Consider the following 55080-nt stretch of genomic DNA (forward strand, 5'->3'; position numbering starts at 1 on the left):
TACGACAAGCTCGCGCTCACTTACAGAGGCGGCGCCGTCCTCCGGGCCATCAGCATCTGGCTAACAGCTTTAGGAGACACGCCCTAGCCGCCCCGGAGCACAAGAAGTCCCAGACCCTCGGCTCGCGGCCCGTGCGGCTCTAACTATCCAGGTACTGACCGGCCCACGCGGAGATGATCCGCGCCACCCGTGCCGCCTGGCCCTTGCCGGTGAGCAGGTGTTCGGTGCCTTCGAGCGAGACGAAGCTGCGGGGGTGCCGGGCGGTCTGGAAGATCTCGCTGGCGTTCTCGATGCCCACGGTGTTGTCGGTGGGGGAGTGCAGCACAATCAGCGGCCGATGCAGCGTGCGGATGCAGTCCCGCAGGTCGGCCTTCTCGATGTCCTCCACGAAGTGCCGCCGGACCTCCCTGCGGCGGCCGCCCAGGTTCACCTCGGCGCTGCCTTCGCTGAGGATGGTGTCCACCTCGGCGTCGAACATATGCTCCACGTGCTTGGGCTGGAACGGCGCGGCCACGGTGGCCACCGCCGCGACCTCCGGCAGGCTCCCCGCGGCCGCCAGGACCGCGGCGCCACCGAAGGAGTGCCCCACCAGCAGCGAGATCTCCTTGTCCTGGCTGCGCATGAACTCCGCGGCCTTGATCGTGTCGGCCACCTTGACGCTGAACGAACCGTCCGACCAGTCACCCGCCGAATCGCCCAGGCCCAGGTTGTCGAAGCGCAGCATGCCCACGCCCTGCTCGGCCAGGCCCTTGCAGATGCGCGACGCGGACGGGCTGTCCTTGCCGAGAGTCAGGCCGTGCGAAAAGAGGCCCCAGCCGCGCACCGGGCCTTCGGGAACGTCCAGGATGCCGGCCAACAGGGCGCCGGTGCTGCCTTCGAAACTGACCTTCACGGATGTGGACACCTGTCCGCCTTTCGTTGGTCCTGCCGTCCAGCGTACTGTCCGGCAGGGGCTGGGGTGATTAAGCGCCGACGACGGCGGCCCACCGGAAGGTGGGACGCCGTCGTCGGGCTGTACTGCTGTCCTTGCGGGAACCGCTAGATCTTGCGGGCCAGGATGGCCTGCTTGACCTCTGCGATCGCCTGGGTGACCTGGATGCCGCGCGGGCAGGCTTCGGAGCAGTTGAAGGTGGTGCGGCAGCGCCACACGCCTTCCTTGTCGTTGAGGATCTCCAGGCGCATGTCGCCGGCGTCATCACGGGAGTCGAAGATGAAGCGGTGGGCGTTCACGATCGCTGCCGGGCCGAAGTACTGGCCGTCGGTCCAGAACACCGGGCAGGAGGAGGTGCAGGCGGCGCAGAGGATGCACTTGGTGGTGTCATCGAAGCGCTCACGGTCCTCGATGGACTGCAGGCGTTCCTTGGTGGGCTCGTGGCCCTTGGAGATCAGGAACGGCATGACCTCGCGGAAGGACTGGAAGAACGGTTCCATGTCCACGATCAGGTCCTTTTCGACCGGCAGGCCCTTGATGGGCTCGACGGTGATGGGCTTGGACGTGTCCAGGTCCTTGAGCAGGGTCTTGCAGGCCAGGCGGTTGCGGCCGTTGATGCGCATGGCGTCGGAACCGCAGATGCCGTGGGCACAGGAGCGGCGGAAGGACAGCGAACCGTCGATCTCCCACTTGACCTTGTGCAGGGCATCCAGCACGCGGTCCGTGCCGTACATGGTCAGCTGGTGGTCTTCCCACGCAGCCTCTTCGGAGACCTCCGGGTTGTAGCGGCGGACCCGCAGGGTGATGTTGAAGGTGGGGATTTCCCCGCCGCCGCCAACGCCCGCGGGAAGCTCGATCTTGGAGGCCGGCTCAGCCATTTCGCTCGTCATTAGTACTTACGCTCCATCGGCTCGTAACGGGTGAAGACAACGGGCTTCGTCTCCAGACGGATGCCCGCAACGGATTCGGTGGTGGCCGAGGAATCCTTGTAAGCCATGGAGTGCTTCATGAACTTCTCGTCGTCACGGTCCGGGAAATCTTCACGGTAGTGGCCGCCGCGGGACTCTTCGCGGTGCAGCGCACCCACGGTCATGACCTTGGCCATGTCCAGCAGGAAGCCAAGCTCCACGGCCTCCAGCAGGTCCAGGTTGAAGCGCCTGCCCTTGTCCTGGACAACCACGTTCTTGTAGCGCTCCTCGAAGGAGGCGATGTCGCTGAGGACCTGCTCCAGGGATTCCTTCGTGCGGAACACCTGCATGTTGGCATCCATGGTGTCCTGCAGTTCCTTGCGGATCTGGGCCACGCGTTCGGTGCCGGTGCCGCCCAGCAGGCCGTTGAGCATGCCGCGGGTCTGGGCCTCCGGGTCCTCGGGGAGTTCCACGAAGCCGGCGGTCTTGGAGTATTCGGCGGCGGCGATGCCGGCGCGCTTGCCGAAGACGTTGATGTCCAGCAGGGAGTTGGTGCCTAGGCGGTTGGAGCCATGGACCGAAACGCAGGCAACCTCACCGGCGGCGAACAGGCCCGGGACAACGGTGTCGTTGTCCTGCAGGACCTCCGTGGAGATGTTGGTGGGGATGCCGCCCATGGCGTAGTGCGCCGTCGGGAACACCGGCACCGGATCCGTGAACGGTTCCACACCAAGGTAGGTGCGGGCGAACTCGGTGATGTCCGGAAGCTTCGCTTCGATGTGCTCCGGCTCCAGGTGCGTCAGGTCAAGGAGCACGTAGTCCTTGTTCGGGCCGCAACCGCGGCCTTCACGGACTTCGTTGGCCATGGCGCGGGCCACGATGTCGCGCGGCGCCAGGTCCTTGATGGTGGGGGCATAGCGCTCCATGAAGCGCTCACCTTCGGAGTTGCGCAGGATGGCGCCTTCGCCGCGCGCACCTTCGGTGAGCAGGATGCCCAGGCCGGCCAGGCCGGTCGGGTGGAACTGGAAGAACTCCATGTCCTCCAGCGGGATGCCGCGGCGGAAGGCGATGCCCATGCCGTCACCGGTCAGGGTGTGGGCGTTGGAGGTGGTCTTGAAGACCTTGCCCGCGCCGCCGGAGGCGAAGACCACGGACTTGGCCTGGAACACGTGCAGTTCGCCGGAGGCGAGGTCGTAGGACACCACACCGGCTACGCGCTTCTGCTTGTAGGGGGTGCCGTCCTCACGGACCGCGTCCTCTTCGACCAGCAGGAGGTCCAGGACGTAGTACTCGTTGTAGAACTCAACGTTGTGCTTGACGCAGTTTTGGTACAGCGTCTGCAGGATCATGTGGCCGGTACGGTCGGCTGCGTAGCATGCGCGGCGCACGGGGGCCTTGCCGTGGTCACGGGTGTGGCCACCGAAACGGCGCTGGTCGATGCGGCCTTCGGGCGTGCGGTTGAAAGGCAGGCCCATCTTTTCCAGGTCCAGCACGGCGTCGATGGCTTCCTTCGCCATGACCTCGGCTGCGTCCTGGTCAACCAGGTAGTCGCCACCCTTGATGGTGTCGAAGGTGTGCCATTCCCAGTTGTCTTCTTCAACGTTCGCCAGGGCGGCGCACATGCCGCCCTGGGCAGCACCCGTGTGGGAACGGGTGGGGTAAAGCTTGGTCAGTACCGCGGTGCGTGCACGCTGACCGGATTCGATCGCGGCGCGCATGCCGGCGCCACCGGCACCGACAATAACGACGTCGTACTTATGGACCTGCATACCAGATGCTCTTTCTCTCAAAGTCAGATGGCCGGCGGAGGTGCTCCGCCAGTGTGGGCGCCGCCGGAGGGCGGCGCGGCAGGAGCGCTACGGCGCGGGGCAGAAACCGCCCGGCAGCTGCACGCCGTCGACCACGGGGCACGGGTTGAAGGTGAAGATCACCAGGGTGCCGAGGATGACGATGACTGCGCTGGCAGCGTAGAGGACAACCTTGAGCCAGAAGCGGGTGGCGTCCTTTTCGGCGTAGTCGTTGATGATGGTGCGCACACCGTTGGTGCCGTGCAGCATCGCGAGCCACAGCATGGCGAGGTCCCAGAACTGCCAGAACGGATCGGCCCACTTGCCGGCAACGAATCCGAAGTCGATGGCGTGGATGCCTTCGCCTACCAGCAGGTTCACGAAGAGGTGGCCGAAGATCAGCACCACCAGGACGACGCCGGAAAGGCGCATGAACAGCCAGGCGAGCATCTCGAAGTTGCCCTTGCTGCCGCCGCTGCGCTTGTACTGCGGCGCGATCTTGCCGGAGCCGAGCTGTCCACTGCGTGGGTTCTGAATGGCGGTCATGGCTTAGTGGCCTCCCAATGCGAGGGACAGGTGGCGGATGGCGAAGCCTGCGAAGGTCACCAGCCAGAGCGCGAGGACAACCCACAGCATCTGGCGCTGGTACTTCGCGCCCTTCTTCCAGAAGTCGACGGCAATCACACGCAGGCCGTTGAAGGCATGGAAAATGATCGCTGCGACAAGGCCGGTTTCACCCAAGGCCATGAGGGGGTTCTTGTAGGCGCCGATGACGGCCGTGTAGGCCTCGGGGGACACACGCACCAGTGAGGTGTCCAGGACATGGACCAACAAGAAGAAAAAGATCACAACACCGGTAATACGGTGTCCAACCCAGGACCACATGCCTTCACGGCCGCGGTACAAGGTGCCAGCTGGTTTTGTCGGCACTGAATAAACCTTCCTGCATCACAGCGGCGCTGGCACGGGACCATGCGGGGGAACGCCAGCTGCGAGAGCACTCGTAGCTCAGCCTAAATCTAGGCTTCGCTCACAGCTTATTCAATTCAGGTCTCCCTACCCCGCTGGCGAAATCGAATGTTTCCCGCCTTGTTTTCAGCCTTTTACATACGCATATGAGACGAACACCACAAAAGGGTTTATGCGGGCGCGGTCGGATAAGGTAAGGCGGTGAGTACAGACAATGCTGCCCTCCCCGAATCCCCGCTGAGCCGCTTCCACGCGGTCATTCCGGCCGGTGGAGTCGGGACGCGCCTGTGGCCCCTCTCGCGTGCCGCCGCGCCGAAGTTCCTCCACGACCTGACCGGTTCCGGCAGCACCCTGCTGCGTTCCACCTACGACCGGCTCGAGCCCCTCGCCGGCAACCGCGTACTGGTGGTCACCGGCGTCGCGCACCGTGCGGCCGTCTGCCGCCAGCTCCCCGAAGTGGGCGAGGACGAACTGGTCCTCGAAAGCGAACCGAAGGATTCCGGTGCGGCGATCGGACTGGCAGCCGCCATCCTGTACCGCCGGGACCCGGACACCATCATGGGCTCCTTCGCCGCGGACCAGGTCATCAGCCCGGACCAGGTCTTCCAGGACAGCGTCAAGGAAGCCATCCACACGGCGGCCACCGGCAAGATCGTCACGATCGGCATCAAGCCGACCCACCCCTCCACCGGTTTCGGCTACATCCGCAGCGGCCAGCTGCTCAACATCGACGGCGCACCGAACGCCCATGCCGTGGTCGAATTCGTCGAGAAGCCCAGCGAGGACGTCGCCAGGAAGTACCTCGAGGCCGGCGACTACGTCTGGAACGCAGGCATGTTCGTGGCGCCGGTGGCACTGATGCTCAAGCACCTTGAGTCGAACCAGCCCGAACTCTTCGCAGGCCTGGAGGAGATCGCCGCCGCGTGGGACACTCCGCAGCGCGCCGAGGTCACCGCCCGGGTCTGGCCCACCCTGCCGAAGATCGCCATCGACTACGCGGTGGCGGAACCGGCAGCAGCGGCGGGAGATGTCGCCGTCGTACCGGGCACCTTCCGTTGGGACGACGTCGGTGACTTCGCCGCGATCGGCCGGCTGAACAGCGCCGGCGACGTCGACGAGGTCACCGTGCTGGGCGAGGGCGCCCGTGTCTTCACCGAGAACGCCAGCGGCGTGGTGGTTTCCGACACGAAGCGCGTCATCGCCCTGATCGGCATCAAGGACGTGGTGATCGTCGATACCCCGGACGCCCTCCTGGTCACCACCAAGGAGCACGCGCAGCGGGTCAAGGGCGCCGTCGACGCGCTGAAGGCCAGCGGCGATACCGACGTCCTGTAGCCCCACGGTGCGCCCCGCGGTGTTAACCGAAAAGGCACGATCTCGTAACCAAGAGACCTCTTTCGGTCCGCGGCGCGCCGGGGTGGCTAGAGTTGTGAGGTGCGCAATTTCACGACTGAAACCGAGCCGACCCCAGTGGTGGGACCGTGGCTCGAGGAAATCCTGCCGGAACTCATCGAATTCCGACGGGACCTGCACGCGCACCCCGAGCTTTCCTTCAAGGAATTCCGTACCACGGACAAGCTCGTGGAGCGGCTCGAGGCCGCAGGGCTGAAGCCCCGCAGGCTCGAAGGAACCGGCCTCACCGTGGACGTGGGGGAGGGCCCGATAACCACCGCCCTTCGCGGCGACATCGACGCCCTGCCGATCATCGAGGAGACCGGGCTTCCCTTCGCCTCGAAGAACCACGGCGTCACCCATGCCTGCGGCCATGACGTGCACACCACCACCATGCTGGGCGTGGCGCTGGTGCTGCACGGCATGCACCGGGTCCGGCCGCTCGGCGGAACCGTGCGCATCATCTTCCAGCCGGCGGAGGAAACCATGCCCGGCGGCGCGCTGTCCTGCATCGAGCAGGGCGTGCTCGAAGGCGTGCCGCGGATCATGGCGCTGCACTGCGACCCGCGCATCAACGTCGGCCAGATCGGCACCCGCATCGGCGCGATCACCTCGGCCTCGGACACCATCAAGATCGAGTTGACGGGCCGCGGCGGCCACACCTCACGGCCGCACCTCACCGAGGACCTCGTCTTCGCGCTCTCCCAGATCGCCGTCAACGTTCCCGCAGTCCTGTCCCGCCGCGTGGACGTGCGCAGCGGCGTCTCCGTCGTATGGGGACAGATTTCCGCCGGCTCGGCGCCCAATGCGATCCCGGCAAGCGGCTACATGGCGGGCACCATGCGCTGCCTGGACCGCGACGCCTGGCACGATGCGGGCGAACTGCTCGACGACGTCGTGCGCGAGATCGCCGCACCGTACGGTGTGGAGGTGCACCTGGAGCACACCCGCGGGGTCCCGCCGGTGGTCAACTCCGAGGACGAGACGGCGATCATCGAAGCCGCCGCCCGCGCCGAACTCGGCGAGCACGCGGTGGTCCTGACCCCGCAGTCCATGGGCGGGGAGGACTTCGCCTGGTTCCTGGCCGACATCCCGGGAGCCATGATGCGGCTGGGCACCCACACGCCCGGCGGCGAGGAATACGACCTTCACCGCGGCGACTTCATCGTCGACGAGCGGGCCCTCGGCTACGCCGTGCAGGTCCTCGCCGCGGCCGCCCTGCGCACCATCCGCGACCTCTAGTCCCCACCGGCACCCCAGCCTCGTTCCTCGGCCGGGGACCCCTGCCGGCGTGGGCCCGGCGCGAACGTACACTTGAGGCCCTGAATCCGCCCGATTCGGGGCCTCAGCTGTACGTTCGCGCTTCCTTTGGGCGAATTGAGTTGTGCACAATTTAATTGTGGTCTATCGTTTCTTCCATGAGTGACGCACCCCGGCTGAACCACCAGGTCTGTTTCGCGCTGTACTCCGCCTCGAAGGCGGCGACGGCGGTCTACCGGCCCGTGCTCGAATCGCTCGGGCTGACCTACCCCCAGTACCTCGTGATGCTGGTGCTCTGGGAGGAGGAGCCCCGCACCGTCCGCGAACTGGGCGCGGCCCTCGGACTCGACTCCGGCACGCTGTCCCCGCTGCTGAAGCGGCTGGACGCACTCGGCCTCGTGGAACGACGTCGTTCGCTTGAAGACGAGCGGCGTGTCGAGGTCCACCTGACCGCCGCCGGCCGCGAACTCAGCGACGGCGCGTCCGCCGTTCCGAAACGGCTCGCCGACGCCGCCGGGCTGAGCGCCGCGGAGCTGTCCCAGCTGCACGGCACCCTGCTCCGGCTTACCGCCGCGCTGCAGGACGCGGATAAGCACTGACCGCATACCTTCCCAGCACGAAATCCAAGAACCCGAAGAACGGACAAAACCCCGTGAAGACCCTCTACACCGCGGAGGCACTGGCCTCCGGCGAAGGCCGCGACGGCAACGCACGCAGCAAGGACGGCAAGCTGGACGTGGCATTGGCCAGCCCCGTGGAACTCGGCGGCAACGGCCAGGGCACCAACCCGGAACAGCTGTTCGCGGCCGGCTACGCTGCCTGCTTCCACTCGGCGCTGCGCCTGGTGGGCCGCAAGGCCCGCGCGGACCTCACCGATTCAGCGGTCGCCGCCAAGATCCACTTCGGCGCCCTCGAGGATGCCGAAGGCTACGGCCTCGCCGCCGAACTCGAAATCGCCCTGCCGGCACTCGACCGTCAGGCCGCCGAGGCCCTCGTGGCCAAGGCCCACCGGATCTGCCCCTACTCCAACGCGACCCGCGGGAACATCGACGTCGACATCAAGCTCGTGGAGGTGGCCGCATGAGCCACGACCTTCCGAGCCGTGCCCTCCCAGACAGTGGACGCGAAATCCAGCTCGCCTCACGCCCCCACGGCCGTCCGGTGCCGCAGAATTTCCGCCTCGCCGAGGCGGGCGTGCCCGGGCTGGAAGAGGGGCAACTCCTGGTCCGGAACGCATTCATGTCCGTGGACCCGTACATGCGCGGCCGGATGAACGACAGCAAGTCCTACTCCGCCCCCTTCCGCCTGGATGAAGCGCTCGACGGCGGCGCCGTCGGTGAGGTGATCGCGTCCCGTTCGGACGCGCACAAGCCGGGCGACGTCGTCGTGCACCAGCGCGGCTGGCGGGAGTACGCGGTGGTGGACGCCGCGGCGGCGACGCCGGTGCCGGCAGGACTGGCGCCCCATTCGGCGTTCCTCGGCGCGCTGGGCATGACCGGGCTGACCGCCTATGCCGGCCTGCTCAAGGTGGCCGAGTTCAAGGCCGGAGACGTCGTCTTCGTCTCCGGTGCCGCCGGTGCGGTGGGCTCGATCGTAGGCCAGATCGCCAAGGCAATGGGCGCGGCGAAGGTCATCGGCAGCGCCGGAACTCTGGAGAAGGTGGAGCGGCTCCTGGAACTGGGCTTCGACGCCGCGTTCAACTACCGCGACGCCCCTGTGTTGGAGCAGCTGCAGGCTGCCGCGGGGGAGGGCGGGATCGACGTCTACTTCGACAACGTCGGCGGCGAACACCTGGAGGCCGCCCTCGCCCTCATGAATACCGGAGGCAGGGTCGCAATGTGCGGGGCCATCGCCCAGTACAACTCCACCGAGCCGCCGGCCGCGCCGCGCAACCTCGCTGTCGCGATCGGCAAACAGCTCACCCTGCGGGGCTTCCTGGTGGGCGGGCAGCGCCAGCACGCGGCAGAGTTCGCCGGCCGGATGGCGGGCTGGCTCGCGGACGGAACCGTGCAGTACGACGAGACCATCGTGGACGGCTTGGAAAACGCCCCGCAGGCGTTCATCGACCTGCTGGACGGCGCCAACACGGGCAAGATGCTCGTCCGGATCTGAGTTCGCGCCCTGCTGGCTACTGGAAAGTAACAAAAGCCCAACAATCCGCGGATCGTTGGGCTTTTGTTATGCCCGGGTGTGGCCTGCGCCACTAGTGTTTGATACATAAGTGCGCTCCGGCGCATGCTGCGAAGCATCAGTGAAAACAGAATTTCAGGCTCGAGTCTTCGAAACGGACACTCATTGACCCACCGTCGTAGCATCAATCACTTTCTTCCTGGAGGAAAATTGAAGCAATCACTGCGTGCCACCCTCAAGCGCGGTTCAACGGCTGGCGTTGCCACAGCAGGCGCCGCCGCGCTCCTGCTCACAGGCTGCGGAGCGGCCCCGGAAGCCGGTACCGGCACGAACACGGCGAGCGATTACCTTGGCTGCATCGTGTCCGACTCCGGCGGCTTCGACGACCAGTCCTTCAACCAGTCCTCCTATGAAGGATTGAAGAAGGCCGAAAAGGACCTGGGCATCACGGTGAAGTCCGCTGAGTCCAAGGCCAACAGCGACTACGAGACCAACCTCAACGGCATGATGAGCGCCGGCTGCAAGCTGACCGTCACCGTCGGCTACCTCCTCGGCGACGCCACCAAGAAGGTTGCAGCGGACAACGCGGACAAGCACTTCGCAATCGTCGACTTCGCCTACCCGGCACCGATCGCCAACGTGAAGCCGATCATTTACGACACCGCCCAGGCCGCCTACCTCGCAGGCTACGCCGCTGCCGCCGCGTCGAAGACCGGGAAGGTCGGCACCTTCGGTGGGGCCAAGATCCCCACGGTCACCATCTTCATGGACGGCTTCTACGACGGAGTCCAGGCGTACAACACTGCCAAGGGCAAGAAGGTCCAGGTAGTCGGTTGGGACAAGGCCTCGCAGAACGGCTCCTTTACCGGTGACTTCGAGAAGCAGGACACCGGCAAGCAGGTCACCAAGAACATGCTGGACCAGGGCGCGGATGTCATCCTGCCCGTGGCGGGACCGGTAGGCAAGGGCGCCGGCGCTGCCCTGAAGGAAGCCAAGGCGGCCGGCAAGGACGTCAAGCTCATCTGGGTCGACTCGGACGGCTACCTCACGGCCCCTGAATACAAGGACCTGATGTTCACCTCCATCGTGAAGAAGATGGACGAGGCTGTGGAAGGCCTGGTCAAGGACGACAAGGACGGCAAGTTCTCGAACGAGGCCTTCGTCGGCACCCTCGAAAACGGCGGCGTCGAGATCGCCCCGTTCCATGACTTTGATTCGGCGGTTTCCGCAGAGACCAAGTCTGAACTGGACGCCCTGAAGGCGGACATCATTTCCGGCAAGTTGAAGGTTGAGTCCAAGGCCAGCCCCAAGAAGTAGCCAATTCCGCCAGGCGCGCCGCCGGTACCGAACCCTCGGTACTGGCGGCGTGTTTTTGCCCCGGCCAGCACTGCGTCCCCACCGGCTCCCAATCCTCGCTTCGCTCGGTTCGGGACCCTCGCCGGCGTTGGCCCCGCAGCGGACTTTTGCGAGATACGCTTGGCACACGCTCCCGGGCAGCGGGCTGCGTGGCCGTCTTTCGGACTCAAAGAACGGTGGGAGTTGTGAAACTCGAATTGAAGGGGATCTCGAAAGCCTTCGGATCCTTCTATGCCAACCAAGACATCGACCTTGTGGTCGAATCCGGCCAGATCCATTGCCTCCTCGGCGAAAACGGGGCCGGGAAATCCACCCTCATGAACGTGCTGTACGGGCTGTACGAGCCCACCGCCGGCCAGGTCGTCGTGGACGGGCAGCCGCGGACGTTCCGCGGCCCCGGTGATGCCATGGCCGCCGGGATCGGCATGGTCCACCAGCACTTCATGCTGGTCCCCGTGTTCACCGTGGCGGAAAACGTGGCGCTCGGCGCCGAACCGGCGGGACCGGGCGGAATCCTCAACCTTGAGAAGACCCGCAGGAAGATCCGCGAAATCTCCGAACGGTACGGATTCGACGTCGACCCCGACGCCCTGGTGGAAGACCTCCCCGTCGGCGTGCAGCAGCGCGTCGAGATCATCAAGGCCCTGGTGCGCAACGCCAAGGTGCTCATCCTGGATGAGCCCACCGCGGTGCTCACCCCGCAGGAGACGGACGAACTGCTGGACATCATGCGCCAGCTCAAGGCCTCCGGTACCTCGATCGTCTTCATTTCGCACAAGCTGCGCGAGGTCAAGGCCGTCTCCGACGTCATCACGGTGATCCGCCGCGGAAAAGTGGTGGGCGACGCACCACCGACCGCATCGCCCACGGAACTGGCCTCCATGATGGTCGGCCGCCCGGTCAGCCTGAGCCTGGACAAAGCCGCGGCGCAGCCGGGGGAGCGCACGTTCGTGGTCCGCGACCTCACCGTCCGCGCAGCCAACGGCACCAACGTGGTGGACGGCATCAGCTTCGACATCGCCCGCGGCGAGATCCTCGCCGTCGCCGGTGTGCAGGGCAACGGACAGACCGAACTGACCGAGGCTATCCTCGGCGTCCAGGACCACGTCACCGGATCAGTCACCCTCGAAGGGAAGGAACTCCTGGGCCTGCCGGTCAAGGATGTGCTGCGCTCCGGCGTCGGCTTCGTCCCCGAAGACCGCTCCCACGACGGGCTCGTGGGGCCCTTCTCGGTGGCCGAGAACCTGGTCCTCGACCTCTACGACCGGGCCCCCTTCGCCAAGGGAATCGGCATGAGCCCGGCGAAGGTGGCGGAGAACGCCGCAGCAAAGGTCAGGGAATTCGACATCCGCACCCCCTCGGTGGGGTCGGCCGCAGGCACCCTGTCCGGCGGCAACCAGCAAAAGGTGGTCATGGCCCGGGAACTGTCCGGGCCGCTGCGGCTCTTCATCGCCAGCCAGCCCACCCGCGGCGTCGACGTCGGATCCATCGAATTCCTGCACCGGCGGATCGTGGCCGAACGCGACGCCGGCACCCCGGTGATGATCGTGTCCACGGAACTGGATGAAGTGGCGGAGCTCGCGGACCGGATCGCCGTACTGTACAAGGGCAAACTGGTGGGCATCGTCCCTGCCGGAACCCCTCGAGACACGCTCGGCCTGATGATGGCCGGGGTCGGCCCCGAAGGAGGCTCCGATGACAACTAAGGACAGCAATCCCCAAGCCGGACCCGAAGACGGGCCCGGTCCCGAAAAGGAGTCCGGCGCCGAAGTCCAGGCCGCCGACGTCGCACTCGACACGGCAGGCGGCACCCTGGAACCCTCGCTCGTTCCGGTCTCCACCCAGAGCGGGGACACCGGACACCAGCAGGGCCCGGTGCTGCGCCGGATCGTCATGGGCAACGGCTTCGTGTCGGTCCTCGCGGTTTTCGTGGCCCTGGTGCTGGGCGGCATCCTGATCGCCAGCACAGATCCCGCCGTCGCCAGGACCGCCGGGTACTTCTTCGCCCGTCCCAGCGACTTCCTGTCGGCATTGTGGAGCGCCATGACCAGGAGCTATGTGGCCCTTTTCCAGGGCTCGGTGTTCAACCCGCGGCAGGGCTTCTCCCCGCTGCTGGAAACCATGACCGTGGCCACCCCGCTGATCTGCGCCGGCCTCGGCGTGGCGCTCGCCTTCCGCGCCGGCCTGTTCAACATCGGTGCCCAGGGCCAGATCATCATCAGCGCCACGCTGGGCGCCTACGCCGGGTTCGCCTGGCACCTGCCGCTGGTCCTGCACCTGCTCGTCGTGATCGTCATGGGCGTGATCGGCGGCGCCGCCTGGGGCGCGGTCGTCGGCCTCCTCAAGGCCCGCACCGGCGCCCACGAGGTCATCGTGACCATCATGCTCAACTATGTGGCGCTGTTCCTGCTGGACTTCCTGCTGAACACCGAGGCTTTCCGGCGTCCGGGGGACGTCAGCCCGATCTCGCCGCGGTTGGATGACTCGGCCGTCTACCCGCAGCTCATCCCGGGCTCGCGCCTGCACCTGGGCTTCCTGGTCGCCGTTGCACTGACCGCGGGGGTCTGGTGGCTGCTCAACCGCTCCACGATCGGCTTCGAATTCCGCGCCGTCGGCGCCAACCCGGCAGCTGCCCGGACCGCCGGCGTCAATGTCCAGGCCGCAACCATCCTGGTGATGGCTGCGGCGGGCGCACTCGCCGGCTTCGGCGGCATCGCCCAGGTGGCGGGCACGGAAAAGGTCCTCACCGGCGGCGTCGCCGCGCAGATCGGCTTCGATTCCATCACCGTGGCCCTTCTCGGACGCAGCACGCCCTGGGGCACGTTCTTCGCCGGCCTGCTGTTCGGTGCGTTCCGCGCTGGTGCCGTGCAGATGCAGATCCAGACCGGCACCCCGATCGACATCGTCCTGGTCGTGCAGTCCCTTATCGTCCTGTTCATCGCCGCTCCTCCGCTGATCCGCTCGATCTTCGGGCTCAACCCCGGCCGGAAGAAGCGCGCCAAGACTGCGGTGAAGGCCGCCGTCGCCACCGGAGGTGCCAAATGACCACCGCAACCAAACCGGCGTCCGGCGCTGCAGGGCCGACGACGGCGGTCCGCCCGTCGCTGAAGGTCCCGGCTTCGCTCGGGGTGCTTTCCCTCGTGGCCCTGGTGTTCTTCGGGTTCCTGGGTCCGGCCAAGACCGCCGAGATGAAGGTCAGCGAGCAGGGCGACGCGATCGCCCTGCCCGCACTGCAGATCCCCGGCCAGGCCGGCGGCATTGTGCTCGCCATCCTGCTGCTGGCCATGGCCGCCTACTCCATCTATCTCTGGAACCAGGGCGAACGTTCGCCCAAATGGCTGCCCATCGCCTTCGCGGTGGTGTTCGTGTTCGCCCTGCTGGTGTGGATCGTGGCAGGCGCCCGTGAACCGTCCATCTCGCTGGCGGGCCTGATCGCCGGCTCGGTGACGCTCGCCGTGCCGCTGGTGTTCGGGTCCCTGTCCGGGGTGCTCTGCGAGCGGGTGGGCGTCGTCAACATCGCCATCGAGGGCCAGCTCCTGGGCGGTGCCTTCACCGCTGCGCTCGTGGCCACGGTGACGCATAACGCCTACGTCGGGCTGCTCGCCGCCGCCGCCGCCGGAGCTCTCGTCTCGATGGTGCTGGCCGTGTTCAGCATCAAGTACCTGGTCAACCAGATCATCGTGGGCGTGGTGCTCAACGTCCTGGTGTCCGGCCTGACGGGCTTCCTTTTCGGCACGGTCATGGCGCCGGACAAGGAACTGTTCAACACACCGGCCCGGCTGGACATCCTGCCCATTCCCTTCCTGTCCGACATCCCGATCATCGGGCCGATCCTGTTCGAACAGTCCGTGGCCGGCTACCTGATGTACGTGGCCGTTGCCGTGGTCTGGGTGGGGCTGTTCAAGACCCGGTGGGGCCTGCGCGTCCGGGCCGTCGGCGAACACCCGCAGGCCGCCGACACCCTGGGCATCAACGTCAACGCCACCCGCTTCTGGAACGTGACCCTGGGCGGTGCAATCGCCGGCATCGGCGGCGCCATCTTCACCCTGGTGACGATCGACTCCTTCACCAAGGAAATCTCCGGCGGCCGCGGCTTCATCGCCCTGGCCGCCCTGATCTTCGGCCGGTGGAACCCGATCGGCGCTTTCCTGGCCTCCCTGCTGTTCGGCTTCGCCTACAACCTGCAGTCCATCCTGGGCATCATCGGCACCCCCGTGCCCAGCCAGTTCATGGCGATGCTGCCCTACCTGGTGACCATCTTCGCCGTCGCGGGCCTGGTGGGCAGGTCCAGGCCACCGGCGGCCAGCGGCATACCTTACGTCAAGGGTTGAGCGTGGCGGACATCGACTGGGAGGCCTTGGAGGGCGCCGCCGTCGCCGCAATGGCGAAGGCCTACGCCCCGTATTCGAAATTCCCGGTGGGGGCCGCGGCCCTCACCGAGGACGGCCGGATCGTCAGCGGCTGCAATGTGGAGAACGCCAGCTACGGCCTGACGTTGTGCGCCGAATGCTCGCTCGTGTCGGAACTGCGGATGAGCGGCGGGGGCCGCCTCACCGCGTTCTACTGCGTGGACTCCACCGGCGCGGTCCTTATGCCGTGCGGGCGGTGCCGGCAGCTGCTCTACGAGTTCCACGCACCCGGCATGCAGCTCATGACCGGCAACGGCATCCTGACCATGGAACAAGTGCTGCCCGACGCCTTCGGACCCGAACACCTCGAGGAGAACACGTGACCAGCAACGAGGCGTTCGACGCCGTACAAATCATCACCATCAAGCGGGACAAGGGAACCCTCAGCCCCGAACAGATCGACTGGACCATTGACGCCTACACCCGCGGCGTCATCGCTGACGAGCAGATGTCCGCCCTGAACATGGCCATCCTGCTCAACGGCATGGATCGGGCGGAGATCTCCCGCTGGACCGCGGCGATGATCGCCTCGGGTGAGCGGATGGACTTCTCCGGCCTGCGGCGTCCCGACGGCGGCGTGAAGGCCACCGTGGACAAGCATTCCACCGGGGGCGTGGGGGATAAGATCACCCTTCCGCTCGCGCCCCTGGTGGCGGTGTTCGGGGTTGCCGTGCCGCAGTTGTCCGGCCGCGGCCTCGGCCACACCGGCGGCACCTTGGACAAGCTGGAGGCCATCCCCGGCTGGCGGGCCGCGCTGAGCAACCAGGAAATCCTGGACCAGCTGCAGGACGTGGGCGCCGTCATCTGTGCCGCCGGCAGCGGCCTGGCGCCGGCGGACAAGAAGCTCTACGCCCTGCGCGACGTCACCGGAACGGTCGAGGCGATCCCGCTCATCGCCTCCTCGATCATGAGCAAGAAGATCGCCGAAGGCACGGGCTCCCTGGTCCTGGACGTCAAGGTCGGCTCCGGCGCCTTCATGAAGGACGAGGCCCGGGCCCGGGACCTGGCCGAAACCATGGTCGCCCTGGGCAAGGACGCGGGCGTGAACACGGTGGCCCTGCTGACCAACATGGACACCCCGCTCGGCCTGACCGCCGGCAACGCCATCGAAGTGCAGGAATCCGTGGAGGTGCTGGCCGGCGGCGGCCCGGAAGACGTCGTCGAACTCACCGTCCGGCTCGCCGAAGAGATGCTCGCCTGCGCCGGAATCAACGATGCCGACCCCGCCGCCGCGCTCAAGGACGGCCGGGCGATGGACGCCTGGAACCGGATGATCGAAGCGCAGGGCGGCGACCCGAAGGCCGCGCTGCCGGTCGCGAAGGAGTCCGAGGTCATCTACGCCCCGGCCGACGGCGTGCTCCTGGAACTGGACGCGCTGTCCGTGGGCGTGGCGGCCTGGCGGCTCGGGGCCGGCCGGGCCCGGAAGGAAGACGCCGTGCAGGCCGGGGCCGGGGTGCGGATGCACGCGAAGCCCGGCGCCTACGTGCGTGCCGGCGAACCGCTCATGACCCTCCTGACCGACACCCCGGAAAGGTTCGAGCGCGCCAAGGAAGCGCTGCAGGACGCGGTGGTGATTGGCCCCGAAGGGTCCCGTCCGGGGCAGCGGCTGATCATTGACCGGATTTCCTAGTCCCGGAACACCACGGCAGAACTCCTCGTTAGGAAACCGTGCAGGCAATCAATGACTTCATCCTCGCGGCCGCCGGGCAACCCTGGGTCCTGTTCCTCATTCTCGCCTGTTGCCTGATCGACGGCTTCTTCCCGCCGATCCCCAGCGAATCCGTCGTGGTGGGCATGGCCGCCGTCTCGGCCACGGCCGGGGTGCCCAATGCCTGGCTGCTGGTGCTGGTGGCCGCAATCGGCGCCTTTAGCGGCGACAACATCGCCTACCTCCTGGGCCGGAGGATAGGGACCAAGCGGTGGCGGTGGATGCGGACCCAGCGCATGCAAGGGGCGTTCCGCTGGGCGGCGCGGGAGCTCCGCCGTCGGGCAGCTTCGCTCATCCTGGTGGCACGCTTCATCCCGGTCGGGCGGGTGGCCGTCAACCTCACCGCGGGCGCCACACACTTCCGGCACGCGGAGTTCGTCGCCCTGACCGGGCTGTCCGCCGTGCTGTGGGCCGGCTACTCCGTGGGGATCGGCGTCTTCTTCGGCCAATGGTTCGAGCATAACCACCTGCTGGGTGCCGTGATCGCCATCATCGCCGCCGTGATCCTGGGCGTGATCGTCGACCGGATCATCAGCAAAGTGCGCGGATCGCTGCCCGAAGAACTCGACAATGCCTGATCCCGTTTCCGCGGTGCCTCAACCCTGGGTAGGAGGGGTCCGACGCCGGAAAATCACCCCGCAGGGGGAGCCGCCGATGCCGCCTTCCGGGATAGCGTTTGAAGCGGTGATTCCCCGGCCGGGGCGTAGCGAACGACGCGCCGGCCGTGGGACACTTGGACAAGCTTTCCCGCCCTTATTTCCCCGGTCAGATCGCCCGGTCAGTACTAGGAGCCGTCGCCCGTGGATTTCCTGAACCAGATGCTTGAGCACGCCGCCGGGCAACCGTGGATTTACCCCGTGCTCCTGGTGTTCTTCTTCATCGACGGCTTCGCCACCATCCTGCCCAGCGAAACGGCCATCGTGGGCCTGTCCGCCCTCTTCCTGCACACCGGCCAGCCCAACCTCTGGATCCTGGGCGGCACCGCGCTGATCGGGGCCATGGCCGGGGACAACATGGCGTACCTGCTGGGACGCAAGATCGGCCTCGATCGCTGGAAATGGATGCGCCGGCCCAAGGTCAAGAAGATGTTCGCCTGGGCCCAGTACGAACTGGACAAGCGCGGCGCGGTGCTGATCTTCACCGCCCGCTACATCCCGTGGGGCCGCGTGGCCGTCAACTACGTGGCGGGCCAGACCGGATTCCGGCACCGCACCTTCTTCTGGCTGGACGCCTTCGCCTGCGTCACCTGGGTGGGCTACTCCATCGGCGTCGGCCTCCTGGCCGGGCAGTGGGTGCACCATAACCCGCTGCTGGGCGTCGGCATCGCTGTCGCGTTCGCCGTCGTACTCGGCTTCGTGGTGGACCATGCGCTGCGCTGGTGGCACAAGTACCTGGAAAAGAAGGACGCCGCGATCGCCGCGGCCGAAGAGGCGGCCGCCGGTGAGCCGGACAGGCAGGAGCCGTCACGCGGCGAAAAGGAAACTGCGCGGATTCCCGACGCCGGCTGACTGCGTTGCGGGGAACCCGCGGGTACCCTTATCCAGTGACTGAACCCATTGTTGATGCCGCCACTGCCCTCGACTTCGATCTGAAGAGCCTGCCCAAGGTTTCCCTTCACGACCACCTGGACGGCGGGCTGCGCCCGGCCACCATCATTGAACTCGCCGAAGCCGTCGGCCACACCCTGCCGTCCACGGATCCCGTGGCCTTGGGCGAATGGTTCCGCGAGTCCGCGGATTCCGGCTCGCTGGTCCGTTACCTTGAGACCTTCGACCACACCATCGCCGTGATGCAGACCAAGGACGCCCTGGTGCGCGTCGCCAAGGAATTCGTCGAGGACCTCGCGGACGACGGCGTCGTCTACGGTGAGGTGCGCTGGGCGCCTGAGCAGCACCTCCGGAAGGGCCTCACCTTGGACGAGGTTGTCGACGCTGTCCAGGAAGGCATCGAAGCCGGCGTGGAAGCCGTGGCCGCACGCGGCGGCGACATCCAGGTGGGCCAGCTCATCACCGCCATGCGCCACGCGGACCGCAGCCAGGAAATCGCCGAACTCGCCGTCCGCCACCGCGAAAACGGTGCCGTGGGCTTCGACATCGCCGGGGCTGAGGACGGCTTCCCGCCGTCGCGCTTCAAGGATGCCTTCACCTACCTCGCCGAGCAGCACTTCCCGGCCACCGTGCACGCCGGCGAAGCCGCCGGCCTGGACAGCATCCGTTCCGCGCTCGTGGACGGCCGCGCCCTGCGCCTGGGCCACGGCGTGCGGATCGCCGAGGACATTTCCGTTGAGTTCGAGGTGGACCCCGCGAACGACGGCGAAGAGGCCGTTGGCATGGTGACCCTCGGCGAGGTGGCGGCCTGGGTCCGTGACCGCGGCATCGCCCTGGAGATCTGCCCCTCTTCCAACCTGCAGACCGGCGCCATCGCGGAGTTCGGCGAGGGCATCGAGAGCCACCCGATCGACATGCTGTACCAGCTGGGCTTCAACGTCACGGTCAACACCGACAACCGGCTGATGAGCGGCGTGACCCTCACCAACGAGTTCGAACTGCTGGTGGAAACCTTCGACTACGACCTCGACGACCTGCTGGAGCTCACCCTCAACGCAGCCGAGGCCTCCTTCCTGTCCCTGGACGAGAAGGAAGCGCTCGTGGAATACATCAACGACGCCTACGCCAACCTTGCCGGCTGACCATCCGGCATCCGGCGCACGCGGCTCCTCCGGTGGTCCCGCCTCCGGGGGAGCCGTGTCCCGTCTCGTGGAGGTGATCGCGGCCCTGCGCGAGCACTGCCCCTGGATGGGCGCCCTCACCCACGAATCGCTCGTGGAGTACCTGATCGAGGAAGCCTACGAAGTGGTGGACTCGATCGAGGCCGGCAAGGAGGAGGAACTCGCCGGCGAACTGGGCGACGTCCTGCTCCAGGTGGTGCTGCACGCCCGGCTCGCCGAGGAGAACGGCCGCTTCGACTTCGACGATGTCGCCCGCGCCATCACTGCGAAAATGGTCCGCCGCAACCCGCACGTGTTCCGGCCCGACGGTACCCTGCAGGATTCCTTCCCGGCCACGGTCGAGGAAATCGAGCAGAAATGGGACGCCGTCAAGAAGGCCGAAAAGCCCGGCCGAAGCGATCCCTTCGAAGGCATCCCGCCGCACCTGCCGGCCCTCGCGCTCGCGCAGAAGTCACTCGACCGGGCCGAACGGGCCGACAGGGCAGGCCGGACAGAACCAGCAGGCCGCGCCGGGACGCCCGATCCCGCCGTCGTTTCCGTCCCGGTCCACGCGACGGAAGCCGAACTCGGCGACTACCTGCTCGCCGTCGCCGCCGCGGCCCGGGAGCAGGGATTCGACGCCGAACGCGCCCTGCGCGGGGCCGTGCGCCGGTACCAGGGCCGCGGGGAGGACACCCCATGAAGTGCCTTCCAGGAAACCGTTCCGTAACCTTGGCCACTCTCGACTAGGCTAGTGCCGACGAGGACGTCGAGACTTTCCCTCTAGATTCCCAGTAAATCGCTTCACCATAAGGAGCAATCCATGGCGCTTATCGATGCCATCCACGCCCGCGAGATCCTTGACTCCCGCGGAAACCCGACCGTAGAAGTAGAGGTCCTGCTCTCCGACGGCCAGATCGGCCGCGCTGCAGTTCCCTCCGGTGCTTCCACCGGTGAGCACGAGGCAGTCGAACTGCGTGACGGCGACAAGGGCCGTTACCTCGGCAAGGGTGTCCAGAAGGCCGTCGACGCCGTAATCGACGAAATCTCCCCGGCCCTGATCGGCTTCGACGCCACCGACCAGCGCAGCATCGACCAGGCCATGATCGACCTGGACGGCACCCCGAACAAGGGCAAGCTTGGCGCCAACGCCATCCTCGGCGTCTCCCTGGCCGTGGCCAACGCCGCCGCCGCCTCCGCCGACCTGCCGCTGTACAAGTACCTGGGCGGCCCGAACGCCCACGTCCTGCCGGTTCCGCTGATGAACATCCTCAACGGTGGCTCCCACGCCGACTCCGATGTCGACATCCAGGAATTCATGATCGCCCCGATCGGTGCCGAGACCTTCTCCGAGGGCCTGCGCTGGGGCGTCGAGGTCTACCACAACCTCAAGTCCGTGCTGAACGAAAAGGGCCTGGCCACGGGCCTGGGCGACGAGGGCGGCTTTGCCCCGAACCTGCCCTCCAACCGCGCCGCCCTGGACCTGATCCAGGAAGCCATCACGAAGGCCGGCTACACCCCGGGCAAGGACATCGCCCTGGCCCTGGACGTTGCTTCCTCAGAGTTCTACAAGGACGGCGCATACCAGTTCGAAGGCAAGGCCCTCAGCTCCGCCGACATGAGCGCCTACTACGCCGAACTCGTCGCCGACTACCCGCTGGTTTCCATCGAGGACCCGCTGGACGAGAACGACTGGGAAGGCTGGAAGATCCTCACCGACACCATCGGTGACAAGGTCCAGCTGGTGGGCGACGACCTGTTCGTCACCAACCCGGAGCGCCTGCAGCAGGGCATCGACGCCGCAACGGCCAACTCCCTGCTGGTCAAGGTCAACCAGATCGGTTCCCTGACCGAAACCCTCGACGCCGTGTCCCTGGCACAGCGCAACGGTTACACCACCATCACCTCGCACCGCTCCGGCGAAACCGAGGACACCACCATCGCTGACATCGCCGTCGCCACCAACGCCGGCCAGATCAAGACCGGTGCCCCGGCCCGCTCCGAGCGCGTTGCCAAGTACAACCAGCTGCTGCGCATCGAAGAGGAACTCGACGACGCCGCACGCTACGCCGGCCGCAGCGCATTCCCGCGTTTCAAGGGCTAGCATCCGCGAAAACGGCTGACCGGTGGCTATGGTGGAAAGACCATGGCCACCGGTTCCGTTTAACGGAACACCCCTCATCCGGACGGCCGTGCGAGCGTAGAACCCAGCAAGCCGCCGGGCATGCCCCAAGCAGTACAGGCAAGCAGTACAGGAGTGTCATGGCAACCCGCCGTCCCAAGGTTCCCCGGGCTGACGCCCTCGGCCGGCCCCAGCAGAAGGCCGACGGCGGCGACGTCATCCGGGCGGATTTCGGCGAGTCCCGCAAAATCACCTCCGCCCCGGCTCCGGACGCCCCGGCGTCGCCAGCCGCCAGCGAACCGGCAACCAAGGGCGCCGCGGCAAGCAAAACCCCGGCAAAGGGCGCAACCGAAAAGCCAAACAGGGCCGCGACCACAAAGCCAAAGGGGCCGGCGCCGAAAGCCACCCCGGCCAAGGCTGCGCCGCAGCCGGTGATCGCCACCACGGGCGGCAAGGCCGGCGGCGCCACCGGGGGAGGGGACGATCCGGTCCCGGCGAAGGCCTTCTCGGGACGCATGCTGGCGCTTGCGGTCGTCATGGTCGCCATCACCATCCTGCTCGCCCCCACGGTGAAAATCTTCCTGGAGAAACGCGCCGAGATTTCCGCCCTGGAGGCCGAAATCGCGGGCAAACAGGCCGAGCAGGAAGACCTCAAAAAGCAGCTCTCGCGCTGGCAGGATCCCAACTACGTCAAACAGCAGGCGCGCGACCGCATTAACATGGTTATGCCGGGTGAAACGGGCTACTGGGTATTTGGTGCGGATGTTCCCGCCGGTACCCCCGGTGGCCGCACCGGTGATGGAGCGTCCGGAACCCCGGGAAACCTGCCCTGGGTGGATGGCCTGTGGGAGTCGATCCGACGCTCGGCAACAGACTAGACGCGGTGCCCGCCGCCGTCGTGCCCTGAGGGAACGGCAGAACAGGGCAGGAAGGTGGCAGCGCCAGTGCAAGAGAACATGGCCCCTGCGACGGAGGAATCCCGCATGCCCTCGGCACATGACCTGGACGTCCTGAGCCGCCAGCTCGGCCGGCCCGTGCGCGACGTGGTGGAAATCCCCGCCCGTTGCGTCTGCGGCAACCCCCTCGTGGCCGCAACGGCGCCCCGGCTGAGCAACGGCACCCCCTTCCCCACCACGTTCTACCTGACCCACCCGGTCATCACCTCCGCCGTGTCGCGGCTCGAAGCCGGCGGCACGATGAACGAGATGAACGACCGACTCGCCGCCGATTCCGGATTGGCCGCGGCCTACCGCGAAGCGCACGAGGCCTACCTGCGCGCCCGGGACGAGATCGCCGGCCGCGCGGGCACGGGCGACGTTCCGGAAATCGCCGGCGTCTCCGCCGGCGGCATGCCTACCCGCGTCAAGTGCCTCCACGTGCTGGTGGGGCACTCCCTGGCCGCGGGCCCGGGCGTCAATCCCTTGGGCGACGAGGCGCTGGACGCCATCGCCGAGTGGTGGACCAAGGACCGCTGCTACTGCGTCGGTGCCTGGGAGACCGAGGGCGAGGCGCCCTCCAAGGACCTCAGCCGCCACGGACCGCAGGGCCTGCCCGGCATCGTCGGCCGCCCCGCACCTGTCCGGAAGTCCCAGGACTCGCAGGCCACGGAAGCACAGACCACGGAAGAAGGCACCGCATGAAGCGCGTAGCTGCGATTGACTGCGGCACCAACTCCATCCGCCTGCTCATTGCCGATGTGAACGGGACCGACGTGAACGGGGCCGGCGGCGCCCCGCTGAGCGACATCGTGCGCGAAATGCGCGTGGTGCGGCTCGGCCAGGGTGTGGACGCCACCGGCGAACTCGCCCCGGAGGCGCTGGAACGGACCTTCGACGCGAGCCGCGACTACGCCCGGCTGATCGAGGAGCACGGCGCCGGGGGAGTCCGCTTCGTCGCCACCTCCGCCAGCCGCGACGCCCGCAACCGGCAGGTCTTCGTGGATGGCATCCGCGAACTGTTCGGCGTGGAACCGGAAGTGGTTTCCGGTGATGAGGAGGCTGCCCTGTCCTTCGCCGGCGCCAGCAGCGTGCTGCCCTCGCGCGGCAAGGACCCGGTGCTCGTGGTGGACCTGGGCGGCGGCAGCACCGAGTTCGTGCTCGGCGACGCCGACGGCGTGATCGCCGCGAAGTCGGTCGACATCGGCTGCGTGCGCCTCACCGAGCGGCACCTGCGCAGCGACCCGCCCACCGCGGCGGAAATCGCCGCCGCGGAAGCCGACGTCGACGCCGCCATCGACCTCGCGGCCGGTACCGTTCCGCTGGAACGCAGCACCGCCGTCGTCGGGGTGGCCGGTTCCATCACCACCATCACGGCGCACGCGCTCGGCTTGGAACGCTACGAACCCAACCGGATCCACGGCGCAATCCTCAGCCTCGACCAGATCAGCAAGGCCGCCACGGAACTGCTGGAAATGACCCGCGAAGAACGAGCGAAGCTGCCGTACATGCACCCCGGACGGGTGGACGTCATCGGCGCCGGCGCGTTGGTCTGGCGGCGCATCCTGCAGCGGCTTGCGCAGTCCACCGCGGGGACCATCACCGGTGCCACCTCCAGCGAACACGACATCCTCGACGGCATTGCGCTGAGCATCAAGTAATGGGGGACCCGCTGATGACGCACCTTCCGAAGACCTCCGGATCCCGACGCCGCCGGCGGACCTTGCCTGCCACGCTGGCGGGCCTGCTTGCCTCCACAGGGCTCGCCGCGGTTTTGGCCGCCGGCGGCCTGGCCACGGCGCAGCCCGCCGCCGCCGACACCTGGCGCGACAAGGAGTATTGGCTGAAGGAATCCGGGATCTCCGAGGCTTGGAAGGAATCCAAGGGCGCCGGGGTGAAGGTCGCGGTCATCGACAGCGGCGTGGACGGCCGCCACCCGGACCTGAAGGGTGCGGTGGTCGACGGCACCGACGTGTCCGGCGCGGGCAACCCGGACGGGCAGAAGAGCATCGGCGCCAAGCCCGAACACGGCACCCTCGTGGCCACCATGCTCGCAGGCCGCGGCCACCAGAAAGCCGGCCCTTCGGCCTCGCCCACGTCCGGAACCAGCAGCGGGGGACCGGAAGGCATTATCGGGGTGGCGCCGGAAGCAGACATCCTCGCCGTCTCCACCTGGTTGGGTTCGGCGAACCCCGCCGGCAAGACCGACCAGGAGCAGATCCCGCTGGCCGTGCGCTGGGCCGTGGACCACGGTGCCAAGGTCATCAACATCTCCCTCGGCAGCACCTCCCCGGAGTGGCCGCAAAGCTGGGACGCAGCCTTCCTGTACGCCGAGCAGAAGGACGTGGTGATCGTCGCCGCCGCGGGCAACCGCATCGGCGGGAACGTGCAGGTCGGAGCGCCGGCCACGATCCCGGGCGTGCTGACGGTCGGCGGCCTCGACCGGGATGGCAACGCGAGCGTGGATTCGTCCTCGCAGGGAATCAGCATCGGGGTGGCAGCCCCCGCGGAGGAACTCGTCGGCGGCTTGCCGGGCGGGCGCTACGCCGAATGGGCAGGAACTTCAGGTGCCACGCCGATTGTCTCGGGCGTGGCCGCGCTGATCCGCTCCAAGTGGCCTGAGATGAGCGCCAAGCAAGTGATCAACAGGATCGTCAGCACCGCCAAGGACGCCGGAGTGAAAGGCAAGGACCCGATCTACGGCTTCGGCGTGCTGGACGCAAAGGCGGCCCTGGGCGCCACCGTCCCCGAGGCCAAGAGCAACCCGCTCGGTTCCATCAGCGACTGGATCCGGGTCCACCGGCGCGGCGACTTCAGCACCCCCACGCAGGAGCCCAGCCCCACGAAGAAGGCAAGCTCCAAACCCACCTTGAAGGACCCCACCGTCCCCGCGGCCAAGGCCCCGGCCGATGCCGGAACCGCGCTCCCCGGCGTCGTGGTGGTCGGCTTCGGGGCCGTGTTCATCGCCATCGTGGCGGGCGCCGGAATCCAGTTGCGCAGGGTCTACCAAAGGACGCCCGCAGAACCGGACACAGGCACCCTCGACGCAGTGGAGCCGGGCGCCAGGAAGTAGCCTCGAAGCCCCTCAGGGGAGCCCTCAAATGCAGTTAGTGAAGATTTTCACAAAGTGCGCTATTCTGGATTCATGGCACCCACCCCTGAGCTTATTGACCGTCCCCGTGTTCTCGTTGTCGGCGGCGGTTACGTCGGCCTCTACGTCGCACTCAAGTTGCAGAAGAAGATCGCGAACGCCGGCGGCATCGTCACCGTCGTCGATCCCCTGCCCTACATGACCTACCAGCCCTTCCTGCCGGAAGTTGCCGGCGGCAACATCGAGGCGCGCCACGCCGTCGTCTCCCACCGCCAGCACCTGAAGCAGACCGAGCTGATCCAGGGCCGCGTCACCAGCATCGACCACGCCAACCGCACCGCGGTTGTTGCCCCGGCCGACGGCGGCGCTCCGTTCGAGATCCCGTACTTCGACGTCGTCCTGGCTGCCGGTGCCATTACCCGCACCTTCCCGATCAAGGGCCTCGCTGACAAGGGCATCGGCCTGAAGACCATCGAGGAAGCCGTTGCACTGCGCAACAAGGTCCTCGAGCGCATCGAAGCCGCGTCCACCATGACCGACGCCGCAGAGCGAGCCAAGGCCCTGACCTTCGTGGTCGTCGGCGGCGGCTTCGCCGGCATCGAATGCATCACCGAAATGGAAGACCTCGCCCGCGCCGCGGTCAAGAACAACCCGCGCATCAAGCAGGAGGAAGTCCGCTTCATCCTGGTCGAGGCCATGGGACGCATCATGCCCGAGGTCACCGCACCGCAGGCCGAGTGGGTCGTCGAGCACCTGCGCAGCCGCGGCATCGAGGTGCTGCTAAACACCTCCCTCGACAACGCCGAGGGCACCCTGAAGCTGATCAACATGCCGGACAAGTCCCCGGCCGAGGAAGTCGCTGCCGACACCCTGGTGTGGGCCGCCGGTGTGCAGGCCAACCCGATGGTCCGCTCCACCGACTTCCCGCTGGAACCCCGCGGCCGCGTCAAGGTCCTCCCGGACCTGCGCATCGGCGGCGACGAAGGCATCGTCGAGAACGCCTGGGCTGCCGGCGACATCGCCGCCGTCCCGGACCTCACCGGCAAGGGCCTGCCGGACGGCACCTGCGTGCCGAACGCCCAGCACGCCCTGCGCCAGGCCAAGAAGCTCGCCAAGAACCTGTGGGCTTCCCGCTGGGACAAGCCGCTGGCGGACTACAAGCACAAGAACCTCGGTGCTGTGGCCGGCTTCGGTGAATGGAAGGGCGTTGCCAACATCAACCTCCTGGGCCGCATCGGCCTCAAGGGCGGCCTCGCCTGGCTGGCACACCGTGGCTACCACGGCCTGGCCATGCCCACGGTCGAGCGCAAGGTCCGCGTGATCTTCGGCTGGATCCTGGCCCTCTTCGCAGGCCGCGACACCACCCAGCTGATCGACCTGGACAACCCGCGCGGCGCCTTCGTGGCTGCTGCCACCCCGGCCCCCAAGCCCGCTGCCGCTCCGGCACCTGCGGCCCCGGCCGAGGACAAGGACAAGGACAAGGACAAGGCGCCGGTCACCGCCGACGCCAAGTAAATCCCCACCGCCTCCCTAACCTCGCCGGCGCTCGGCCAGGGAACCCGGGCGGCGTGGGCCCTGCAAACGCACCACGGCGGCCGTCTCCCCACACGGGGAGGCGGCCGCCGTCGTCGTATCTGCCGGGCACCTGCCCGGACATAGACTGTCTGCCATGGCAGGCGAAACTGATCTGACGGCCCTCCTCGCATCCATCCATCCGGTCCTCCGTGACGGTGACTATGTTTACGCGCTGTGGCCGCACGGCAAGCCCCTGGAAGGGAACGTCGAAGCTGCCGTCCGTGAAGCCGAGGGCCTCACGGTGGTGCTGCACCGCGACGAAGCCGAACGGCTGGGCCTCGCCTACGACTTCGTGGCCGCCTGGATCACCCTGCAGGTCCACTCCGCGCTGGAGGCAGTGGGCCTGACGGCGGCCGTCAGTGCCGCGCTGGGTGCGGCGGGGATCAGCTGCAATGTCCTGGCCGGCTTCCACCACGACCATCTCCTGGTTCCCACAGGCCAGGCGGCGCATGCAATGGAAGTCCTCGGCCTCCTGCAGCAGGGCCTGGTCCTGCGCAGCGAAGTCCCGGCGGACCGCGACGTGATCCTGGCCCTGACCGCATCGGCGTTTTCCATCAGCCCCGTCACCGGCCTCCCGGTTGAGGGCGAGCCTGCGGAAGTGGGGCTGCTGAAGGAACTGTTCGACTGCGAAGAATACCTCCCCGGGTTCAGCATCGTGGCCGAACTGGGCGGCGAGATCGTGGGCCACGTCATCAGCACCCGCGGCGCCGTGGACGGGCTCGCCTTCCTCGGGCTCGGGCCCATCAGTGTAGAGCCGCACCTGCAGCGGCGCGGGATCGGCTCGGCCCTGCTGCGCGAAACGGCCCGCCGCGCCGAAGCGGCTGGGGAGGCCGGCATCGCCCTGCTCGGCAGCACCGTGTACTACCCGCGCTTCGGCTATGTCCCGGCAGCCTCGGTGGGGATCGCGGCCCCGGACCCCGCCTGGGGCGGGCACTTCCAGGTGCTGCCGCTGTCCGGCATGCCCGACGGCGGCACGTCCGACGGCGGCAGGGGCACCTTCCGCTACGCGCCTCCTTTCGAACGGCTCTAGCAGGCGCCTTCCCCGGCGTCGGCGTTCCTGCTTTCGTATTAGGATTGTGCGGGCGCCCCAGTAGCCCAATTGGCAGAGGCAGCGGACTTAAAATCCGCAAAGTCAGGGTTCGAGTCCCTGCTGGGGCACAACCGCCGCGGCCCCGTTTTCCGCCGTCGCGCTGCACCGCGAATCCGCAAAATTCAGACACTACTCCCGCGCCCGGAACAGGATTCCCCACAGGCAACGAGTGTTATAGGGATGTGACCTGATTCACTTATCTTCCCGGTCCAATTGCACTAGTTTGAGTCGTATTCAGGACTACCTGATCTATCGCATCAAAGGCAGTTCGCACCTTTCGATCGAGGAGACAAACATATGTTTGACCTTTCCCACGCGGCTCCGCGTGCAGCCAAGCTCACAGTGCTTGGCATCGGCGTCGCGTTCCTGGCTACGGCCTGCGGTGGTTCGCCAGCGCCCAGCGCAACGTCGTCCAGCGCGCCGGCAGCCGGAGGTATCTCCTGCCCTGCACCGAGCGCAAGCGCGAGCGCAGGCAGCAGCGAAGCCCCCTCCACGGGGCCGGTACCGCCGTCGACCACCACTACCGATGTCCCGCTCAAGCTGGGCTCCCTGTTGCCGACGACCGGCAACCTGGCCTTCCTCGGCCCACCCGAAATCGCCGGTGTGAACCTCGCCGTCAAGGAAGTGAACGCCGCAGGCGGCGTGCTCGGCAAACCCGTCCAGGTGACCCACCGCGACTCCGGCGACACCAAGACGGACACCGCCACCCAATCGGCCACCGCGCTGCTGGCAGGCGGGGCGCAGGCCATCATCGGTGCCGCGTCCTCCTCCGTGTCGAAGACCGTGATCAACCAGATCACCGGCGCCGGCGTCATCCAGTTCTCGCCCGCCAACACCTCCCCGGACTTCACCACCTGGGACGACAAGGGCCTCTACTGGCGCAGCGCCCCGTCGGACGTCCTCCAGGGCAAGGTCCTCGGCAACTACATCGCCACCTGTGGTGCCCAGACCGTTGGCATGATCGTGCTTAACGACGCTTACGGAACCGGCCTGCAGAAGTACGTGAAGGAATCCTTCGAGGGTGCAGGCGGCAAGGTCGTCTCCGAGGAGCTGTACAACACGGGCGACTCCCAGTTCCAGGCCCAGGTGGACAAGGTGGTGGCAGCCAAGGCGGATGCGATCGTGCTGATCACGTTCGACGAAGCGAAGTCCATCATCCCGCTGCTGACAGCCAAGGGCATCCCCGGCAAGCAGCTGTTCTTGGTGGACGGCAACACCTCCGATTACAGCAAGGTCTTCAAGGCCGGCACCATGACAGGAGCCCACGGCACCTTCCCGGGTACCTTCACGAAGGACGAATTCAAGAAGTCGCTCCTGACGGTGGACCCGAAGCTGAAGGACTTCACCTACGGTGGCGAGTCCTATGACGCCGTGAACCTGATCGCGCTGGCCTCCGAGGCCGCCAAGAGCACCAAGGGCGTGGACATCGCCAAGAAGCTGAAGGAAGTTTCCGAAGGCGGCGACAAGTGCACCAACTACGCCTCCTGCGTGACGCTGCTTCGCGAAGGCAAGGACGTGGACTACGACGGCAAGTCCGGTCCCATCACCTTCTCCGACGCCGGCGACCCCACGGAAGCCTACATCGGCATCTACGAGTACAAGGATGACAACACCTTGAGCCCGGTCCAGGAAGAGTTCGGCAAGCTGTAAGCCGGCCCCTCCAAACACACAAGGAAAGCCCCGGAGCAAACGCTCCGGGGCTTTCCTTATGCCGTGTTTCGGCTGGCGACTGGCCTTACTGGCCCTCGCCTTCCACCGTGTCTGCGAGGGTGCCCAGGTACAGCTGGATGACCTTGGGGTCCTTCATGAGCTCCCTGCCGGTTCCCGTGTACGCGTCCTTGCCCTGGTCCAGGACGTAGCCGCGGTCGCAGATCTGCAGGCAGCGGCGCGCGTTCTGTTCCACCATGATCACGGACACGCCTGCCCGGTTGATCTCATGGACCCGTAGGAACGTCTCGTCCTGCTTGACGGGGGAGAGGCCTGCCGAGGGTTCGTCCAGCAGCAGCACGGCCGGGTCCATCATCAGGGCCCGCCCCATGGCCACCATCTGGCGTTCGCCGCCGGAGAGCGAGCCCGCGCGCTGGGCACGGCGCCGGCCGAGCTCCGGGAAGAGCTCCGTGACGAAGTCGAAGCGCTCGGCGAAAGCCTTGGGCCGCTGGAACAGGCCCATCTGCAGGTTCTCCTCGATGGTCAGCGCCGCGAACACGTTGTTGGTCTGCGGAACGAAGCCCAGGCCCTGGGAGACCAGCTTGTTGGCCTTGAGGCCGGTGAGGTCCTTGCCGTGCACCACCACCGAGCCCGAGTGCACCTTCACCAGGCCGAACATGGCCTTGAGCAGGGTCGACTTGCCGGCGCCGTTGGGTCCGATGATGCCGATCAGTTCGCCCTTGCGGGCTTCGATGCTGCACCCGTTGAGGATGTTGACGCCGGGCAGGTAGCCTGCCACCAGGTCCGTGACCTTGACGACGGCGTCCTCCGCGGGTGTGCTGCTAGCGGCCGGCATGGCGCTGGTGGCGCTCATTTGCCTTCCTCCTCTTCCAGGCGGGCTTCGACGACTTCCGGCGCGATGATGCCGGCGTCCTCGGTGCCCACGATCGATTCTTCGTCCGCTTCCAGTTCGGCCTCGAGTTCCCGGATGCCTTGCGCGTCGCCGAGGTCGACGTCGTGGTGGGCGCCCAGGTAGGCGTCAATCACGGCGGGGTCCTTCATGACTTCGCCGGGCGGGCCTTCGGCGACGATCCGGCCTTCGGCCATCACCACCACCCAGTCGGCGATGTGCCGCACCATGTTCATGTCGTGCTCGACGAACAGGACTGTCATGCCTTCGGCCTTGAGGTTCTTGATGTGGTCCAGGAGGGACTGGGTGAGCGCCGGGTTGACGCCGGCCATGGGTTCGTCCAGCATCACCAGCTTGGGCCGCACCATGAGGGAACGGGCCATCTCCAGCAGCTTGCGCTGGCCGCCGGACAGGGACGCCGCATAGTCGTCCTTCTTGGCATCCAGCTTGAACTTCTCCAGCAGCCCGTCGGCCTGTTTGGTGATTTCCCGCTCCCGGCCGCCCCAGATGTTCTTGAACAGGGCCCTGGACAGCCGTTCCCCGGGCTGGTTGGCCGCGCCGAGCCGCATGTTCTCCATGACGGTCAGCTTGCCCATCACCTTGGTCAGCTGGAACGTGCGCACCATGCCCATGCGCGCCACCTTGTAGGACGAGACACCGGCGATGTTGTTGCCTTCGAAGGTCCACGCCCCGGAATTGGGGGTGTCGAAACCGGTCAGCAGGTTGAACAGGGTGGTCTTGCCGGCGCCGTTCGGGCCGATCAGCGCGGTGATCTTGTGCCGCGGGATCTCGAGGTGTTCGACGTCGACGGCGCTGATGCCGCCGAAGTTCCGGGTGACGTTGTCCGCCACCACGATCGGGTCCCGCTTCTTGCAGCCCGGGAGGTTTTCGCCGACGGCGATTGCCCGGGAGTCTGTCATGTAGTCGATGTTGTCGTCTGCAGTGGTCATGCGAACGCCAGCTCCTTTTTGTTACCGAAGACGCCCTGCGGCCTGAAGACCATCAACAGCATCAGCGCGACGCCCACGAGGATGAAGCGCAGCTGGCCGGCCTGGACGATCGAGAGGAAGGTGATCGCTCCGGACTCGATGAGCCCGGCGAGGACGTTCTGGGTCAGGGACAGCACAACCCAGAAGATCATGGCCCCGACAATCGGGCCCAGCACCGTGGACATGCCGCCCAGGAGCAGGACCGTCCACAGGAAGAAGGTGAGTTCCGTTGCGTAGTTGGCCGGCTGCACCGATCCGCGGGGGAGGGTGAACAGGAGCCCGGCCAAGGCGCCGAGGATGCCGCCGATCACCAGGGCCTGCATCTTGTAGGCATAGACGTTCTTTCCCAGCGAGCGGACGGCGTTCTCGTCCTCGCGGATACCCTTGAGCACGCGGCCCCAGGGGCTGCGCATCAGCAGCCAGACGATCACCGCGCACAGGATCACGATGACCCAGCTGACGACCCGGACGTAGAACTCCCGGTTGCTCCACCCGAAGATGTAGGTCCCGGCCGGGAAGGGGTTGAAGGAATCGAATTCCCGCTGGAAGGAGGACAGGCCGTCCGCGGAGCCGGTGACCCGGAACAGGGTGTTGGTGGTGACGATGTACCGGATGATTTCCGCCGCGGCGATGGTGACGATGGCGAGGTAGTCAGCGCGCAGCCGCAGGGTGGGCACACCGAGCAGGAGCCCGAAGATCACTGCACAGAGCAAGGCGATCAGGAACCCGACCACGAACGGGACCTTGAAGGTGAGTGTCGAGATGGCGAAGCCGTAGGCGCCCACCGCCATGAAACCGGCCTGTCCGAAGTTCAGCAGGCCTGAGTAGCCGAAGTGCACGGCGAGGCCGAGCGCGGCAAGCGCGTAGGCCGCCGTCGTCGGGGTGACGATTTCGCCGAGCGCGAGAGAGAGGATGTTTCCGAAATCCATTGCTTGCTCCTAACCCACACGCTCACGCCGGCCGAGGATGCCCTGCGGACGGAAGAGAAGGACCACGATCATGACGACGAGCGCGCCGACGTACTTCAGGTCCGGTGGCAGCACGAGGCTGGTCAGTTCGATGAAGATGCCGACAACCAGTGACCCGACCAGGGCGCCGAACACGGTGCCGAGGCCGCCGAGGGTCACGCCGGCAAAGATGGCAAGCAGGATCTGCGTTCCCATGTCCCAGGTGACGCCGGGGCGGTAGTACGCCCAGAGGATGCCGCCCAGGGCGGCGAGGAACCCGCCGACGACCCAGACAATCCGGATGACGCGGTCGACGTCGATGCCCGAGGCGGCGGCCAGTGCCGGGTTGTCCGCCACCGCACGGGTGGCCTTGCCGAGCCGGGTCTTGAGCAGGAGCAGGCCCAGGGCTGCGATCACGACGGCGGCGATCAGCAGGGACCAGAGGGTATTCGGCGAGACCGAGATCGGCCCGAGCTGCACGTCCGTGACCTGCGAACCGGGTAGCTGCTGGGTATCGCCGCCGAAGAAGAACTGGAAAACGTACCGGGCAGCCAGGGCCAGGCCGATCGAGACGATCATCATCGGTACCAAGGCGGTGCCGCGGCGCCGCAGCGGACGCCAGAGCCCGGCGTCCTGGATATACCCGAAGGCTGCACCCACCACAAGGGCCAGCGCGATCGCCAGCCAGACGGGCAGCCCCCAGGCATTGAAGGCGAAGACGCCGAGGGCGCCGATGGTCACCATCTCGCCGTGGGCGAAGTTGGTCAGGCCGGTGGTTCCGAAGATCAGGGACAGGCCCACCGAGGCCAGGGCAAGGAGCATGCCGAAGCTCACCCCGGCCACGAGCCGGTTGAGCAGGTCCTGGCCGAAGTTCTGGCCCTGGACCACGATGCCCTTGCCGAAGGCGAAGATCACCGACAGGTTGGACGTCTGGCTGAAGGAGACGTCGCGCGGATTTTGCTGGCCCTCGGCGAGCTTGATGCCTTCGGGCAGGGTGGAGGTATCCAGTTCAACGGTGTAGGTGCCCTTGGACGGCACCGGTATGGTCCACGAGCCGTTGGCGCCCGATGTCGCCGTGCCTTCGAAATTGTTGCCTTTGGCGGTGATCCGGACTCCGGGGATCGGCGCGCGGGCGTCGTCGCGGAGGAAGCCGCTGATGCTGTTTTGAAAACCTTGTTGAGCGGGCGACGGCGAAGGCGAAGGGGTGACTGCCTGCGCGGCGGGTGCTGCCAGCAGTAGTGCCACGAGGATCGCGAAAAGCGCCCCCGTGACTTGCCGCAGTCCCGCATGCGGTCTCTTGGACCGCTCTCTGCTTGTGCTTCTCAAGATGGAAAACCTTCCACATTGGGGGTGGTACCGCTGCGCCATTGCAGCCGGTGCGAACGGTCATGGGTCAGGCCAACAGCTTTCGTAGCCTCCGCTGTGTGACATGCATCACCCATGCGTGCTTATGCTACCGCCGAGCGAGCGTGAATAATGCTGCGCGCAGGGGCTCCGGAGGTCGCGATCAGATAACAACTGTGAAGTCCGAGGCAACAATATGTTCAGCGTTGCTAAAGAAAATCCAACAAGCGTCAGAACGTTCCTAAACTGTGGTGACAAGGTGGAACTTTCCCGGTCCGCCATGCGTAGGACTTGGTAGCGTGAACTATCACTTCGCCCTTATTCAGGAGGACAACCCACCATGGCACTCGGCGGCAACCCGATCTTCAACGGAAAGAATTTCCGTGGGGCCACGCAGGCACCGCCTGTTCCCGCGAATCCGTATGGCCAAAGCCCCTACGGCCAGAACCCGTACGGCCAGAACCAGTTTGGCCAGCCCCAGTACGGCCAGAACCCGTTCGGCCAGAACCAGTTTGGCCAGCCCGGCTGGCAGGCCCAGCAGCCGGGAATGAGCAACGAACAGCTCGAGCAGATGTACCAGCGGCCAGCCGCCGGCCCGGTCGAAACCGGCCGGATGACGTTCGACGACGTCATCATCAAGACCGCGGCCTGCCTCGCCGTGGTGGTGCTCGGCGCCGCCGTGACGCTGTTCGTGCCGATGGGCACCGCCAGCCTGCTGATGATCGTCGGCGCCCTCGGCGGTTTTGTCCTGGCCCTGGTGAACACCTTCAAGAAGCAGCCCTCGCCGGCCCTGATCCTGGCCTACGCGGGACTTGAAGGCTTCTTCCTGGGCGGGCTCACCCGCATCCTGGACGGCATGTTCCCGGGCGTGGGCCTGCAGGCCGTGATCGGCACCGTGGCGGTGACCGGTGTGACCCTCCTGCTCTTCAAGAGCGGCAAAGTGCGCGCCACCCCCAAGGCCATGCGCTTCTTCATGATCGCCCTCATCGGCTACGCGGTCTTCGCCCTGATCAACATGGTGATGATGATGACCGGGGCCGTCACCGAACCCTTCGGCCTGCGTACTAGCTTCGAGATCTTCGGCATCCCGCTCGGTGTCATCGTCGGCCTGCTGGCCATCGGCCTGGCCGCGTTCTCCCTCATCATGGACTTCACCAGCATCGAGGAAGGCGTCCGGGCCGGCGCCCCGGAGCGCTACTCCTGGACCGCCGCGTTCGGCCTGACCGTCACCCTGGTGTGGCTGTACGTGGAAATCATCCGCCTGCTGGCCATCCTGCGCGGCGACGACTAACCACAGCACCAGGTGCAACGAGAGGGCCCCGCTTCGGCGGGGCCCTTTCGTTTGCCGAGCCTCAGCTGAGCCGCTCGAACACCACGGCCATGCCCTGCCCGCCGCCCACGCAGAGGGTGGCCAGGCCGAACGTGCCGTCGCGTTCCCGCAGGCCGTTGAGCAGGGTGTTGGTCATCCGGGCCCCGGTCATGCCGAAGGGGTGGCCCAGGGCGATCGCGCCGCCGTGGACGTTGAGCTTCTCCGGGTCGATGCCCAGCTCGCGGGCGCTGGCCACCACCTGCACGGCGAAGGCTTCGTTGAGTTCCACCAGGTCGATGTCCGCCATGGTCAGCCCGGCCAGGTCCAGTGCGCGCCGGCTGGATTCCACCGGCCCCATGCCCATGATCTCGGGGGAGAGGGCGCTCGCCGCGCTGGAGACGATCCGCGCGATCGGTGTCAGGCCGAGCTCCCGCGCGCGGGAGCTGCTCATGACCACGACGGCGGCCGCGCCGTCGTTCAGCGGGCAGGCGTTCCCGGCGGTGACCGTTCCTTCGCGGCGGAACACCGGCTCCAGGGCGCTGACGCCTTCCATCGTCACTCCCGCCCGGGGCGAGTCGTCCCGCTCCACCACGGTGCCGTCCTTGCGGGTGTACGGGGTGATCTCGCGCGCGAAGAAGCCCGAGGCGATCGCGGCCTCGGCCCGGTTCTGGCTGAGCACGCCCCATTCGTCCTGTTCCGCCCGGCTGATCCCGTAGGTGGTGGCGACGTTTTCCGCGGTCTGGCCCATGGCGATGTAGATGTCCGGCAGGCGGTCCCCGAGCCGGGGATCCGTCCACGGAGTGTTCGACGCCGCCCGGACGGCTGTGCGCTGCTTGGCGGCCTCGAAGCGCGGGTTGTGCGCGCCGGCGTCGCTTTCCCCGGCACCGGCCCAGTTCTGGTACCGCGACACGGACTCCACGCCCCCGGCAAGGAAGGCATGGCCCTCGCCGGCCCGGATTGCGTGGAAGGCCATCCGCAGGGTCTGCAGGCTGGAGGCACAGAAACGGTTGACCGTGACGGCCGGGACGTAGTCGAGCCCGCACAGCACGGACACCACGCGGGCCATGTTCGAGCCCGCCTCGCCGCTGGGTTCCGCGCACCCCAGGTAGAGGTCGTCCAGTCCGAGGCCCGCGCCCGCCCCGGCGTCGAACGCCGGGATCTTCGCCAGCGCCGCGGTGACCATGGCAGCCGCCAGGTCGTCCGGGCGTTCGTCCTTGAGCGAGCCTTTGAAAGCCCGGCCGATCGGGCTGCGGACCATGGACACGATGACAGCCTCAGTCATGGCCCCAGCTTACGCCCGCGCCAGCCCGCGAACCGTTCCTGCTTAGGCCAGGCGGGAGGCGCCTGCTGCGGGGGTGACCGTGAAGATGTCCGGTGCGGTGTAGCCGGCGTCCGCGAAGGACCGCACGACGGCGTCGCGCACCTGCTGCTCCAGCTCCACCGGGGTCAGGGCGATCGCCGAGCCGCCGAAACCGCCGCCGGTCATCCGGGCCCCGATGGCGCCGTTGGTCCGTGCCGTGTCGACGGCGAGGTCGAGTTCCGCGCAGGAGATCTCGAAGTCGTCGCGCATCGAAACGTGGCTCGCGTCCAGGAACCCGCCGATACTGCCCGCGCCCTTTGCCGCCAGCTGCTCCACCGCCTCAAGCACGCGCGCGTTCTCCGTGACCACATGCCGGACCCGGCGGAACGTCACGTCGTCGAGGACCTGGGCGGCGTCGTCGAGCTGTTCCACGGCGACGTCGCGCAGTGCCGGGATGCCCATGAGCCGGGCACCCAGCTCACAGGACGCACGGCGCGCGGCGTATCCGCCGTCGGCGTGGGAATGCGACACCTTCGTGTCGATCACCAGCAGGACCAGGCCCGCGGATTCGGCGTCGAAGGGGACCAGCTGCACGCTCTGGTCCCGGCAGTCCAGGAACACCGCCTTGCCCTTGCTGCCGCGGAGGGACGCCGACTGGTCCATGATGCCGGTGGGGGCGCCGACGAAGCCGTTCTCGGCCTGCTGGGTGGCCAGCACCATCTGTTCGGCGGATAGTCCGGCGCCGAGGAGGTCGTTCAGGGCGCTGATGACGGCGCATTCGATCGCGTGGGAGGACGAGAGGCCGGCGCCCAGCGGGACGTCGGAGTCCAGGAGCAGCTCGAAGCCGGGCACCGCGATTCCCCGCTGCTGCAAGGCCCAGGCAACACCCAACGGATACTTGCTCCAGCCCTTGCCGGACCCGGGAGTAAGCTCCGCCAGGTCCGCATCCACGATGCCCTGGTCGCCGTAGGTGGACAGCAGCCGCACGGAGGAATCGCTGCGCAGGCGGATGGCCACCTTGGCGGTCTTGTCGATCGCGAAAGGCAGCACGAAGCCTTCGTTGTAGTCGGTGTGTTCGCCGATCAGGTTCACGCGCCCCGGTGCCTGCCAGACGCCGTCGGGCACTGTCCCGAACGCCTCCTCGAAGCGGGCGGCGAGCCCGCCGTGGAGCTGCCCGCCGGTGTGGTGCCCGGCCCGGGTGGGGGTCATGCGCGTGCTCCTTGCTGGAGGGTGTCCTTGAAGGCGGGGCTTGCAATGGCCCGGAGCCTTTCGGCGACGGCCTCGGGGGTGGTGTCGTTGATGAATGCTCCCATGGCTGCTTCGGAGCCGGCGAGGAACTTCAGCTTGTCCGCGGCGCGGCGCGGGGACGTCAGCTGAAGGTGCAGCCGGCCGGATTCGCGCAGCGCGGGTTCCAAGGGTGCCTGGTACCAGGCGGAGATGTAGGGCATGGGCGTGGGGTAGAGCCGGTCCAGCCGCCTGAGCAGTTCCAGGTACACCACGGCCAGTTCGTCGCGTTCGGCGCCGTTCAGGGCGGCCAGGTCCGGGACATGGCGGTGCGGGACAAGGTGGATTTCCAGGGGCCAGCGCGCGGCGAAGGGGACGTAGGCGCTGAAGTGCTCCGCCTCCAGGACCATCCGGCTTCCCTCGCTTCGTTCGGCGCCAAGGATGGATTCGGCCAGGGTCTCCTTGCCGCCGCTCCGTTCGAAATGGGCGGCTGCCGCGGAAGCCAGGATCCCGGCGCGCGGGGTGATGTAGGGGTAGGCGTAGATCTGTCCGTGCGGGTGGTGCAGGGTGACGCCGATGTCCGCACCCCGGTTTTCGAAGGGGAAGACCTGCTTGATGCCGGGCAGGGCGCTCAGGGCCTCGGTGCGCTGTGCCCAGGCCTCGATCACGGTGCGGGCGCGCTGTTCGCTGAGTTCGCCGAAGGAGCCGGTGTGCTGGGGGGTGAAGGAAACCACCTCGCAGCGGCCGTAGGCCGGTGCAGTGTATCCCCAGCCGTTGTGGTCCCAGTTCCCGGCACCGGGCAGTTCTCCCGTGGCCGGGCCGAGTGAGGGGAAGCGGTTTTCGAAAACCACCACGTCGTAGTCCGGCGCCGGGATTTCCGAGGGGTTGTCCGGTGTGGTGGGGCAGATGGGGCACTGGTCTGCCGGCGGCAGGTGCGTGCGGGTCTGGCGGTGCGCGGCGACAGCCACCCAGTCACCGCTCAGGGCGTCGAAGCGGACTTCGCCCGGCTCGGCACGCGGCGGAAGGCTGCGGTGGTCCACCAGGGAGGCGGGGTCCCGCGGCGGGGTGCCGGCGTCGTCGAAATACATCAGCTCCCGGCCGTCGGCGAGGAAAGTGCTGCTAAGGCGAGTCATGTGACAATCATCCCACAACTAACCAAAAGTGCAAATAAATTAACAAAACATCACATCTGCGGATACAGTACGGTTATGCCATGCCTACCGAGACCGCCGGTGAACAGACCGAATCCCGCCGCTTTGCCAGCGGCCGCCAGTACGAGCTCCGCCGCGGCGACGCGCTCGCCGTCGTCACCGAGCTGGCCGCCGGCCTGCGCCTGTTCAGCCGCGGCGGCGTGCAGCTGACTGAGAGCTACAACGATGACGAGCTCCCGCCCGGTGCCACCGGCATCACCCTGGCGCCGTGGGCCAACCGCGTGGAGGACGGTGTCTGGTACCTGGACGGCGCCAAGCAGCAGCTCGACATCACCGAGGTGGGCCGCAACAACGCCAGCCACGGCCTGCTGCGCAACGCCTCGTACGCCTTGGTGGACGAGGACGAGTTCTCGGTCACCCTCGAAGCCATGATCTTCCCGCAGCACGGCTACCCGTTCCTGGCCCGGCATCGGGTGCGCTACGAAATCGATGCAGGGCTGGCCTTGCGCGTCTCGCAGACCTTCATCAACGATTCCCACTCCGCGGCGCCGTTCGTGCTGGGCGCCCACCCGTACCTGCGCCTTGGCGACACCGCCCCGGAGGACCTGCGGCTGACCGTGCACGCAGCCACCCGCCTGGTGGCGGACGAGCGGCTCATCCCGCGCAGTGCCGCCCCCGCGGACGGTGAGTATGCGCTGGGTCGCGGGGCCGCCGTCGCGGACCTGGACATCGACGTCGCCTATACGGACCTGGTGTTCGACGGCGGCATGGCCCGCCACGTGCTCAGTGACCCGGACGGACGCAGCGTCTCCCTCGAGCAGGACGAGAATTGCGGCTACGTGCACGTCTTCGTCACAGGCAACTTCCCGGGCCGCAGCAAGGCGGTGGCGATCGAGCCCATGACCGGCCCCGCGAACGCCTTCAATACGGGCGAGGGCCTCCGGTGGTTGGAGCCCGGCGCGTCCTTCACCATGCGCTGGGGGATTTCGGCGGCGCTCTGAGTTCTTTCCCCAGGCCGGGCCGGGCGGTTTCCCATCCGGCCCCGCCTGCGGAATTATGGGGGCATGACGCCCACACCAGACGCCACACCCTCTTCGCCGCCTGCCCGTCCGGCAGTTGCACCCCGGCTTTCCGAACACGAAATCGCGCAGGACATCCCCTACGGCGTGCGGATCGCGGCAGCCTGGGCCTGGCGGATCGGGCTCATCCTGCTGGTGGTCGGGGCGTTCATCTGGCTCCTGTCCAGGGTCAGCTTCCTCATCATCCCGCTGATGGTCGCCTCCCTGCTGGCCGGCCTGCTGCACCCGGTCACCGCGTGGCTGCGCAAGGCCATGCCGAAGGGACTCGCCGTAGCGGTCACCGTGCTGGGCTTCATCGGGCTGATCGCCGGTGCCTTGGCGCTCGTGGGCCGGCAGCTCGCCACCGGATTCGGTGAACTGTGGCAGCAGGCCCTGACCGGCATCCAGCAGGTCCAGTCCTGGCTCGCGGACGGGCCGCTGCACATCACGGCCGACCAGATCGACAAGTACATCGAAGACGGCGTCAACGCGCTGCAGAACAACAGCAGCAGCATCCTCAGCGGGGCGCTGTCCTTCGGCAGCACAGCCGGCCACTTCGCCGCCGGGCTGGTCCTGGCGCTGTTCATCCTGATCTTCTTCCTGCTGGAAGGCTCACGGATCTGGAGCTTCCTGGTCCGTCTGCTGCCCAAACGGGCCCGCGCGGCCACCGACGGCGCCGGACGCCGCGGCTGGGCCTCGATGGTCAGCTACGTGCGCATCCAGATGTTCGTGGCGTTCGTGGACGCTGTGGGCATCGGCGCCGGTGCCGCGATCATCGGCGTCCCGCTGGCCCTGCCGCTGGGCGTGCTGGTGTTCATCGCCTCTTTCATCCCCGTGGTGGGTGCCCTCGTCACTGGTGCGATCGCCGTGCTGCTGGCCCTCGTGGCGAACGGGTGGGTCAACGCGCTGATCATGCTCGGCATCGTGCTGCTGGTCCAGCAACTGGAAAGCCACATCCTGCAGCCGATCGTCATGGGCAAGGCCGTGTCCCTGCACCCGGTGGCCGTGATCCTGTCCGTGGCCGCCGGCTCCTACCTCGCGGGGATCCCCGGCGCCCTCTTCGCCGTGCCGCTGCTTGCCGTAGCAAATACGGCGGTGCGCTATATTGCCGCCCGGACGTGGGAACATGATGAAGGACTGTCCGCCTCTTACAGGGAGGCCGGAGCCGAAGTGCAGGATCCCGACCAGGACCCCAACCTCAAGGACACCCGGCCTGCCGGCCTGCGCCAGGCGCACGGCGGCAAGCAGTCCCCGGGCGGCAATGTTGCCCCCACCCATGAAGCGGCCGTCCGGCCAGGCCCCGGCCAGGACCCGGCAGCCGAGACCGACAAAGGAGAGTAATCCGTGAACACCCTCGAAACCCTGCCCGTCACCCTGGACGATGTCCTTAAGGCGCAGGAACTGCTCGAGGGCATTATTACCAAGACGCCGATTGAAACTTCGCGGGCGCTTGGCGCCATGGTGGGCGGCGAAGTGTTCTTCAAGTGCGAGAACCTGCAGCGCGCCGGCTCCTTCAAGGTCCGCGGCGCCTACGTCCGCATGGCCCGCCTCTCCGCCGAGGAGAAGGCCCGCGGCGTCGTGGCCGCCTCGGCCGGCAACCACGCCCAAGGCGTGGCCGTCGCCGCCAAGAGCCTGGGCATCAAGGCCCGCATCTACATGCCGCTCGGTGTCGCCCTGCCCAAGCTCGCCGCCACCCGCAGCCACGGCGCGGAAGTCGTCCTGCACGGGCACAACGTCGACGAGGCCCTTGCCGAGGCCCAGCGCTACGCGGACGAAAGCGGCGCCGTCTTCGTGCACCCCTTCGACAACGTCGACGTCGTGGCCGGCCAGGGCACCATCGGCCTGGAGATCCTGGAGCAGGTTCCCGACGTCGATACCATCCTGATGGGGGTCGGCGGCGGCGGGCTGCTGGCCGGCGTCGCGGTGGCCATCAAGGCCAAGGCCAAGGAACTCGGCCGTGAGATCCGGATCATCGGCGTCCAGGCCGAGAACGCGGCGGCCTACCCGCCTTCCCTCGCCGCTGACGCCCTGGTGCCGCTCAAGAAGGTGTCCACCATGGCGGACGGCATCGCCGTCGGCCGTCCCGGACAGTTGCCCTTCAGCATCATCCGCGAACTGGTCGACGACGTCGTGACCGTCAGCGAGGACTCCCTCGCCCGGGCGCTGATCTTCCTGCTTGAACGCGCCAAGATGGTGGTGGAGCCGGCCGGCGCCGTGGGCGTGGCCGCGCTCATGGACGGCACCATCGAAAACCCCGGCAAGGTGGCAGTGGTGCTCTCCGGCGGCAACATCGACCCCATGCTCATGCTCAAGGTGATCCAGCGCGGCCTCTCGGCGGCCGGGCGCTTCATGACCGTCCGCATGATGCTCGACGACCGCCCCGGTTCGCTGGCCACCATCGCCCGGATCATCGCCGAGAACGACGCCAACGTCACCGGCCTGGACCACACCCGCGTGGGCGGCGCCATCAGCATGGGCGACGTCTCCATCACCATCAACCTGGAAACCAAGGGCCACGAACACGGCAAGCAGGTCCTCGCCGCGCTCCGCGCCGAAGGCTTCCAGCCCATCGTGGTGCACTGACGGGGCCCAGGATGGCTTACCTCGGCGGCAGCGCACCGGAGCCCCCGGCGCCCGGGAAGGAGTCGCTCGCGGCGCGTGCCAAGGGCGGCTTGCTCCTCATGGGCGGTTTCGTGGCGCTGCTGGCCGTGATCGAACTGATCAACACCCTGCTCCTGCACGGGCTCAACCGCACCTTCGGCCTGCGCCCGCGGAGCCTGGACGGGGCGCTGGACATCCTGACGTTCCCCCTGCTGCACGCCAACTTCGGGCACCTGTTCTCCAACGCCCTGCCGCTGATCATCTTCGGCTTCCTGGTGTTCCTCTCCGGACTGCGGGTCTTCCTGACCACGATGGCGCTGAGTTGGCTGGGGTCCGGTGTGGCGGTCTGGCTGATCGGCGGGGGCGTGACGGTTGGGGCGTCGGGGCTGGTGTTCGGCCTGTTCGCTTTCCTGCTGGTGCGCGGCGTCCTGAACCGCAACTGGTGGCAGCTCCTGCTGTCCGTGGTGCTGTTCCTGGCCTACGGCGGGATCCTGTTCGGGGTGCTGCCCAGCGTGATGGGCGTGGTGTCCTGGCAGGCCCACCTGGGCGGCGCGGCGGGCGGCGTCCTCGCCGCAGTGCTCCTCCGGCCGGCCCAAGTAGCTCGCAGTTAAGGCCGTTTTGACGGTTCAAAACGGCCTTAACTGCGAGCCAGTTGGGCGGCTTAAAGCAAAACGCCGGCCCTCCCGCACAAGGGGAGGGCCGGCGTCGTGCTTAAACCGCTGGCTTAGCCGGTGAACGGCTTGGCGGACACGATCTCCACCGGGATTTCCTTGCCGTTCGGGGCGGTGTAGCTGAGCTTGTCGCCTTCCTTGTGGCCCATGATGGCGACGCCGAGCGGGGACTTCTCGCTGAAGACGTCCAGGTCGGAATCGCCGGCGATCTCGCGGGAGCCGAGCAGGAACGTTTCCTCATCACCGGCGATGCGGGCAACGACGAGCATGCCGGGCTCGACGATTCCGTCGTCGGCCGGGGCTTCGCCCACCTGGGCATCGCGCAGCAGCACGGTCAGCTGGCGGATGCGGGCCTCGATCTTGCCCTGCTCCTCCTTGGCGGCGTGGTAGCCGCCGTTTTCCTTCAGGTCGCCTTCCTGGCGCGCAGCTTCGATCTTCTGGACGATTTCCGCGCGGCCGGCCCCGGACAGGTGCTCCAGTTCGGCCTTCAGGCGGTCATATGCGTCCTGGGTAAGCCACGCTGCAGTTGCGCTGTTGGTGGTAGACACGGACTTCTCCTTATGGATCTGCAAGCAAAAGACCCCGCAGCGGTGGCCACTCGTGGAACTCAGTAACCAGCTCAGCGGGGTAGAGGTATTGATCCAGTGTAGTCAATCCTGTGGACAAACCAAAGCCAAAGGAGTCGCGCGTCACACCGCCCTAGTGGCCGCTGGCCACGATCCAGCAATTGTCCACGACGCCCGAAACGGCCTCGGACTCGGTCCGCAGCGCCAGCCGGTGGATGGTGGTGCGGCCGCCGTCCGCGCCGTCCTTGGGCTCGTTCGGGCCGATCTCCACCACCTTCCAGCCCACCACCGCGAACTTGGAATCCAGGGCCTTAACAGCACACTTGGCCGTTGCGCCGGGGAACTTGGCGACCTGGAAATCCACCTCGATCTGCGTGGCGTCCGTGGCGTGGAATCCGATGTCCTTGAAGGTGACCGGGGCAGTGGCGCTGGTGGTGGCGATCCAGGCCATGAACCCGATGCCCAGCAGCAGCGCCGCGATGACCAGGTTCCGCATCCCCTTGCGCCCGAGGCGCCGCTTTTGGCCGCCGTAGCGATTGGCTAGGCTGGTACTTGCCGGCAGCGCCGTAGCCGAGGGGTCTTCCGAAGTCACCCCTCCAGTTTAGTGCGCATCCGGCGGCTCCCTTGCACCAGCCCGTCACCTGCCACCCGCACGCAGGCCAAGCATCGCCGGCAGCACCCCGGCCGGCAGCACCAGAAAGAGGAATGCCTGAAGGATGAGCACATCCCCCAGCTCCGCCGCCCCGCTCCGCCTCCTCGCGGTCCACGCGCACCCGGACGACGAATCCAGCAAGGGCGCGGCGACCATGGCGATGTACGCCGCGTCCGGCGTCGAGGTGATGGTGGCGACCTGCACCGACGGTTCCCGAGGTGACATACAGAACCCCGGCATGGAGGACGCGCCGCACCCCAAGCGCGACATGGCCGGCGCCCGCCGGCTGGAAATGAACGCCGCCGCGAAGGTCCTGGGCATCCGCCAGCAGTGGCTCGGGTTTGTGGACTCCGGGCTGCCCGAAGGTGACCCGGTGCCGCCGCTGCCGCAGGGCTGCTTCGCGCTGCAGCCGCTGGAACGCGCCGCCGCGCCGCTGGTGCGGCTCGTCCGCGACTTCAAGCCCCACGTCATCCTCAGCTATGACGAGAACGGCGGCTACCCCCACCCGGACCACATCATGGCGCACAAGGTGGCCGTCGAGGCCTACCACGCGGCGGGCGACCCCGAGCGCTACCCGGGCACCGGCGAGGCCTGGGCCCCGGCCAAGCTTTACTATGACCGCGCCTTCAGCCCCGAGCGGTTCCGCGCCCTCCACTTCGCTCTCGAGGAGGCCGGCCTACAGTCGCCGTACGCGGCCCGCCTGGCTGCCTGGCTGGAGGCCGACGCCGAGGGCCACACCCCGCCGCGGCCTGCCCACCAGACCACCACACAAGTGGACTGCGGGGATTACTTCGAGCTCCGCGACGACGCGCTCCGGGCCCACCGCACCCAGATCGACCCGGAAGGCTTCTTCTTCGCGGTTTCACCGGACCTGCAGCGCACGGTGTGGCCGTGGGAGGACTACACCCTGGTGCATTCCCGGGTCGAGGCCGAACTGCCCGAGAAGGACCTGTTTGCAGGGCTAAGATAGAACGTGCCGGAGATTTCTATCAGACGTAGAAATCAGGTGCGGAAAGCACCGTCCGGCAGCCAGCACCTCCCACAGAAGGTTTTGAACCGTGCACCACTTGCTCCTCGCCCTGGCCACGACACCGGCGCCTTCGCCGTCTCCGTCCCTGCGGCCGGGCCTGACGGAGGACCAGGTGACGCCCGGTACCTGGGGCTTCATCCTCACCGCCTTCATCGTGGTGCTCACGACCTTCCTGATCGTGGACATGGTCCGCAGGATCCGCCGGGTCCGCTACCGCGCCCAGGTCGAGGAAGCCCGACTTGCCGCCGAGGGCGGCACCGATGCCGAGGCCGATGGTGATGGCGGAGCAGCAGCCCGCTGACGCTGGCCCCACGGCCGGCCGCCCTTCTGCGGAGCCCGGGAGCTTCAACGCTCTCGGCTCCGAGCCCTCGGCCTACCTGCGCCAGCACGCCCACAATCCGGTGCACTGGCAGCCCTTCGGGGACGACGCCTTTGCGCTTGCCGAGGCGCGCGATGTCCCGGTCTTCCTGTCCATCGGCTACGCCGCGTGCCACTGGTGCCATGTCATGGCCCATGAGTCCTTCGAGGACCAGGCCACCGCGGACTACCTGAACGCCCATTTCGTGGCCATCAAGGTGGACCGCGAGGAGCGGCCGGACGTCGATTCGGTCTACATGGCCGCCACCCAGGCCATCAGCGGCGAAGGCGGCTGGCCCATGTCCGTCTTCCTCACCCCGGAGGGCCTGGCTTTCCACGCCGGAACCTACTTCCCGCCCGCACCCATGCCCGGCCGGCCGTCGTTCCTGCAGGTGCTCGAAGCGGTCCGCGAGGCCTGGCTGGAACGCCGCGACGCCGTCGAGCAGAACGCGCACGGTCTCGCCGCCGGGATGGCGGACGCGCAGGCGGGTGCCGCCGTCGTGCTCGACGCCGTCCCGCAAGCGCTCGACGCCGCGCTGCCCGCCGAGGCGGTCCGCGTGCTGGGGCGCTCGGAAGACCCCGACGGCGGCTTCGGCCGGGCGCCCAAGTTCCCGCCGTCGACGGTGCTGGAGTTCCTCATCCGTCACGCGGCGGTCCCGTCCGGGACGTCGGACGCGGCGCGGGACATGGCCGGGCGCACCCTGGCGGCGATGGCCCGCTCCGCCCTTAGGGACCAGCTCGACGGCGGATTCGCCCGCTATTCCGTGACTGGCGACTGGTCGGTGCCGCACTTCGAGAAGATGCTCTACGACAACGCCCAGCTGGTGCGGGTGTACGCCCACTGGGTCCGGCTGGGCGGGGACGCCGTCTTCCCGGCGGAGGAAGCCGCCGCCGTGGCCCGGGAAGCGGCGGCGTGGATGATCGGTGCGCTGGGGCTGGGTGGAGTCGCGGAGGGCGGCCTGGCCTCTTCCCTGGACGCCGACACCGTGATGGACGGCGTCCACCACGAAGGCGCCACCTACCTGTGGAATCCCGTGCAGCTGGTTGCTGCCCTCGGGCCGGAGGACGGGCCCGCGGTGGCGCGGCTGATGAACGTCGCCCCGCGCGGGACGGTGTCCGAGGACGGTTCGCCCCTGCATCCGGGCCGCGGATTCAACGCCGAGGAGGCCAGACTGTGGCAGCGTTCGCGCCCGGTGCTGCTGGCCGAACGCGCGCTCCGCACCCAGCCCGAACGGGACGACAAGGTGGTGGCCGGCTGGAACGGACTGGCCGTCGCCGCCCTGGCTGACGCCGGGGCCATCCTCGACGAACCCCGCTTCATCGAGGCGGCGGAGAACATCGCCGGCTACCTGCAGCGAGTGCATTGGGACGCCGGGGAGCCGCGCGACGGCGAACCCGGGCGGGCGCGGCTCGCCCGGGTCTCCCATGACGGGACGGCCCGCGGAATCGGCGGCCTGCTGGAGGACTACGCTTTCTGCGCCGACGGCCTGCTGGCGCTGTATGCCGTCACGGGCCGCGTCCGCTGGTACACCTTCGCCCAGGAGCTGCTCGCGGAAGCCGCCGACCGCTTCGCCGCCGGCGGACGTCTGACCGATTCGGCGGGGGAGTCCGGGCAGGTGCTCCGCGCGTCGGGCGAGCTCCCGGCCCTGGATCCCTTCGACAACGCCGCCCCCAGCGGTGCGGCCGCCTTCGCCGGGGCCCTGCTGACATCGTCCGCCTACTCGGGCTCGCACGACCAGCGGGCCATGGCCGGGAACATCCTGAACCTCCTGCCGCCCATCGCAAGCCGAGCGCCGCGGGTGGCCGGCTGGCTCCTGGCCACGGGGCAGGCAGCCCTTGCTGGCCCGCTCGAGGCCGCGGTGGCCGGGCCGGACGGACCCGCCCGACGGGAACTGCACCTGGCACTGCTGCGCTCGCCGAGCCCGGGAATGGTGGTCGCCGTGCAGGAAAATCCCGACGGCGGCCGGCAGGGTCCGGAACAGGAACCGGTTGCGCTGTTGGAGCACCGCGGCGCCGCGTCGGACGGTTCGCCCCAGGTGTACTTGTGCCGGGGCATGGTCTGCCAGCGGCCGGTCACCTCGCCCGCGGAACTCGGGGAACAGCTCGCGGCCTTGACTGGCAGCCGGGCGGACACGGGGGAGCGATGAGCGGCGTGGAATGGCGCGGTCTGATCGCCCTGCTGCTCAATGAAAAGACCAGGATTGCGTTGGCTGAAGTGGTCCTCGAAGAGGCCGACCGGGAGGGCAGGCGGCTCTCCGCCTTGGAGCGGAGCAAAGCGCGGGCGGCCCTGGCCAACGCCGGGGTGCTTGCCGGTGCCGAACCCGCTCCCGGCGTCAGCCGGGAGTACCTCCAGCGGTTTCTCCGGCGTCCCGGACGCGCGGACGGGGCCGGACTTGAGAGGTTCCTGCGGAGCGACGGGCGGATCGACAGGTATCCGGCGAATCAGGAACAGCGGCGTCTGCTCCTGGCTTGGGTCGCAGGGCAGGTCCTCGCACCGGGCGAGGTGATCGATGAGCGGACGTTAAGCGCCCGGCTCGGGGAGTACAGTGACGACCCGGTCCTGCTGCGGCGCTACCTGGTCGACGTGGAGCTGGTGGAACGGGCACCGGACGGCAGCGCGTACTTCCTGCCCGCGGGCGGGACGCGGGACTAGCGCAGTACCGCGAGCATGATCGCGATGAAGTGCGCCGCGAACCCCAGCACGGTGAAGACGTGGAAGAGCTCGTGGAAGCCGAAGACCCCGGGCCGGAAGTTGGGCGCCTTCAGCCCATAGAACACGGCTCCCGCGATGTAGAACACACCGCCGGCGCAGATCAGCACCGCCGCCGGGACGCTCGCCGCGAAGAACTGCGGCAGGAAGAATACCGCGGCACAGCCCAGCGCTACGTAGATCGGCACGTACAGCCAACGCGGTGCATGCGTCCACAGCACCCGGAACAGCACACCGAGGAGGGCGCCCGCCCAGATCAGCCACAAGAGCAGCACCGCCGTGGGGCGGTCCAGCAGGGACCAGGCCAAGGGGGTGTAGCTGCCGGCGATCACCAGCATGATGTTGCTGTGGTCGAGTCGCTTGAGGAGCAGCCGCCGCTTCTCTGGCCAAGTGCCCCGGTGGTAGACGGCGGAGACGCCGAACAGCAGCGCCCCGGTGACCGCATAGATCGCGGAGGCAATCTTGCGGTCCGGGCCGGGCGCCAAGGTCACGAGCACAATTCCTGCTGCGACGGCGAACGGGGCGGCGACGGCGTGGATCCAGCCGCGCCAGAGGGGTTTGGCCAAGAGCTCCGACATTGTTAAAGAATAGGCTACGATCCGGTAGGTTACCAACGAGTAACTTCTGGCGGCTTCGCTTCACGACTGTGCGTGCACGTCCATTCCGGCCCGGGGCGGTAGCCTAGGTGATGCGCCTGCGGCACCTCGCCCGGGTCTGTGGTGAGTGAAGGAAGTCAGGTGAAGATCCGGATGGAGCTGCCCGGGATTCTCTACGGCTTCTACGAACGCAAGCTCCTGCGCGCCCTCGAAACGGACAGGATTCCGCGGCATATCGGCGTCATGGTTGACGGGAACCGCCGCTGGGCCCGGCAGTTCAACGCCCCCACCAGTGAGGGCCACCAGGCCGGCGCGGACAAGATCCACGAGTTCCTCGGCTGGTGCCAGGAACTCGGCGTCAAAGTGGTCACCCTCTACATGCTCTCCACGGACAACATGAGCCGCTCCGGCGAGGAGCTGGACCTGCTCATGGGCATCATCGCCAACACCATGGACCGCCTGGATGAAGCCCCGGACATTTCCGTGCACGCCATGGGCGCCCCCGAGCTCCTGCCCGACTACCTCGCCGAGCGGCTCAACAAACTCACCGCCCGCACGCCGGTGCGCGAAAAGCTGCACGTGAATGTCGCCGTCGGATACGGCGGCCGCCGCGAGATCGTCGACGCCGTCCGCGAACTCCTGCACGACGCCGTCGCCAAGGGCCGGGACATGGCCGAGGTGGCGGACGAACTGTCGGTCGACGATATCTCCCGCTTCCTCTACACCCGCGGCCAGCCGGACCCGGACCTGGTGATCCGCACCTCCGGCGAGCAGCGGCTCTCCGGCTTCCTGATGTGGCAGAGCGCCTACAGCGAGTTCTACTTCTGCGAGGCCCTGTGGCCGGCCTTCCGCAAGATCGATTTCCTTCGGGCCTTGCGGGACTACGCGGGACGGCAGCGGCGCTTCGGCGCCTGACTCCTCCTGGAATCCCGACCTCGGTTGGCCGGGGTTCACATGAAGTTCACACCGCGGACACGCGAATCGCCGCAGTTTGTCACCGGAAATGTAAATGCCCGGGAATACGTTAATCCCATCAGCAGGCAAAACCGCCCGCTGATCGGGGAGGCCAGTAGATGGAGCGAAACATCGCACCTTATACGTGGAGGGCCGAGCCCGGCCTTCGGCCGAGCCGCCTCACGAATAAGCCGGGCGAACGCCCGGGGCTGGAGTCGATGTGGCTATTTCTGAGCAACTGCCCGTAATCGTTTCCAACGGGGAAAGTGCAGCTACCTCTCGCAGCAAGCGGAGCCCCAAAGCCAAGGCACCGCAGGCCGGCAAAGCAACCGGCCGGAGCTATGTGATTGACACCTCCGTGTTGCTCTCGGATCCGCGGGCGCTGCTGCGCTTCGCCGAACACGAAGTCATTGTGCCGATCGTGGTCATCACCGAACTCGAAGGCAAACGCCACGATCCCGAGCTGGGCTACTTCGCCCGCAAGGCACTGAGGCTGCTCGACGAGCTGCGCGTGAAACACGGCGGACTCAACACGCCCATTCCCATCGGAAACGACGGCGGCACCCTGCGCGTGGAAATGAACCACATCTCCACGGAGGTCCTGCCCGCCGGATTCCGCGGCGCGGACAACGACAGCAGGATCCTCGCTGTCGCCAAGAACCTGGCCAACGAAGGCCGCAACGTCACGGTGGTGTCCAAGGACCTGCCGATGCGCGTCAAGGCCTCGGCGATGGGCCTGCTCGCCGACGAATACCGCAACGAGCTCGTGAAGGACTCCGGCTGGACCGGCATGGCCGAGGTGGAAGCCAGCGAAGAGGAAATCGGCACGCTGTACGGCCACGAACCGGTGTTCATCCCCGCGGCGGCCGAGCTTCCCGTGAACACCGGGTTGGTGCTCCTCTCCAACCGCGGCTCGGCCCTCGGCCGGGTGGGCGCCGACAAGCAGGTGCGCCTCGTCAAAGGTGACCGCGACGTCTTCGGCCTGCATGGACGCTCCGCCGAACAGCGGCTCGCCATCGACATGCTGATGGATCCCTCCGTGGGCATCGTGTCCATCGGCGGGCGCGCCGGCACCGGCAAGTCCGCCCTGGCGCTGTGTGCGGGCCTCGAAGCCGTCCTGGAACGCCGCGAACACCGCAAGGTGATCGTCTTCCGCCCGCTGTACGCCGTCGGCGGCCAGGAGTTGGGCTACCTGCCCGGCTCGGAGTCGGAAAAGATGAACCCGTGGGCACAGGCCGTATTCGACACCCTCGGTGCGCTGGTTTCACAGGAAGTCGTCGAGGAAGTCATGGACCGCGGCATGCTCGAAGTCCTGCCGCTCACCCACATCCGCGGCCGTTCCCTGCACGACGCCTTCGTGATCGTCGACGAAGCCCAGTCGCTCGAGAAGAACGTCCTGCTCACGGTGATGAGCCGCATCGGACAGAACTCCAAGATCGTCCTCACCCACGACGTCGCCCAGCGCGACAACCTCCGGGTCGGACGGCACGACGGCGTGGCCGCCGTCGTCGAAACCCTCAAGGGACACCCGCTGTTCGGCCACATCACCCTCACCCGCTCCGAACGCTCGCCGATCGCGGCGCTGGTTACGGAGTTGCTGGAGGGGGCGGAAATTTAACCCGGCTGGGCTAAGTCCAACTCGCGGCGCGGCACCTCGCCTTGGGTGCCGCGCCGTTGCTGCGTCCGCGCGGCGGCGGCATCCCGCGGTCGCTTAGACACCTCCCGCCGCTCCGCTGCGGTCGCTGGGCGACCTTCGCTGTGCTCTGGTCGGCGATGCGCTCCCTACGGGAGGCCGCAGCCGCGCTCGTGCGTATGTCGCCGAAGGACCGCCGTCCCGTCTCGTGGGTATGTCGCCTTTTGCCTCTTGGTGGATCCCCAGGAACTTCGCGAACAGTTCGTGGCCTTCTACCTTCAGGGTCCAGTCGGGGCGCTTGAAGGTTTCCGGGGTGAGGCGGACGCGTTGGACTTCCTCGACCTTCGGGCCCCAGTTGGTGCGGTAGGTGCCGTTCAGTTCGTAGCCGAGGGAGCGGGAGACGCCCAGGGACTTTTCGTTCCAGGCGGCAGCCTCGGATTCGGCGACTTCCGCGCCGAGGTGGTCGAAGGCGTAGCTGACGACGGCGGCTCGCATCTCCTTGCCGAGGCCCCGGCCTTGAATGGACTGCTTTAGCCAGGAGCCAGTGCCGACCGTTTTCAGGAAGTTGAAATTCCTGGCGGAGACGTCCTGGCAGCCGATGATTTCGCCGTCGTGCCAGATGCCCAGCAGCAGGGTCCACTTTTCGGGGGTCGTGGTGGAGCGGCAGGTCCAGTGCCAGCGGGCCATGTTCGGGCCGAGCTCCTCCTCGGGCACTTCGGTCCAGGGGACGCCGAAAGGGTTGCGTCCTGGTTCGTGGATTCCGCTGCGGGCTGCGTCGAGCAGGGCAGGGAGGTCCGTGTCCTGGACCGGTTTCAGCTGCAAGCGCGGCGTGGTGAGGATAAGCCCGAAGGCCGGCCAGATGTCCGTGAGGGAGGTCATCGGCCCAGCGTAACGCGCCCGCGGTGCCCTAGCCGCTAGGCGCCCGGTTCCCAGCTGATGTGCTGGCGGACGTCGCTCAGGTTCATGGACTCGGCCAGGAACAAGTCGTCCAGCATGTACTCGTCCACGCCGAGGATACGGATCCAATGCCCGGTGCCGGCCGGGCCGCCGTCGAGCGCTTCGCTCGCCACGCACACGCCCGTGCCGGAATCGATCCTCAGCCGGGTCCTGCCCGGCAGGCACAACGGGGAACCGGCGTCCGCCGGCGTGTAATTGGGCCCCGGGACCACCACGCATTCCAGGGCCGGGCGGCCCTCGTGGTCCACCTCCCGCACCGGGCCGAGCGTCACGGGATTGCTTTCCGGGAACTCGATGGGCACCGGGGCGTTGCCGGCAAGTTCCACCGGATCGAGTGCCGCCGCCAGGCGGCCGTTCCCGAAGGACGGCTCGCCGTACGCGGCTTCCGGCCGGCGGCGGACCAGCCCGGCGCCGTCGTACACGGGCGTCACGAGGTGGGCGGGCAGCAGCCAGGAACTGCGGCTGGAGCGGACGTAGAAGCTGTCCCGGGAATCGTTGATGCCCGTGGTGCTGTGCAGCAGCACGCCGTCCGCGCTCTCAAGACGCAGCGCCCCCGGCCGGCGCAGCCACGCCTTGACCGGGCCGCTGCCGTCACCGGGAAGGTCGCGGTATTCGAAGCGGAGGCTGGTCCATTTCCACGGCGAGGACCGGCAGAGATTGCGGAATGTGGAGGACATGTCAGGGGTGTTTCCGCCCCCGGAATCTGCACTGTAGCGCCCCATATCCACATAATACGGCCCGGCCCGAGCGGCTCCGCCGGCAAAACGGATAGCATCCGAGAGTGATCCGACGACTCAGTGAACTGTGGAGCGCCAGCCCCGTGGCCTTCTGGCTGGTCCTGGCGGCGTGCCTTTACTTCGCCGTCATGGCGGTCCGGCTCACCATCATCGACGTCCGCCACCACCTGCTGCCCAACCGGATCGTGTTCCCGTCCTACGGGGTGGCCGGGGTGCTGCTTGCCGGGGCGGCGCTCGCCGTTGCCGTGTCCGGCGCGCTGCAGGACATGCCCGACGCCGGCGCCGGCCTTTTCGGGGTGCCAGTCCTGGGGATCGTGGCCGGGGGAGCGGCGCTGTGGCTCTTCTATTTCGTCCTGCGGCTGATCCATCCGCCCGGCATGGGATTCGGGGACGTCAAGCTGGCGGGCGTGCTGGGCCTCTACCTGGGCTACCTCGGGTGGACGCACATCTTCGCCGGGACGTTCCTGGCGTTCCTTTTCGGCGGGCTGTGGAGCCTGGTTGTCCTGGCCACGCGGCGCGGGACCCTCAGCTCCGCCATTCCCTTCGGACCGTTCATGCTCGCGGGCGCCGCCGCGGCCATGGCGGTGCTCCCCGCCTGAACCCGCTTGGCAGGCCGTAGGCTGGTTCCATGCCGGCACCCGAGTACGTCCTGAAACTCCGCGAAAAAATCGGCCATGATCCTCTGTGGCTGCCGGGCGTCCGCGGGGTGGTCTTCAACGACGCGGGCGAGATCCTGCTCGGGCAACGGGCCGACAACGGACGGTGGGCGCTCATCACCGGCATCCTGGAACCGGGGGAGGAGCCGGCCAGCGGACTCGTGCGGGAAATCGAGGAAGAAACCGGCGTGGTCGTGGAGGTGGAGCGGCTCCTGGATGTGGTGGTCAACGGCCCCATCACGTTCCCCAATGGCGATGTGTGCACCTTCCTCAGCGTGGAGTACCGGTGCCGCTACGTCGCCGGCGAGGCCCGAGTCAACGACGACGAAAACCTCGCGGTGGGCTGGTTCAGCCTGGACACTTTGCCCGACGTCGGGCCGAGCCACCTGGAGTGCGTGCGGCGTGCCCTCTCCGAGGACCCTGTCGGCTTCACCAGTTCTGAACCGAGGATCAGGAACGGGACATTGCCGCATTGACTATAGCTCCGTTGCTTAGCAGGCTTCCGCGGCACTGTGTTGCCCCAATCTGAGCGCATTGAACCCGGACTGCCCACCGTCGTGATCAGGCAAGTTCCTAGGGGCGCCGAAGAGAATGAGCACCCCAGCCTACGTCCATGCCTTAAATGGCTCATCGCATTTGAGGGTGTAATCGGGGTCTGAATCCGCCGGTCTCGAGGAGTGATCGGGCGATGTAGTTGGCAAGGTTGCGGAA

Annotated in this window: 52 protein-coding genes, 1 tRNA gene and 1 pseudogene; 37 read left to right on the forward strand and 17 right to left on the reverse strand. The window is 67.4% G+C overall.

Going from position 1 to position 55080, the window contains the following annotated elements; all coding sequences use genetic code 11:
• Positions 1 to 139: 139 nt before the first annotated feature.
• From D3654_RS16345 to sdhC, 5 genes are all read right to left on the reverse strand, one after another.
• Positions 140 to 904 (reverse strand): alpha/beta hydrolase family protein, encoded by a 765-nt coding sequence (locus D3654_RS16345; RefSeq protein ID WP_120522523.1) that lies wholly within the window; start codon positions 902 to 904, stop codon positions 140 to 142.
• Between the two features lie 134 nt (positions 905 to 1038).
• Positions 1039 to 1821, reverse strand: coding sequence for a succinate dehydrogenase iron-sulfur subunit (locus D3654_RS16350; RefSeq protein ID WP_115789292.1), 783 nt, complete (start codon positions 1819 to 1821; stop codon positions 1039 to 1041).
• On the reverse strand, positions 1821 to 3608 hold the full coding sequence (sdhA, locus tag D3654_RS16355) for a succinate dehydrogenase flavoprotein subunit (protein WP_120522524.1): 1788 nt from the start codon (positions 3606 to 3608) through the stop codon (positions 1821 to 1823). Before sdhA ends, D3654_RS16350 begins: the two co-directional genes overlap by 1 nt.
• Positions 3609 to 3695: 87 nt before the next feature.
• Positions 3696 to 4172 carry a succinate dehydrogenase hydrophobic membrane anchor subunit gene (locus D3654_RS16360; RefSeq protein ID WP_120522525.1) on the reverse strand — a complete coding sequence of 159 codons (477 nt, stop codon included), beginning with the start codon at positions 4170 to 4172 and terminating at the stop codon, positions 3696 to 3698.
• Between the two features lie 3 nt (positions 4173 to 4175).
• Complete coding sequence (gene sdhC / locus D3654_RS16365; RefSeq protein ID WP_074586309.1) at positions 4176 to 4556, reverse strand: succinate dehydrogenase, cytochrome b556 subunit; 381 nt, start codon at positions 4554 to 4556, stop codon at positions 4176 to 4178.
• Positions 4557 to 4796: 240 nt separating this feature from the next.
• On the opposite strand from sdhC, the gene D3654_RS16370 reads away from it, so the two are divergent.
• The 24 genes from D3654_RS16370 to D3654_RS16485 all read left to right on the forward strand — a co-directional run bounded on the left by D3654_RS16370 (position 4797) and on the right by D3654_RS16485 (position 30020).
• Positions 4797 to 5930, forward strand: coding sequence for a mannose-1-phosphate guanylyltransferase (locus D3654_RS16370; protein ID WP_120522526.1), 1134 nt, complete (start codon positions 4797 to 4799; stop codon positions 5928 to 5930).
• A gap of 99 nt (positions 5931 to 6029) precedes the next feature.
• Positions 6030 to 7229: an amidohydrolase gene (locus D3654_RS16375; RefSeq protein WP_120522527.1), complete on the forward strand. Its 1200-nt coding sequence runs from the start codon at positions 6030 to 6032 to the stop codon at positions 7227 to 7229.
• A gap of 176 nt (positions 7230 to 7405) precedes the next feature.
• Positions 7406 to 7846, forward strand: coding sequence for a MarR family winged helix-turn-helix transcriptional regulator (locus D3654_RS16380; protein WP_120522528.1), 441 nt, complete (start codon positions 7406 to 7408; stop codon positions 7844 to 7846).
• A 53-nt stretch (positions 7847 to 7899) separates the two neighbouring features.
• On the forward strand, positions 7900 to 8331 hold the full coding sequence (locus D3654_RS16385) for an organic hydroperoxide resistance protein (protein WP_120522529.1): 432 nt from the start codon (positions 7900 to 7902) through the stop codon (positions 8329 to 8331).
• Positions 8328 to 9359, forward strand: a complete 1032-nt coding sequence (locus D3654_RS16390; protein ID WP_120522530.1) for an NADP-dependent oxidoreductase — start codon at positions 8328 to 8330, stop codon at positions 9357 to 9359. Before D3654_RS16385 ends, D3654_RS16390 begins: the two co-directional genes overlap by 4 nt.
• A 228-nt stretch (positions 9360 to 9587) precedes the next feature.
• Complete coding sequence (locus D3654_RS16395; RefSeq protein ID WP_245413287.1) at positions 9588 to 10694, forward strand: BMP family lipoprotein; 1107 nt, start codon at positions 9588 to 9590, stop codon at positions 10692 to 10694.
• A 224-nt stretch (positions 10695 to 10918) separates the two neighbouring features.
• Positions 10919 to 12439, forward strand: a complete 1521-nt coding sequence (locus tag D3654_RS16400; protein WP_120522532.1) for an ABC transporter ATP-binding protein — start codon at positions 10919 to 10921, stop codon at positions 12437 to 12439.
• Positions 12429 to 13778 carry an ABC transporter permease gene (locus D3654_RS16405; RefSeq protein ID WP_120522533.1) on the forward strand — a complete coding sequence of 450 codons (1350 nt, stop codon included), beginning with the start codon at positions 12429 to 12431 and terminating at the stop codon, positions 13776 to 13778. Before D3654_RS16400 ends, D3654_RS16405 begins: the two co-directional genes overlap by 11 nt.
• Positions 13775 to 15064: an ABC transporter permease gene (locus D3654_RS16410; protein WP_120522534.1), complete on the forward strand. Its 1290-nt coding sequence runs from the start codon at positions 13775 to 13777 to the stop codon at positions 15062 to 15064. Before D3654_RS16405 ends, D3654_RS16410 begins: the two co-directional genes overlap by 4 nt.
• Positions 15061 to 15465 carry a cytidine deaminase gene (locus D3654_RS16415; protein WP_120522535.1) on the forward strand — a complete coding sequence of 135 codons (405 nt, stop codon included), beginning with the start codon at positions 15061 to 15063 and terminating at the stop codon, positions 15463 to 15465. Before D3654_RS16410 ends, D3654_RS16415 begins: the two co-directional genes overlap by 4 nt.
• Positions 15462 to 16772 carry a thymidine phosphorylase gene (locus tag D3654_RS16420; protein ID WP_120522536.1) on the forward strand — a complete coding sequence of 437 codons (1311 nt, stop codon included), beginning with the start codon at positions 15462 to 15464 and terminating at the stop codon, positions 16770 to 16772. Before D3654_RS16415 ends, D3654_RS16420 begins: the two co-directional genes overlap by 4 nt.
• 38 nt (positions 16773 to 16810) lie before the next feature.
• Positions 16811 to 17428 (forward strand): DedA family protein, encoded by a 618-nt coding sequence (locus tag D3654_RS16425; RefSeq protein WP_120522537.1) that lies wholly within the window; start codon positions 16811 to 16813, stop codon positions 17426 to 17428.
• 240 nt (positions 17429 to 17668) lie between these two features.
• Positions 17669 to 18358, forward strand: a complete 690-nt coding sequence (locus D3654_RS16430; protein ID WP_245413291.1) for a DedA family protein — start codon at positions 17669 to 17671, stop codon at positions 18356 to 18358.
• 35 nt (positions 18359 to 18393) lie between these two features.
• Positions 18394 to 19539: an adenosine deaminase gene (locus D3654_RS16435; protein WP_120522538.1), complete on the forward strand. Its 1146-nt coding sequence runs from the start codon at positions 18394 to 18396 to the stop codon at positions 19537 to 19539.
• Positions 19540 to 19645: 106 nt separating this feature from the next.
• Positions 19646 to 20260, forward strand: coding sequence for a MazG nucleotide pyrophosphohydrolase domain-containing protein (locus D3654_RS16440; RefSeq protein WP_120522566.1), 615 nt, complete (start codon positions 19646 to 19648; stop codon positions 20258 to 20260).
• A gap of 120 nt (positions 20261 to 20380) precedes the next feature.
• The gene (eno, locus tag D3654_RS16445) at positions 20381 to 21661 is read left to right on the forward strand and encodes a phosphopyruvate hydratase (protein ID WP_120522539.1); all 1281 of its coding nucleotides are present in this window, start codon (positions 20381 to 20383) and stop codon (positions 21659 to 21661) included.
• 158 nt (positions 21662 to 21819) lie between these two features.
• A complete protein-coding gene (locus D3654_RS16450) occupies positions 21820 to 22557 on the forward strand; it encodes an FtsB family cell division protein (RefSeq protein WP_120522540.1) in 738 nt (245 codons plus the stop codon).
• Between the two features lie 105 nt (positions 22558 to 22662).
• The gene (locus D3654_RS16455) at positions 22663 to 23319 is read left to right on the forward strand and encodes a DUF501 domain-containing protein (RefSeq protein WP_245413288.1); all 657 of its coding nucleotides are present in this window, start codon (positions 22663 to 22665) and stop codon (positions 23317 to 23319) included.
• Positions 23316 to 24275: a Ppx/GppA phosphatase family protein gene (locus D3654_RS16460; protein ID WP_120522542.1), complete on the forward strand. Its 960-nt coding sequence runs from the start codon at positions 23316 to 23318 to the stop codon at positions 24273 to 24275. The genes D3654_RS16455 and D3654_RS16460 overlap by 4 nt, the downstream gene beginning before the upstream one ends.
• Entirely contained in the window at positions 24275 to 25687 is a 1413-nt protein-coding gene (locus D3654_RS16465) for a S8 family serine peptidase (protein ID WP_245413289.1), read from the forward strand. The genes D3654_RS16460 and D3654_RS16465 overlap by 1 nt, the downstream gene beginning before the upstream one ends.
• Positions 25688 to 25759: 72 nt before the next feature.
• On the forward strand, positions 25760 to 27220 hold the full coding sequence (locus D3654_RS16470; protein WP_120522543.1) for an NAD(P)/FAD-dependent oxidoreductase: 1461 nt from the start codon (positions 25760 to 25762) through the stop codon (positions 27218 to 27220).
• A gap of 154 nt (positions 27221 to 27374) precedes the next feature.
• Positions 27375 to 28310: an N-acetyltransferase gene (locus tag D3654_RS16475; protein ID WP_120522544.1), complete on the forward strand. Its 936-nt coding sequence runs from the start codon at positions 27375 to 27377 to the stop codon at positions 28308 to 28310.
• 54 nt (positions 28311 to 28364) lie between these two features.
• Positions 28365 to 28438: transfer RNA gene (locus D3654_RS16480), tRNA-Leu, on the forward strand.
• Positions 28439 to 28667: 229 nt separating this feature from the next.
• Positions 28668 to 30020: an ABC transporter substrate-binding protein gene (locus tag D3654_RS16485; protein WP_120522545.1), complete on the forward strand. Its 1353-nt coding sequence runs from the start codon at positions 28668 to 28670 to the stop codon at positions 30018 to 30020.
• 85 nt (positions 30021 to 30105) lie between these two features.
• On the opposite strand, the gene D3654_RS16490 is transcribed toward D3654_RS16485, so the two are convergent.
• Genes D3654_RS16490 through D3654_RS16505 form a run of 4 tightly spaced genes read right to left on the reverse strand, consistent with a single transcriptional unit; the run spans position 30106 to position 34108 of the window.
• Positions 30106 to 30891, reverse strand: a complete 786-nt coding sequence (locus D3654_RS16490; RefSeq protein ID WP_120522546.1) for an ABC transporter ATP-binding protein — start codon at positions 30889 to 30891, stop codon at positions 30106 to 30108.
• The gene (locus D3654_RS16495; protein WP_120522547.1) at positions 30888 to 31877 is read right to left on the reverse strand and encodes an ABC transporter ATP-binding protein; all 990 of its coding nucleotides are present in this window, start codon (positions 31875 to 31877) and stop codon (positions 30888 to 30890) included. Before D3654_RS16495 ends, D3654_RS16490 begins: the two co-directional genes overlap by 4 nt.
• Complete coding sequence (locus tag D3654_RS16500) at positions 31874 to 32845, reverse strand: branched-chain amino acid ABC transporter permease (protein ID WP_120522548.1); 972 nt, start codon at positions 32843 to 32845, stop codon at positions 31874 to 31876. Before D3654_RS16500 ends, D3654_RS16495 begins: the two co-directional genes overlap by 4 nt.
• 9 nt (positions 32846 to 32854) lie before the next feature.
• Positions 32855 to 34108 (reverse strand): branched-chain amino acid ABC transporter permease, encoded by a 1254-nt coding sequence (locus D3654_RS16505; RefSeq protein ID WP_425359428.1) that lies wholly within the window; start codon positions 34106 to 34108, stop codon positions 32855 to 32857.
• 439 nt (positions 34109 to 34547) lie between these two features.
• Between D3654_RS16505 and D3654_RS16510 the strand changes: the two genes are divergently transcribed.
• The gene (locus tag D3654_RS16510; protein WP_120522550.1) at positions 34548 to 35498 is read left to right on the forward strand and encodes a Bax inhibitor-1/YccA family protein; all 951 of its coding nucleotides are present in this window, start codon (positions 34548 to 34550) and stop codon (positions 35496 to 35498) included.
• A 61-nt stretch (positions 35499 to 35559) separates the two neighbouring features.
• Here the strand turns inward: D3654_RS16510 and D3654_RS16515 are convergent, their stop codons facing one another.
• Genes D3654_RS16515 through galT form a run of 3 tightly spaced genes read right to left on the reverse strand, consistent with a single transcriptional unit; the run spans position 35560 to position 39173 of the window.
• Positions 35560 to 36798 (reverse strand): acetyl-CoA C-acetyltransferase, encoded by a 1239-nt coding sequence (locus tag D3654_RS16515; RefSeq protein WP_120522551.1) that lies wholly within the window; start codon positions 36796 to 36798, stop codon positions 35560 to 35562.
• A gap of 42 nt (positions 36799 to 36840) precedes the next feature.
• Positions 36841 to 38025 (reverse strand): galactokinase, encoded by a 1185-nt coding sequence (gene galK / locus D3654_RS16520; protein ID WP_120522552.1) that lies wholly within the window; start codon positions 38023 to 38025, stop codon positions 36841 to 36843.
• Entirely contained in the window at positions 38022 to 39173 is a 1152-nt protein-coding gene (galT, locus tag D3654_RS16525) for a galactose-1-phosphate uridylyltransferase (RefSeq protein WP_120522553.1), read from the reverse strand. Before galT ends, galK begins: the two co-directional genes overlap by 4 nt.
• An 80-nt stretch (positions 39174 to 39253) precedes the next feature.
• On the opposite strand from galT, the gene D3654_RS16530 reads away from it, so the two are divergent.
• From D3654_RS16530 to D3654_RS16545, 4 genes are all read left to right on the forward strand, one after another.
• Entirely contained in the window at positions 39254 to 40192 is a 939-nt protein-coding gene (locus D3654_RS16530; RefSeq protein ID WP_120522554.1) for an aldose 1-epimerase family protein, read from the forward strand.
• A 63-nt stretch (positions 40193 to 40255) separates the two neighbouring features.
• Positions 40256 to 41590, forward strand: coding sequence for an AI-2E family transporter (locus D3654_RS16535; RefSeq protein WP_245413290.1), 1335 nt, complete (start codon positions 40256 to 40258; stop codon positions 41588 to 41590).
• Positions 41591 to 41593: 3 nt separating this feature from the next.
• Complete coding sequence (gene ilvA, locus D3654_RS16540) at positions 41594 to 42832, forward strand: threonine ammonia-lyase (protein WP_120522555.1); 1239 nt, start codon at positions 41594 to 41596, stop codon at positions 42830 to 42832.
• Between the two features lie 11 nt (positions 42833 to 42843).
• On the forward strand, positions 42844 to 43461 hold the full coding sequence (locus D3654_RS16545) for a rhomboid family intramembrane serine protease (RefSeq protein ID WP_120522556.1): 618 nt from the start codon (positions 42844 to 42846) through the stop codon (positions 43459 to 43461).
• A 113-nt stretch (positions 43462 to 43574) separates the two neighbouring features.
• On the opposite strand, the gene greA is transcribed toward D3654_RS16545, so the two are convergent.
• Together greA and D3654_RS16555 are read right to left on the reverse strand one after the other, a co-directional pair.
• Complete coding sequence (gene greA, locus D3654_RS16550; protein ID WP_074586357.1) at positions 43575 to 44069, reverse strand: transcription elongation factor GreA; 495 nt, start codon at positions 44067 to 44069, stop codon at positions 43575 to 43577.
• Positions 44070 to 44220: 151 nt separating this feature from the next.
• A complete protein-coding gene (locus D3654_RS16555; RefSeq protein ID WP_120522557.1) occupies positions 44221 to 44679 on the reverse strand; it encodes a DUF4307 domain-containing protein in 459 nt (152 codons plus the stop codon).
• A 124-nt stretch (positions 44680 to 44803) separates the two neighbouring features.
• Between D3654_RS16555 and mca the strand changes: the two genes are divergently transcribed.
• From mca to D3654_RS16575, 4 genes are all read left to right on the forward strand, one after another.
• Positions 44804 to 45709: a mycothiol conjugate amidase Mca gene (gene mca / locus D3654_RS16560; protein ID WP_120522558.1), complete on the forward strand. Its 906-nt coding sequence runs from the start codon at positions 44804 to 44806 to the stop codon at positions 45707 to 45709.
• An 88-nt stretch (positions 45710 to 45797) separates the two neighbouring features.
• Positions 45798 to 46070, forward strand: a complete 273-nt coding sequence (locus D3654_RS16565; RefSeq protein WP_120522569.1) for a hypothetical protein — start codon at positions 45798 to 45800, stop codon at positions 46068 to 46070.
• Entirely contained in the window at positions 46030 to 48273 is a 2244-nt protein-coding gene (locus tag D3654_RS16570; RefSeq protein WP_425359429.1) for a thioredoxin domain-containing protein, read from the forward strand. Before D3654_RS16565 ends, D3654_RS16570 begins: the two co-directional genes overlap by 41 nt.
• Positions 48270 to 48779, forward strand: coding sequence for a DUF2087 domain-containing protein (locus tag D3654_RS16575; protein WP_120522559.1), 510 nt, complete (start codon positions 48270 to 48272; stop codon positions 48777 to 48779). Before D3654_RS16570 ends, D3654_RS16575 begins: the two co-directional genes overlap by 4 nt.
• On the opposite strand, the gene trhA is transcribed toward D3654_RS16575, so the two are convergent.
• Positions 48776 to 49414 (reverse strand): PAQR family membrane homeostasis protein TrhA, encoded by a 639-nt coding sequence (gene trhA, locus D3654_RS16580; protein ID WP_120522560.1) that lies wholly within the window; start codon positions 49412 to 49414, stop codon positions 48776 to 48778. The genes D3654_RS16575 and trhA overlap by 4 nt on opposite strands.
• Before the next feature lie 171 nt (positions 49415 to 49585).
• On the opposite strand from trhA, the gene D3654_RS16585 reads away from it, so the two are divergent.
• Positions 49586 to 50347 (forward strand): isoprenyl transferase, encoded by a 762-nt coding sequence (locus D3654_RS16585; RefSeq protein WP_120522570.1) that lies wholly within the window; start codon positions 49586 to 49588, stop codon positions 50345 to 50347.
• 259 nt (positions 50348 to 50606) lie between these two features.
• Positions 50607 to 52004 (forward strand): RNA 5'-3' helicase PhoH2, encoded by a 1398-nt coding sequence (gene phoH2 / locus D3654_RS16590; protein ID WP_120522561.1) that lies wholly within the window; start codon positions 50607 to 50609, stop codon positions 52002 to 52004.
• A 252-nt stretch (positions 52005 to 52256) separates the two neighbouring features.
• Here phoH2 and D3654_RS16595 read toward each other — a convergent pair.
• Positions 52257 to 52898 (reverse strand): annotated as a pseudogene (locus tag D3654_RS16595) (GNAT family N-acetyltransferase); the annotation flags it as partial.
• 35 nt (positions 52899 to 52933) lie between these two features.
• On the reverse strand, positions 52934 to 53653 hold the full coding sequence (locus tag D3654_RS16600; protein ID WP_120522563.1) for a hypothetical protein: 720 nt from the start codon (positions 53651 to 53653) through the stop codon (positions 52934 to 52936).
• Positions 53654 to 53757: 104 nt separating this feature from the next.
• Between D3654_RS16600 and D3654_RS16605 the strand changes: the two genes are divergently transcribed.
• Together D3654_RS16605 and D3654_RS16610 are read left to right on the forward strand one after the other, a co-directional pair.
• On the forward strand, positions 53758 to 54312 hold the full coding sequence (locus D3654_RS16605; protein WP_120522564.1) for a prepilin peptidase: 555 nt from the start codon (positions 53758 to 53760) through the stop codon (positions 54310 to 54312).
• 29 nt (positions 54313 to 54341) lie between these two features.
• Positions 54342 to 54845: an NUDIX hydrolase gene (locus tag D3654_RS16610; protein WP_120522565.1), complete on the forward strand. Its 504-nt coding sequence runs from the start codon at positions 54342 to 54344 to the stop codon at positions 54843 to 54845.
• Positions 54846 to 55080: the final 235 nt, after the last annotated feature.

Origin of the sequence: Arthrobacter celericrescens, assembly GCF_003614925.1 — a bacterium.
Classification (GTDB): Bacteria; Actinomycetota; Actinomycetes; order Actinomycetales; family Micrococcaceae; genus Arthrobacter; species Arthrobacter celericrescens.

Coding starts and splice junctions, on each gene's coding strand:
- D3654_RS16350 (WP_115789292.1), bottom strand. CDS start 1,821: ATGACGAGCGAAATGGCTGAGCCGGCCTCCAAGATCGAGCTTCCCGCG.
- sdhA (WP_120522524.1), bottom strand. CDS start 3,608: ATGCAGGTCCATAAGTACGACGTCGTTATTGTCGGTGCCGGTGGCGCC.
- D3654_RS16360 (WP_120522525.1), bottom strand. CDS start 4,172: ATGACCGCCATTCAGAACCCACGCAGTGGACAGCTCGGCTCCGGCAAG.
- D3654_RS16380 (WP_120522528.1), top strand. CDS start 7,406: ATGAGTGACGCACCCCGGCTGAACCACCAGGTCTGTTTCGCGCTGTAC.
- D3654_RS16390 (WP_120522530.1), top strand. CDS start 8,328: ATGAGCCACGACCTTCCGAGCCGTGCCCTCCCAGACAGTGGACGCGAA.
- D3654_RS16405 (WP_120522533.1), top strand. CDS start 12,429: ATGACAACTAAGGACAGCAATCCCCAAGCCGGACCCGAAGACGGGCCC.
- D3654_RS16410 (WP_120522534.1), top strand. CDS start 13,775: ATGACCACCGCAACCAAACCGGCGTCCGGCGCTGCAGGGCCGACGACG.
- D3654_RS16430 (WP_245413291.1), top strand. CDS start 17,669: ATGCTTGAGCACGCCGCCGGGCAACCGTGGATTTACCCCGTGCTCCTG.
- D3654_RS16440 (WP_120522566.1), top strand. CDS start 19,646: ATGGGCGCCCTCACCCACGAATCGCTCGTGGAGTACCTGATCGAGGAA.
- eno (WP_120522539.1), top strand. CDS start 20,381: ATGGCGCTTATCGATGCCATCCACGCCCGCGAGATCCTTGACTCCCGC.
- D3654_RS16450 (WP_120522540.1), top strand. CDS start 21,820: ATGGCAACCCGCCGTCCCAAGGTTCCCCGGGCTGACGCCCTCGGCCGG.
- D3654_RS16455 (WP_245413288.1), top strand. CDS start 22,663: ATGCCCTCGGCACATGACCTGGACGTCCTGAGCCGCCAGCTCGGCCGG.
- D3654_RS16460 (WP_120522542.1), top strand. CDS start 23,316: ATGAAGCGCGTAGCTGCGATTGACTGCGGCACCAACTCCATCCGCCTG.
- D3654_RS16465 (WP_245413289.1), top strand. CDS start 24,275: ATGGGGGACCCGCTGATGACGCACCTTCCGAAGACCTCCGGATCCCGA.
- D3654_RS16470 (WP_120522543.1), top strand. CDS start 25,760: ATGGCACCCACCCCTGAGCTTATTGACCGTCCCCGTGTTCTCGTTGTC.
- D3654_RS16475 (WP_120522544.1), top strand. CDS start 27,375: ATGGCAGGCGAAACTGATCTGACGGCCCTCCTCGCATCCATCCATCCG.
- D3654_RS16485 (WP_120522545.1), top strand. CDS start 28,668: ATGTTTGACCTTTCCCACGCGGCTCCGCGTGCAGCCAAGCTCACAGTG.
- D3654_RS16490 (WP_120522546.1), bottom strand. CDS start 30,891: ATGAGCGCCACCAGCGCCATGCCGGCCGCTAGCAGCACACCCGCGGAG.
- D3654_RS16495 (WP_120522547.1), bottom strand. CDS start 31,877: ATGACCACTGCAGACGACAACATCGACTACATGACAGACTCCCGGGCA.
- D3654_RS16500 (WP_120522548.1), bottom strand. CDS start 32,845: ATGGATTTCGGAAACATCCTCTCTCTCGCGCTCGGCGAAATCGTCACC.
- D3654_RS16510 (WP_120522550.1), top strand. CDS start 34,548: ATGGCACTCGGCGGCAACCCGATCTTCAACGGAAAGAATTTCCGTGGG.
- D3654_RS16515 (WP_120522551.1), bottom strand. CDS start 36,798: ATGACTGAGGCTGTCATCGTGTCCATGGTCCGCAGCCCGATCGGCCGG.
- galK (WP_120522552.1), bottom strand. CDS start 38,025: ATGACCCCCACCCGGGCCGGGCACCACACCGGCGGGCAGCTCCACGGC.
- galT (WP_120522553.1), bottom strand. CDS start 39,173: ATGACTCGCCTTAGCAGCACTTTCCTCGCCGACGGCCGGGAGCTGATG.
- D3654_RS16530 (WP_120522554.1), top strand. CDS start 39,254: ATGCCTACCGAGACCGCCGGTGAACAGACCGAATCCCGCCGCTTTGCC.
- D3654_RS16535 (WP_245413290.1), top strand. CDS start 40,256: ATGACGCCCACACCAGACGCCACACCCTCTTCGCCGCCTGCCCGTCCG.
- D3654_RS16545 (WP_120522556.1), top strand. CDS start 42,844: ATGGCTTACCTCGGCGGCAGCGCACCGGAGCCCCCGGCGCCCGGGAAG.
- mca (WP_120522558.1), top strand. CDS start 44,804: ATGAGCACATCCCCCAGCTCCGCCGCCCCGCTCCGCCTCCTCGCGGTC.
- D3654_RS16570 (WP_425359429.1), top strand. CDS start 46,030: ATGCCGAGGCCGATGGTGATGGCGGAGCAGCAGCCCGCTGACGCTGGC.
- D3654_RS16575 (WP_120522559.1), top strand. CDS start 48,270: ATGAGCGGCGTGGAATGGCGCGGTCTGATCGCCCTGCTGCTCAATGAA.
- trhA (WP_120522560.1), bottom strand. CDS start 49,414: ATGTCGGAGCTCTTGGCCAAACCCCTCTGGCGCGGCTGGATCCACGCC.
- D3654_RS16585 (WP_120522570.1), top strand. CDS start 49,586: ATGGAGCTGCCCGGGATTCTCTACGGCTTCTACGAACGCAAGCTCCTG.
- D3654_RS16600 (WP_120522563.1), bottom strand. CDS start 53,653: ATGTCCTCCACATTCCGCAATCTCTGCCGGTCCTCGCCGTGGAAATGG.
- D3654_RS16610 (WP_120522565.1), top strand. CDS start 54,342: ATGCCGGCACCCGAGTACGTCCTGAAACTCCGCGAAAAAATCGGCCAT.